This window comes from Armatimonadia bacterium (assembly GCA_039679385.1).
Lineage (GTDB): Bacteria > Armatimonadota > Zipacnadia > Zipacnadales > JABUFB01 > JAJFTQ01.
In genome coordinates this window covers 56,582-98,714 of sequence record JBDKVB010000157.1, presented here as the reverse complement: position 1 = coordinate 98,714, position 42,133 = coordinate 56,582, and the positions used below count along the sequence as shown (strand labels likewise).

At 65.3% G+C, this 42,133-nt stretch carries 45 protein-coding genes and 3 tRNA genes (1 of these 48 only partly in view); 3 read left to right on the top strand and 45 right to left on the bottom strand.

What is annotated here, in order from left to right:
* The 5 genes from ABFE16_18655 to sigH form a co-directional block, all read right to left on the bottom strand.
* Nucleotides 1-108: GTP-binding protein (locus tag ABFE16_18655; protein MEN6347324.1), on the bottom strand; the 108-nt coding region annotated here is incomplete at its 3' end.
* 129 nt (nucleotides 109-237) lie between these two features.
* Nucleotides 238-313 (bottom strand) — tRNA-Thr (locus ABFE16_18650).
* A gap of 237 nt (nucleotides 314-550) precedes the next feature.
* Nucleotides 551-636: transfer RNA gene (locus tag ABFE16_18645), tRNA-Tyr, on the bottom strand.
* 121 nt (nucleotides 637-757) lie between these two features.
* Nucleotides 758-833: transfer RNA gene (locus ABFE16_18640), tRNA-Thr, on the bottom strand.
* A 101-nt stretch (nucleotides 834-934) separates the two neighbouring features.
* Nucleotides 935-1,588, bottom strand: a complete 654-nt coding sequence (gene sigH, locus ABFE16_18635) for an RNA polymerase sporulation sigma factor SigH (protein ID MEN6347323.1) — start codon at nucleotides 1,586-1,588, stop codon at nucleotides 935-937.
* 468 nt (nucleotides 1,589-2,056) lie between these two features.
* On the opposite strand from sigH, the gene ABFE16_18630 reads away from it, so the two are divergent.
* On the top strand, nucleotides 2,057-2,860 hold the full coding sequence (locus tag ABFE16_18630) for a polysaccharide deacetylase family protein (GenBank protein ID MEN6347322.1): 804 nt from the start codon (nucleotides 2,057-2,059) through the stop codon (nucleotides 2,858-2,860).
* Here ABFE16_18630 and ABFE16_18625 read toward each other — a convergent pair.
* Together ABFE16_18625 and ABFE16_18620 are read right to left on the bottom strand one after the other, a co-directional pair.
* On the bottom strand, nucleotides 2,850-3,773 hold the full coding sequence (locus ABFE16_18625; protein ID MEN6347321.1) for a FliM/FliN family flagellar motor switch protein: 924 nt from the start codon (nucleotides 3,771-3,773) through the stop codon (nucleotides 2,850-2,852). The two genes, ABFE16_18630 and ABFE16_18625, sit on opposite strands and share 11 nt — an antisense overlap.
* Nucleotides 3,763-4,779 carry a FliG C-terminal domain-containing protein gene (locus ABFE16_18620; protein MEN6347320.1) on the bottom strand — a complete coding sequence of 339 codons (1,017 nt, stop codon included), beginning with the start codon at nucleotides 4,777-4,779 and terminating at the stop codon, nucleotides 3,763-3,765. The genes ABFE16_18625 and ABFE16_18620 overlap by 11 nt, the downstream gene beginning before the upstream one ends.
* A 217-nt stretch (nucleotides 4,780-4,996) precedes the next feature.
* On the opposite strand from ABFE16_18620, the gene ABFE16_18615 reads away from it, so the two are divergent.
* Nucleotides 4,997-5,848, top strand: a complete 852-nt coding sequence (locus tag ABFE16_18615) for an HDOD domain-containing protein (protein ID MEN6347319.1) — start codon at nucleotides 4,997-4,999, stop codon at nucleotides 5,846-5,848.
* A gap of 221 nt (nucleotides 5,849-6,069) precedes the next feature.
* Nucleotides 6,070-7,278: a sigma-54 dependent transcriptional regulator gene (locus tag ABFE16_18610; protein MEN6347318.1), complete on the top strand. Its 1,209-nt coding sequence runs from the start codon at nucleotides 6,070-6,072 to the stop codon at nucleotides 7,276-7,278.
* Between the two features lie 104 nt (nucleotides 7,279-7,382).
* Here the strand turns inward: ABFE16_18610 and fliS are convergent, their stop codons facing one another.
* The 38 genes from fliS to fliF form a co-directional block, all read right to left on the bottom strand.
* On the bottom strand, nucleotides 7,383-7,793 hold the full coding sequence (fliS, locus tag ABFE16_18605; protein ID MEN6347317.1) for a flagellar export chaperone FliS: 411 nt from the start codon (nucleotides 7,791-7,793) through the stop codon (nucleotides 7,383-7,385).
* Nucleotides 7,794-7,819: 26 nt separating this feature from the next.
* The gene (gene fliD, locus ABFE16_18600) at nucleotides 7,820-10,168 is read right to left on the bottom strand and encodes a flagellar filament capping protein FliD (protein ID MEN6347316.1); all 2,349 of its coding nucleotides are present in this window, start codon (nucleotides 10,166-10,168) and stop codon (nucleotides 7,820-7,822) included.
* Between the two features lie 252 nt (nucleotides 10,169-10,420).
* Nucleotides 10,421-11,065 carry a DUF1559 domain-containing protein gene (locus tag ABFE16_18595; GenBank protein MEN6347315.1) on the bottom strand — a complete coding sequence of 215 codons (645 nt, stop codon included), beginning with the start codon at nucleotides 11,063-11,065 and terminating at the stop codon, nucleotides 10,421-10,423.
* A gap of 268 nt (nucleotides 11,066-11,333) precedes the next feature.
* Complete coding sequence (locus tag ABFE16_18590; GenBank protein MEN6347314.1) at nucleotides 11,334-11,984, bottom strand: DUF1559 domain-containing protein; 651 nt, start codon at nucleotides 11,982-11,984, stop codon at nucleotides 11,334-11,336.
* A 429-nt stretch (nucleotides 11,985-12,413) separates the two neighbouring features.
* Nucleotides 12,414-13,067: a DUF1559 domain-containing protein gene (locus ABFE16_18585; protein MEN6347313.1), complete on the bottom strand. Its 654-nt coding sequence runs from the start codon at nucleotides 13,065-13,067 to the stop codon at nucleotides 12,414-12,416.
* Nucleotides 13,068-13,310: 243 nt separating this feature from the next.
* The gene (locus tag ABFE16_18580) at nucleotides 13,311-14,687 is read right to left on the bottom strand and encodes a flagellin (GenBank protein ID MEN6347312.1); all 1,377 of its coding nucleotides are present in this window, start codon (nucleotides 14,685-14,687) and stop codon (nucleotides 13,311-13,313) included.
* 249 nt (nucleotides 14,688-14,936) lie between these two features.
* Entirely contained in the window at nucleotides 14,937-15,185 is a 249-nt protein-coding gene (csrA, locus tag ABFE16_18575; protein ID MEN6347311.1) for a carbon storage regulator CsrA, read from the bottom strand.
* A gap of 28 nt (nucleotides 15,186-15,213) precedes the next feature.
* Nucleotides 15,214-15,660: a flagellar assembly protein FliW gene (locus ABFE16_18570; GenBank protein ID MEN6347310.1), complete on the bottom strand. Its 447-nt coding sequence runs from the start codon at nucleotides 15,658-15,660 to the stop codon at nucleotides 15,214-15,216.
* A 43-nt stretch (nucleotides 15,661-15,703) separates the two neighbouring features.
* Entirely contained in the window at nucleotides 15,704-16,630 is a 927-nt protein-coding gene (locus ABFE16_18565; protein MEN6347309.1) for a hypothetical protein, read from the bottom strand.
* A gap of 48 nt (nucleotides 16,631-16,678) precedes the next feature.
* Nucleotides 16,679-18,040: a flagellar hook-associated protein FlgK gene (gene flgK, locus ABFE16_18560; GenBank protein MEN6347308.1), complete on the bottom strand. Its 1,362-nt coding sequence runs from the start codon at nucleotides 18,038-18,040 to the stop codon at nucleotides 16,679-16,681.
* A gap of 64 nt (nucleotides 18,041-18,104) precedes the next feature.
* Nucleotides 18,105-18,551, bottom strand: coding sequence for a hypothetical protein (locus tag ABFE16_18555; protein MEN6347307.1), 447 nt, complete (start codon nucleotides 18,549-18,551; stop codon nucleotides 18,105-18,107).
* A gap of 293 nt (nucleotides 18,552-18,844) precedes the next feature.
* The gene (locus ABFE16_18550; protein MEN6347306.1) at nucleotides 18,845-19,174 is read right to left on the bottom strand and encodes a hypothetical protein; all 330 of its coding nucleotides are present in this window, start codon (nucleotides 19,172-19,174) and stop codon (nucleotides 18,845-18,847) included.
* A 62-nt stretch (nucleotides 19,175-19,236) separates the two neighbouring features.
* Entirely contained in the window at nucleotides 19,237-20,535 is a 1,299-nt protein-coding gene (locus ABFE16_18545) for a flagellar basal body P-ring protein FlgI (GenBank protein ID MEN6347305.1), read from the bottom strand.
* Nucleotides 20,536-20,543: 8 nt separating this feature from the next.
* Nucleotides 20,544-21,140, bottom strand: a complete 597-nt coding sequence (locus ABFE16_18540; protein MEN6347304.1) for a flagellar basal body L-ring protein FlgH — start codon at nucleotides 21,138-21,140, stop codon at nucleotides 20,544-20,546.
* Nucleotides 21,137-21,700 (bottom strand): hypothetical protein, encoded by a 564-nt coding sequence (locus ABFE16_18535; GenBank protein ID MEN6347303.1) that lies wholly within the window; start codon nucleotides 21,698-21,700, stop codon nucleotides 21,137-21,139. The genes ABFE16_18540 and ABFE16_18535 overlap by 4 nt, the downstream gene beginning before the upstream one ends.
* Before the next feature lie 53 nt (nucleotides 21,701-21,753).
* Nucleotides 21,754-22,542, bottom strand: a complete 789-nt coding sequence (gene flgG, locus ABFE16_18530) for a flagellar basal-body rod protein FlgG (GenBank protein MEN6347302.1) — start codon at nucleotides 22,540-22,542, stop codon at nucleotides 21,754-21,756.
* Nucleotides 22,543-22,676: 134 nt separating this feature from the next.
* Entirely contained in the window at nucleotides 22,677-23,360 is a 684-nt protein-coding gene (locus ABFE16_18525) for a flagellar hook-basal body protein (GenBank protein ID MEN6347301.1), read from the bottom strand.
* Between the two features lie 73 nt (nucleotides 23,361-23,433).
* Entirely contained in the window at nucleotides 23,434-23,940 is a 507-nt protein-coding gene (locus tag ABFE16_18520; protein MEN6347300.1) for a hypothetical protein, read from the bottom strand.
* A gap of 113 nt (nucleotides 23,941-24,053) precedes the next feature.
* A complete protein-coding gene (gene flhA / locus ABFE16_18515) occupies nucleotides 24,054-26,117 on the bottom strand; it encodes a flagellar biosynthesis protein FlhA (GenBank protein ID MEN6347299.1) in 2,064 nt (687 codons plus the stop codon).
* A gap of 57 nt (nucleotides 26,118-26,174) precedes the next feature.
* The gene (locus ABFE16_18510; protein MEN6347298.1) at nucleotides 26,175-27,269 is read right to left on the bottom strand and encodes an EscU/YscU/HrcU family type III secretion system export apparatus switch protein; all 1,095 of its coding nucleotides are present in this window, start codon (nucleotides 27,267-27,269) and stop codon (nucleotides 26,175-26,177) included.
* 55 nt (nucleotides 27,270-27,324) lie between these two features.
* Nucleotides 27,325-28,101 carry a flagellar biosynthetic protein FliR gene (gene fliR / locus ABFE16_18505; GenBank protein MEN6347297.1) on the bottom strand — a complete coding sequence of 259 codons (777 nt, stop codon included), beginning with the start codon at nucleotides 28,099-28,101 and terminating at the stop codon, nucleotides 27,325-27,327.
* A gap of 86 nt (nucleotides 28,102-28,187) precedes the next feature.
* Complete coding sequence (gene fliQ / locus ABFE16_18500) at nucleotides 28,188-28,457, bottom strand: flagellar biosynthesis protein FliQ (protein MEN6347296.1); 270 nt, start codon at nucleotides 28,455-28,457, stop codon at nucleotides 28,188-28,190.
* A 22-nt stretch (nucleotides 28,458-28,479) separates the two neighbouring features.
* Nucleotides 28,480-29,241 carry a flagellar type III secretion system pore protein FliP gene (gene fliP, locus ABFE16_18495; protein ID MEN6347295.1) on the bottom strand — a complete coding sequence of 254 codons (762 nt, stop codon included), beginning with the start codon at nucleotides 29,239-29,241 and terminating at the stop codon, nucleotides 28,480-28,482.
* A 32-nt stretch (nucleotides 29,242-29,273) separates the two neighbouring features.
* On the bottom strand, nucleotides 29,274-29,921 hold the full coding sequence (locus ABFE16_18490) for a hypothetical protein (protein MEN6347294.1): 648 nt from the start codon (nucleotides 29,919-29,921) through the stop codon (nucleotides 29,274-29,276).
* Nucleotides 29,922-29,951: 30 nt separating this feature from the next.
* Nucleotides 29,952-30,341, bottom strand: coding sequence for a flagellar motor switch protein FliN (gene fliN, locus ABFE16_18485; protein MEN6347293.1), 390 nt, complete (start codon nucleotides 30,339-30,341; stop codon nucleotides 29,952-29,954).
* 60 nt (nucleotides 30,342-30,401) lie between these two features.
* Nucleotides 30,402-30,932, bottom strand: coding sequence for a flagellar basal body-associated FliL family protein (locus ABFE16_18480; GenBank protein ID MEN6347292.1), 531 nt, complete (start codon nucleotides 30,930-30,932; stop codon nucleotides 30,402-30,404).
* Nucleotides 30,929-31,804, bottom strand: a complete 876-nt coding sequence (locus ABFE16_18475) for a flagellar motor protein MotB (GenBank protein MEN6347291.1) — start codon at nucleotides 31,802-31,804, stop codon at nucleotides 30,929-30,931. The genes ABFE16_18480 and ABFE16_18475 overlap by 4 nt, the downstream gene beginning before the upstream one ends.
* Nucleotides 31,788-32,606, bottom strand: coding sequence for a motility protein A (locus ABFE16_18470; protein ID MEN6347290.1), 819 nt, complete (start codon nucleotides 32,604-32,606; stop codon nucleotides 31,788-31,790). The genes ABFE16_18475 and ABFE16_18470 overlap by 17 nt, the downstream gene beginning before the upstream one ends.
* Before the next feature lie 46 nt (nucleotides 32,607-32,652).
* Nucleotides 32,653-32,883, bottom strand: a complete 231-nt coding sequence (locus ABFE16_18465) for a flagellar FlbD family protein (protein MEN6347289.1) — start codon at nucleotides 32,881-32,883, stop codon at nucleotides 32,653-32,655.
* Between the two features lie 139 nt (nucleotides 32,884-33,022).
* Complete coding sequence (locus tag ABFE16_18460) at nucleotides 33,023-34,234, bottom strand: flagellar hook protein FlgE (protein MEN6347288.1); 1,212 nt, start codon at nucleotides 34,232-34,234, stop codon at nucleotides 33,023-33,025.
* Between the two features lie 43 nt (nucleotides 34,235-34,277).
* Nucleotides 34,278-35,435 carry a HAMP domain-containing sensor histidine kinase gene (locus ABFE16_18455; GenBank protein ID MEN6347287.1) on the bottom strand — a complete coding sequence of 386 codons (1,158 nt, stop codon included), beginning with the start codon at nucleotides 35,433-35,435 and terminating at the stop codon, nucleotides 34,278-34,280.
* A 43-nt stretch (nucleotides 35,436-35,478) separates the two neighbouring features.
* Complete coding sequence (locus tag ABFE16_18450) at nucleotides 35,479-35,880, bottom strand: flagellar hook capping FlgD N-terminal domain-containing protein (protein MEN6347286.1); 402 nt, start codon at nucleotides 35,878-35,880, stop codon at nucleotides 35,479-35,481.
* 18 nt (nucleotides 35,881-35,898) lie between these two features.
* Nucleotides 35,899-38,148: a hypothetical protein gene (locus ABFE16_18445; protein ID MEN6347285.1), complete on the bottom strand. Its 2,250-nt coding sequence runs from the start codon at nucleotides 38,146-38,148 to the stop codon at nucleotides 35,899-35,901.
* Between the two features lie 4 nt (nucleotides 38,149-38,152).
* The gene (locus tag ABFE16_18440) at nucleotides 38,153-38,695 is read right to left on the bottom strand and encodes a lytic transglycosylase domain-containing protein (protein ID MEN6347284.1); all 543 of its coding nucleotides are present in this window, start codon (nucleotides 38,693-38,695) and stop codon (nucleotides 38,153-38,155) included.
* Nucleotides 38,692-39,168, bottom strand: coding sequence for a flagellar export protein FliJ (locus tag ABFE16_18435; GenBank protein ID MEN6347283.1), 477 nt, complete (start codon nucleotides 39,166-39,168; stop codon nucleotides 38,692-38,694). Before ABFE16_18435 ends, ABFE16_18440 begins: the two co-directional genes overlap by 4 nt.
* Nucleotides 39,169-39,234: 66 nt before the next feature.
* Nucleotides 39,235-40,581, bottom strand: a complete 1,347-nt coding sequence (locus ABFE16_18430) for a FliI/YscN family ATPase (GenBank protein MEN6347282.1) — start codon at nucleotides 40,579-40,581, stop codon at nucleotides 39,235-39,237.
* Nucleotides 40,578-41,312 carry a FliH/SctL family protein gene (locus ABFE16_18425; protein ID MEN6347281.1) on the bottom strand — a complete coding sequence of 245 codons (735 nt, stop codon included), beginning with the start codon at nucleotides 41,310-41,312 and terminating at the stop codon, nucleotides 40,578-40,580. The genes ABFE16_18430 and ABFE16_18425 overlap by 4 nt, the downstream gene beginning before the upstream one ends.
* Nucleotides 41,309-42,133, bottom strand: the 3' portion of a protein-coding gene (gene fliF / locus ABFE16_18420; GenBank protein ID MEN6347280.1) for a flagellar basal-body MS-ring/collar protein FliF. 765 nt of this gene lie beyond the right edge of the window; only the last 825 of its 1,590 coding nucleotides appear in the window; its start codon lies beyond the right edge, outside the window; the stop codon is at nucleotides 41,309-41,311. Before fliF ends, ABFE16_18425 begins: the two co-directional genes overlap by 4 nt.

Below are 42,133 nucleotides of genomic sequence, written 5' to 3'. Positions count from 1 at the left end.
CAAGCACATCGTGATGGCCGCCGTCAGCGTCGTCTTCCCGTGATCCACGTGACCGATCGTGCCGATATTCACGTGTGGCTTTGTCCGCTCGAATTTCTGCCTAGCCATGCTGGTGGCTACCTCCTGGGATGGCCTGATGCCATCGCCATCTGATCGCGGAGCGACCCCGACGGCCGCCGGTACACAAGTGCCCATGAGACGAAAGCGGAGCCCGGGAGCCCGCGCGGGGGTGTTAACTGGAGCCCACGACCAGGGTCGAACTGGTGACCTTGTCCTTACCAAGGACACGCTCTGCCAACTGAGCTACGTGGGCTTGTGGCCGCTGGGGCGTTGCGCCCGCATACCCCTGAGGTACGCAGCGCCTGCGAAGGAGGCCGACGCGTGACCTTCATGAGGCAAGACGAAATACCCAGCGCGCTCCCCGATTGCCCCTCCACCACGACATCCCTGCGGATGCCTCTGCTCCGAGATCGGGCGTTGGGTTTGTGCAAGGTTGGGATAGGGCCAGCGACGGTCTTCAGAATCCGCCGCCAGCGGGAAGGTCGTAATATGGTGGAGGGGGGAGGATTTGAACCTCCGTAGGCGATTGCCAACGGATTTACAGTCCGCTCCCTTTAACCACTCGGGCACCCCTCCACCGGCGGGTACGTCACCCCCGGAAGGGGGGCACACCAGTCGTCGGCGCGACGCACAGTATAGCAAGCGTTCCGACCTTTGGCAAGCTGCTTGCCAAAAAACTCGCCGCGACCGAAAAGGCTGGAGCCGACGATCCGATTCGAACGGACGACCTGGGCATTACAAGTGCCCCGCTCTACCAACTGAGCTACGTCGGCTCGGTGGGTCTCAAGCCGAGAGACCAGGGCGCTCGCCAGTACCCGGAGGCAAGTTGCAACGGGGGCCGGCTCTTGACCAGGCACGACGCTCTGCGCCTCTCTCAGGCCAGGTTCAGCTCGTGCGCAAAGCGCCCCATCTTCTTCTTGGCGCGCTGCAAGGCGTTGTCAACCTGCTTAACGCCCAGGCCCAGCTCTGCGGCGATATCCTGATAGGATTGCCCCTCGATGTACCGCAACAGCGCCCGTGCCTCCAGACAGGATAACTCGCTGCCGATCCGTCGGCGCACCTCGCGCTGCAGGTCGCCGATGGCAACGGCCTCAGCCGGGTCCTGATGGGGTGGCTGCTGGAGCATCTCGCCGAAGGTACGGTCTTCCTCGGCGTCATCGATGGGCGTATCCATGGATACGTACGTATTGAGTGGCGCGTGCTTGTTGCGCGTCGCGGTCTTCACCGCTGTGATGATCTGCCGGGTTACGCACAGCTCGGCAAAAGACCGGAAGGCGCACAAGTGGTCACCGGAGAAATCCCGGATTGCCTTGTAGAGGCCGATCATTCCCTCCTGGACCACGTCATCACGATCGGCGCCAGCCAGGAAGTACGCACTCGCCTTGCCTTCGACGAGGTTACGGTACTTGCCCAGGAGGTGCTCGATCGATCGCCTACAGCCACGCCGTCCTCGGGCCACCAACTCCTCGTCACCCATGAGTGCAAAGGCTCGAGAGGACGGTCCACCATACTCGCCGACCTGGGCCATGTCACTCACCTCCCGCAAAACCAAAGAGGCGCGAAAGAGACGGTCACAGCAGGCGACCCACCCCGGCACATCAGCCGTTCAGGAAGAGGGCGCACATCAGGCACACACGCGCTGACGTCAAAGAACGCTGGGAACAACGAACACACGGATTAGCGCTACTATCCGTTGCTTGTGAGTATATTCTGGGCTCACGCCGAAGTCAAGTGACGGCGCCTGGGTGCCCCTGACGGCCACCGCTTCCAGGCCCAGACCTCGGCGCACGCCCCTCTGTCCGACTCTGGGAAGTGAAGCGTGATGAGATGGCAACTCAGAAGCGTGGTCCCGTCCTGCGCAGGGCCACTTGCCGCCTGGATGCTGGCCTCGGCGATCTTGCTGTGCGCTCCCGGTTGTGCGCGGCGTGGGACTGTCCAGCCGCCAGAGACGCACGCTGCCTCGGGCCCACAGCCTACTGCAGAACCGCCGCAGACTATGCCGTTGGGGGAGGCCTTAGCGCCGGAGGAGGCGCAGAACGCGCTGCCGGCGTTGGCGGCGTCACAGAAAGCGACCGGGGCCGCAGCCGACTGGGCGGTACCCCAGCGCTACCAGGGCAAGAGGATCAGCACACGCGTGAGGTACTTCCCGCACAAGCTCCTTGCGCTCACCTTTGACGACGGCCCGAACCCCGAGCTCACGCCGACAGTCCTCAAGACCCTTGCGGAGCATGGTGCCCATGCCACCTTCTTCGTCCTGGGCCGGGCTGCCCATGCTCATCCGGAGCTCCTTCGGGCAATCGTCGCCGGCGGTCACACCCTCGGCAGCCACAGCTACACCCATCCATCCACCTGCACCGCCGAGGAGGCCAGGTCCGAGCTCGCCCGAACGGCTGCCGCAATCCGGGAGGCCACAGGAGAGCGCCCTACCTGCTTCCGGCCACCCTACGGGATCGTCGACAGCAAGCTAACCCACCTTGCGCTCAGTCAGGGCTACTGCGTCTTCACCTGGACAATCAGCTCCGCCGACACGGCCAAGATTGATGCAGCCGGAATCGCCCACAACGTGATCCACACTCCCAATCCCGGCGACATCGTGCTGATGCACGACGGGCCGGGCCATCGCGAGACCGTGAAGGCGCTTCCACAGATACTCAGCGAACTGGGGGCTGCCGGATTCCGGTTCGTGTCTCTCCCGGAGCTTCTCAGGGCCTGGGACCCGTGGCTCGCGAGCTCACGGGCGAAGGCATCCCAGGGCGCTGCCTCATCACCCTTGAAGGGCGGTGCTGCGACTACTCAGTGATACCTTCGGTCAGCCGCACACCGATGTGTCCGTTCGAGATGCCGCTCACGCCTCGGAACTTGGGCCGTCCTGCACAGAGGACCTCCAGCAGCTCTTGGGGGCCCTGCTCAAGGGGAACGACATCCCCGGAGCTCAGGTCTCTCAGTTGGCGCAGAGACAGCCGGGCGGTGCCCATGCGAACTGTGACCTTCAGGCCGCAACGGTCAAGCCGCTCCAGGGCGTCCAGCCGTGCCGACTCGCCCACGGTGGTGGTGCTCAGGTTGGCGCTGTTCTGACGAATCAGCACCTTGAGGGTCCCCGAAGGGAGGCCGATTCGCATCACCCCTGAGGCATCCGCCACCGACATCCTCACCACCGCAGCGACCATGGCCTCCTGCAGGGAGGCCACGCCGAACCTACCACGGGACTGGCGCACTTCGACCACACCGGCTCCGGCAGCTTCGAGGGCCGGCCAGGCGTCCGTCCAGGTCAGGATGAACTCCTCCACCATCTGCGCGGCCAGCGACCGCTCCAACATCGTGAGTTCGCGGTCCACAGGCGGCACCGAGCCATCGCCACCCAGCATCGCGTCCATGTAGGCAAAGAGCGGAGCCGTGTCGATCTGCCACAGGATGGGCGGGCTCTGCGTCCCGAACTGGCAGACCGCGATGATCGGCATCTCGGGAAGGCTGTCCAGGTACTCGTCGTAGGTGGTGAAGAGCAGCCGGTCGAGGGCGAACCGTGCAGCAAGCCCCGTTGTCTCCGGAACATAGCGGTGAAGTGCACGGCACAGGTTGCCACATTGCTCCTGCAGTTCACGGAGCTGGTCACTGGAGAGGCTGTGCGCCTGTCGGAAGTCATAGGCGCTGACCCGCAGAGTATCAAGTACCCCCTGCCCCGCAGCCCCAAGGTCTGGCCGATTGCTACTCGACATACTCCACCTCACCCGGCTCGAGCGATATTTCACCGGCGGCGTCCAGTGAGCGTGCAACCTGCACGATCTCCCGCTGGGCACGTTCAGCCTCACTGGCGGGCACCGCACCAAGCAAGCTGATCTCTTCCTCCAGCACCGCACGGGCGCGGTGCGAGAGGTTGTTCAACACCACCTGTCGCAGGTCCTCAGCGATCCCCTTGAGTGCCAGGGCCAGGTCATTGGTTGAGACGTTGCGCAGGATGGTCTGCAGGCTGACCGGAGGCAGGCGCAGCAGGTCAGTGAACTTGAAGATGAGCTGCTCGATCCGAGCTGCCGTTTCCTCCGAGCGCTCACGGATGGCGCCGATGATCCGCTGGGTATCGGCGCGCTTCATCTGTGAGATCACGTCGACGAAGAACTGCATGGTGCCGTCCGAGGAGTTCGCACCACTCGCCGCGACCTTGATGAGTCTATCCGTCACCCGCGCGAAAGCCTTCAGGGCACCCGAGGTGGCCGGTCGTGGCGAGGCCATCCGGTACGCAACCTCGGTTCGTAGGTCGTCGGGCATGATCGACAGCAGACGCGCAACGTTCAGCGGCGACAGATGCCGTGTGATCAGTGCGATCGTCTGCGGCATCTCTCCGCCGATGGCACGCCAGATCAGGCTGGCGTCTGCCTTGTCCAGCAGCGACAGTCGCTCCAGCGACAGCTCGGTCTCCTCGCTCGTGAGGTCGCCGAACCCGTTCCTCATCCCCAGGACTCGCTCTTTGAGGGTGGCGGCCAGGCTGTCCAGCCCTGCGTCATCCCCATGCATCCGTGTCAGCACTTCACGGGCCGCCTTGGCTTTCTCGTGGCTGCCAACGGTCCCGATCATCCCCAGCACGCGAATGAGCCGGTGGGCGGTCAGGGGGTCTACGCGGCGGCAGATGGATACGGCATCGTCCAACCCAAGTGCCGACAGGATCAGCGCCGCCTGACGCAGGCGCGGATCCATTGAAGGGGCCTGGTTCGCGGCTGTAGTCTCCATACTGAGGGGCCAGGCCTCCTTCGTGTCTGCGTGGGAACGGCATGGTGGTACCTGCGCCCCCTAGATCGGCGGCGACGGTTATGGCCTTAAGCTGCGGTGGGCTTGCCGGCGTCGCCCTGGACGTGTCTAATCCGTTACCGCCCACGGGCTCAAGTCCGCCGAGCCGCAAGCCGTAGGGGAAGACACACAGAACCCCGAAAGGGTGTGCAAGTGATCTATGCATGACGAAGCGTTCTCCTCCGCAAAGAGTGTGCTGCATCGCATTCCCCCCTTCCCTACGGCTCTGGGCATGATCCTGCAGAGCTGTGCTAGTGACAACCCCGGCGCTGCCGAGGTGGCCCACGCCGTCGCCAAGGAAGAGGTACTGGCGGCCAAAGTGGTGACCGTCGCCAACGCCGCTGTGATGGCGCCGGTGCACCAAGTCGAAAACGTCACGGCAGCCGTTAGCAGGCTCGGGATTGCCGCGGTGCGCACCATCGCCATGGGCTTCTACCTCACCGAGACCTTCTCCCGTGCCTTCTCGCGTTCCGGCCTTGACCGCGTCTCTCTCTGGCGGCACAACCTGGCAGTCGCTGCAGCCAGCTCCGGCAGTGCCGCTGGCGCCGGCGAGCGCAGCAACGCCTACTTCGCCGGCCTCATGCACGACGTGGGAAAGATGATCCTCGCCGCCGAGCTCGGGCATGCCTACGGCGATTGTGTCGCCGAGGCGGCTCAAACCGGCAGCGACATACTGCGTATCGAGGCCAAGCGCCTGGGCATTACCCATGCCCACATCGGAGCCGAAGCTGCGGCGCAATGGCACTTCGGCCCGGAGGTCGTCGAGGCGATCCAGCACCACCATGATGTCTTCGGCGCCGCGAAGCTCTCGACCGTAGCGGCCGATGTCCTGGTCGGGAACCAGGTCGCCAACGAGATGGGGATGCAGGCGTGCAGTCTGTACACAAGCACCACGCCCAGCACGGTCGCCTCGACCGCCACCGGCGTCGGCGCAGGGATCATGTCGAAGGCACGCTGGGCCCTGACTCAGGAGGTTCCGCGGATTGAGGCGATGCTCTCGGCGATGGTCTAGCAGTAGCGGTTTCCAGTTGCCGTCGTCCTCCCGTCGCTGCCCCCTCTCCGGAGTGGTCACGACTCCGGCCACCTAAAGTCCGGCACACCCCTGGCCGATAAGGCACCTGCCATCTGCCGATCACGGCAGCGATCACAGCCGGGCAGCCTCGCGAGTCCTCCGGATGGGCCCGGGAGACTCAGCTTCCGAGGGTGCCGGGCTCTCTAGGGGGGCATGGCATCGTGGCAGGACACTGGGAAGCACTTGTTGTTGACGATGACGAAGCTCTGCGAGCAGTTACCGTCGAGGCACTACGTCGCGAAGGATGGCTGGTCAGCGAGGCAGCCGTCGGGGCCCAGGTAGCCTCCTGGGCACGGGAGCATCCCTTCCGCCTCATTGTCTTGGACCAACGTCTGCCCGACGCAGACGGCGTCGAGATCCTCGAGGACCTTCGCCACGAGGGCTACCAGGGGGCCGCCGTGGTGATGACCGGCTACCCCACTGTGCAGAAGGCCATCGAGGCCCTGGGAAGTGCCGCGACGGACTATCTGTGCAAGCCCGTCAGCCCGCGAGAACTGCAGCGCATCAGCCGAGATGCCCGCGAGCGCGACATCCCACCACAGAACTGGGAGTTCCTCTGGGCCTCCTTGCGCAAGCGCTACGGGTTCAGCAATATCCTCGGCTCCAATGCACAGGCGCGTCACTGCTACACCACCGCCGCTCGGGTAGCCGCGAGTCGTGCCAGCGTCCTCATCGAGGGCGAGACCGGCACCGGCAAGGAGTACCTCGCCCGGGCCATCCACTACATGAGCGAGCGTCGCGACGGTCCCTTCGTAGGCATCAACTGCGGCGCAATCCCGGAGGCGTTGCTGGAGAGCGAGCTCTTCGGTCACGAGAAGGGTGCCTTCACCTCTGCCACGACCTCCAAGAAGGGGATCTGCGAACTCGCAGACGGCGGCACACTCCTGCTGGATGAGGTCGGCGAACTCAGTCCCGGAGCCCAGGTGAAGCTCCTGCGCTTTCTCGAGGAGCGGCGCCTCACGCGGCTCGGCGGCCTCAAGCCGACTGAGGTCGACGTTCGCGTTCTGGCTGCGACGAATCGAGACCTCACCCGGTGCATGGCCGAGGGCACCTTCCGCGAGGACCTCTACTATCGGCTGGCTGTCGTGCCCCTGACCTTGCCGCCCCTTCGTGAGCGGCGCGAGGACATCGCTTGCTTCGCCCGGCATTTCCTCAAGCTCGCACGACGCGAAGCCGCCGGCGCCGGTCCTGCCGACTTCAGTGAGCTCGCCCTGGGCGAACTGACGGGTCACGATTGGCCCGGCAACCTCAGGGAGCTCAACAACGTCGTCCACCGGGCAGCTCTCCTGGCTCACGGTTCCACCCTTCAGGCCACAGACATCCAGATATGTCCTCGCACCCCGGGGACCAACAAGGCCCTCGCGGCGTAGCGGGTGTCAGCCCATCGTCGCCTACCGCCGGAATCAGCAGGGCCCCAGTCCAGGAAGACTGGGGCCCTGCTGCTGATCGCTGCCGTGGCACTCGGGCCAGGCGATCACAGACTCGCCGGTGTGACGGTGGCAACGCCGACGTTTTGCAGGGCTGTACGCCACGCCTGCGAGAACCGCTCCGCCAGGGCCAGGACATCCTCCAGTGCTGCCAGATCGTCGCTGAGGTTCGCCTCGCAGAGCCGGTTGTACATCGAGGTGTAGGTGCAGCGCAGGGCTCCGACAAGCGCCTCGTCCTGCGAGGAGTCCAGAGCGCAGCTCAGCTCGCTCAGGATCCGCTGCGCGCGCCCGATCTCTGCCGACTGCTCCTCGAGGCGACCTGCCGACATGGCGTCGCGCGCTCGGTACAGGATCCGCACCATCCCGTCAAACAGCAAGACAACGGTTTCCTCCGGGCCGGCCGTTTCGGTCTGCATCTGCCGGTAGGCGTACTGCGCATTGAGAGCTCGAGGAATCACGGAGGGTCCGACGCTCCCTTCTCCTATCAGTCCTTACTTGAGGTAAAGGCAGAGATCTGCCCGCTCATGTACTGCTGCAAAGCCTGGGCCTTGGCCAGTGCGGTCTCCATCGTCTGGAACTTCGCTTGCATCTTGTCCCTGTAGCGCTGCACGCGACCCTCGACGGTGTCGATGTCGTCGTCGATGCTCTCCATGCTCTTGGTGAGGCTCTCGGCACCCTGGGTGATCGAGCCGGTCTCCGTGTCCAGCGCGAAGGAGATGTACTCGCTCAGCCGTCTCGCAGCACCCTTGCTTACGCTGACTCGCCCCAGGTCGACTCCCGACTCGGTTGTCGTGATCTTCAGCGTCAGCCCGTCAGTGGTGGCATTGCCGCTGTCGCCGGTGAGCACCTGTCCCCTGCCGGTCGCCGCCTCGCCGTTGATCGTCGCCGCCACATCCTTGCCCCAGTACGTCTCTGTCGACCCCGCTGTCGCACCGCCGAGACCCGTGCCTCCGGCCCCGTCATCCAGCGAGGAGGACATCACCACGGCGTAGGCGGACCCGTACTGCTCATGCTGTATCTGCAAGTGCTCGTGTCCACCCTCCGAAACGACGGTGGCCTCGTAGGCAGAGCCGTAAGTCTGGAACCAGCCGTTCAGCCGATCTGCAGCTTCCCGCAGCGTCATCCCCGCCTCCAGCGTCACCGGCGAGGTGCCGTCAAAGGTCAGCGTCTCGGTGGCAGTGAGTGTCGCACCGGCTGCATACTCGCGCGAGGAGGCCGTGCCACGCTCAGCCGCCTGCGTGATGTGAACCAGGTAGCCCGAGGCATCGCTTGTCGCCGTGGCACGGGTCGAGGAGATGAACTCGATCTGCGGGCTGTCCGACTCGGCCTCCAGCCCGAAGAGCCCTCCCACTCGACTCGGGTCCTCCGTCAGCACCTGCGTGAGCTTCGCCGTTTCCAGCACGAGCCGGTCGTGGGCATCCGTGGTGATCCCGATCGACGCGAGGGTGTCTGAGGTCGTCGCTGACATCGCGATGGGGTTGCTGATGGTGCCGCGCAGCCCGTACTCAAGGTTCAGGATGGCTGCGTCGCCGAAAAGAACGCCACCGCTCTCGGTCTCCGTGTCGTACGCCTGCGCCGAGGCGATCTGGTCGATGAGGCTGTTGTAGGCGGAGGCAAAGGACTGGACCTTCCTGAGCGCAGAGGTCGTGTCCTGAGCGACAGTCAGCGTCAGCGTCTCCGTAGGTGCCGCCCTCGTCAGCTCGATGCTGAGGCCGTCAATCACGTCGTCCATCGAGTTCGTCGAACGCGTCACGGTCACGCCGTCGACGCGGATCCGGGCATCACAGGCAGCCTGCTGCTCGTTCGCGATGCTGTGCTGCACCAGCCCCAGGGTGGACAGCACGTTGTTGTCGTCCGTCAGTGTCAGCGTCCCCTCCGCCTTGTCGATCTGGAGCCGGTACTGGGTCTTTCCGCCAGCCTCCTCCGAGACCACGCTGGCACTCACGCCCTGGGCTTGCAGTTCCTCACTCTGGTTGATGCGGTCGCGGAGGTCCTCGAGGCTGTCCGAGCCCAGGTCAAGGGTGAGGCTCACTCCGGCAATCAGCACCGTCCCCGCCGGCGGGATAGTGAGGCCCAGGGCCACTGCAACGTCCAGCGCCGAGTTCGCGACGCCGTCAGACTGGGCCGAAGCATCGCCCGCAAGTGGGTGCTTCAGAGAAGCTTCTGCGCTGACCAGTCCGAGCTTCTGGAGCAGGTTGCTTCCCGTCCCGTCTACCAGGTCGATGGAGTTCTCGACTCCCGGCTGCTGGGCCGTAAGCACCAGACGAGCATCGCCCTCTGCCACCTGGATGACGTCCGCATCGACTCCCGCACCCGCCGCGTTGATCTTGTCGCGCAGGTCCTTGAGTGTGTCGCCGGCCGTCAGTGACACAGTCTTCCCGTTGATGCGCAGGTCTCCGGCCGCGTTCAGGGCAGCATCGGCGTCTGCCACTGCGCCGGCTCCTGAGAGCACTCGCTGCGCCTGGGCCAACTGCTCGACAACTACCTGGTGGGTTCCTGTCCGTGCCTCGGAGGATGCAGACACCGCCAGCGGGGCCGTACCGGTGCTGTATCCCGACACGGTGGCCCCACGTGTCAGGAACTGTGAGGGTGTGGCCAGGTCTTTGGCAGCCAACTGCAGTGCTCCCAGGGAGGCGTTGATCGACTGGTACGCCGCCAGCTTCTCCTGCAGCGCTGTCTTCCGTGCCTCCAGCCGCTTGATCGGCTTGCTCTGAATCTCCGCGAGCTGATCGATGATACTGGTGGTGTCGAGGCCGGAGGCAAGACCGTCGAGGTACGTAGTGCCGCTGACGTTACTGATGGTAGTAGTGATCCCCGCAACACTGCTTGACACGAATGCCAACCTCCTTCAAGAGACGACCTACAGTCAGGCCCAGGGAGACCTGCAACCAAGTCTGCCGAACCTGCCATCAGGTCCACCGCCCCCGGTGAACGTGAGAAGCGTACTCCCAGTCGCCCAGGGAGCACGGTCTCCTTGTTGACATCGGCATCCGCGGCGCTCCTCTTGACCCCGCCTCAGCAAGGCCACAAAAAAAGACCCCGCCCGAAGGCGGGGTCTGAAGATGCACCCTTGCGACCGACGCTGCTAGTTGCGGTCAAACCACAGGTCGGTGGGGTTCTGGCTGTAGTAGAAGGAACTGGTCTTCATCCACTTGACGTGGCCGTCGACGAAGGCAACGTTGGCGCCGCCGTTGTGCACACCACGAGCCCGCGGAGAGTAGGGCGGGTCCGTGCTGACGGCGTTGGCATCCTCGTCGTTCGCGGGCATCGGCACCGGTGAGCCGAAGATCGAGGGCTTGCGGACGCTCAGGTCCCAGCCGGTCAAGCACTGCTTGACGTCGCAGATCATGACCGTCTCCGATGGCGACTGGATGTTGGCCAGCGGCTGCCAGTCCAGGTAGTCCATGTTGTAACCGTAGGACTTTGCGTTGGTGCTCGGGCAGTAGACGATCTGGATGTTCTTCACGTAGGGCTGCGCGAAGGTGTCGCACCAGTTGCCGCCGCCTGCAACAGCGGGGTTATAGCGGTAGTACCGTGGGCACAGCTTCTCGTCATAGTCCTGCGCATACATCATGATACCGAGAGCCAACTGCTTGAGGTTGCTGGAACACGATGACTGCCGCGCCTTCTCTCGTGCCCGGGCGAAAACCGGAAACAGGATGGCCGCCAGAATCGCGATGATGGCGATGACAACCAGCAACTCGATGAGCGTGAAACCATGGCGTTTCATCGGCAACTCTCCCATATCGTAGCGCTACTGCCTGCGGAAGCGACGCCCGCCCCATCACAGGTCCGGAAAGACTATTCCTCCCTGTCCAGGATAGTCCTCCTTGCCTGACCCTGATTGTTACCCCCAGCATCAGGCACTCATCCCTGAAGCAGCTTCCCGGTACCTTAGCGGCACCCGCAGACAGTGTCTTGAGTGGAGCAAGACCGGCACAAAAGAAAGACCCCGCCCGAAGGCGGGGTCTCGATGGGCGCAACCAGGGACAGCGCTGCTAGTTGCGGTCGAAGTACAGGTCCGTGGGGTTCTGACCATAGTAGAACCCGCTGGTCTCCATCCACTTGACGTGACCATCGACGAAGGCGATGTTCGAGCCGCCGTTGTGCACGCCACGAGCACGCGGGGAGTAGGTGGGATCGCTGCTGCCCGCCAAGTCATCCTCGTCGTTGGTCGGCACGGCCGGCGGAGTGCCGAAAACAGAGGGCTTGCGAACGCATACATCACCGTAGGCGCCGGTACTGTTCTTCTTGATCTCGCAGATCATGACCGTTTCCGAGGGGCTCTGGATGCTCGCCAGGGCCTGCCAGTCCAGGTAGTCCATGTTGTAGCCGTAGGACTTGCTGTTGGTGCTGGGGCAGAGCACGACTTGCGTGTTCTTGATGTAGGGCTGCACGAAGGTGTCACACCAGGTGCCGCCGCCGGGAGTGGACGGGTTGTAGCGATAGTACCGCGGGCACAGCTTCTCGTCGTAGTCCTGAGCGTACATCTCCACTCCGAGCGCCAGCTGCTTCAGGTTGCTGGAGCACGATGACTGCCGGGCCTTCTCGCGGGCTCGCGCGAACACCGGGAAGAGGATTGCCGCGAGGATTGCGATGATGGCGATTACCACGAGCAACTCGATAAGCGTAAAGCCATGTCGTTTCATCGGCGAACTCGTCTCCTTTTGCGACTCCTGCCCGTGGGAGCGGAACCCACCCGCCACAGTTGCAGGATGCTGTGCCCCCATACGCTCTGGGGGTCTTCTCTTGCGGGCTCCGCCAGTGCTCTCGCGGTTACGGAATCGCCCGCAGGGCCTCTCCTGCGGGCGCGCTTGACGGTTGACGGCACCGAACAGCCTTGCGGCTGTCCAGCCGCGAACCAGCGGCAAGACACTCTGCGGCGGGTCTGCCTGCGCCAGGAGAGCAGCAGCCGACTGTACGAGGTCGCCGTCTGCGTCGGGGTCAGGTACGAGGCCCTCACCAACGACACCTACAGGAGATTTTCACTATACCTCAGTCTTGCCCCGCAGTCACGCACCAAAAAAAGACCCCGCCCGAAGGCGGGGTCTGAAGATGCACCCTTACGACCGACGCTGCTAGTTGCGGTCGAAGTACAGATCGACTGGATTCTGACCATAGTAGAAGGAGGTGGTCTTCATCCACTTGACGTGACCATCGACGAAGGCGATGTTCGCGCCGCCGTTGTGCACGCCACGAGCCCGCGGGGAGTTCGCCGGATCGCTGGCGACCGCCAAGTCATCCTCGTCGTTGGCGGGCACGGTACTCGGCGTGAAGGTCGACGGCTTCCGGCAGTGGATGTCACCGTACACGCCGGCCGCGTTTTTCTTGATGTCGCAGGCCATCACCGTCTCCGACGGGGACAGGATATTGGCCAGCGGCTGCCAGTCAAGATAGTCGGCGTTGAAACCGTAGGACTTGGAGCTGGTGCTCGGGCACAGGCAGACCTGCGTGTTCTTGATGTAGGGCTGCACGAAGGTGTCAAGCCAGTTGCCGCCACCCGGGACGGCCGGGTTGTACCGATAGTACCGGGGGCAAAGCTTCTCGTCGTAGTCCTGAGCGTACATCATTACGCCAAGAGCCAATTGCTTGAGATTGCTGGAGCACGACGACTGCCGGGCCTTCTCGCGTGCTCGCGCGAACACCGGGAAGAGAATTGCCGCCAGAATCGCGATGATGGCGATAACAACCAGCAACTCGATCAGTGTAAAGCCGCGTCGTTTCATCAGCATACCCTTCTCCTCTTGAGACTCCTGCCTGTGAAGGCGAGGACCGCCCTACACAGGTACAGGGAACCACGGTTTGCTACTATACAACAGAACCACCCCTCATTCCAAGACCAATCGGTGCAGTTTACAGCACCCGCGCCGTCTCGCCGCCTGCACGGCGACCGGCAGGTAAAGAGCGACGCCCACAGGGAAGCTCCCTGCGGGCGTCTTTCGTCACTTGATGCGGTTCGCGAGTCTCGCGGCCGTCTAGCCCTGGATGAGCTGCAGGACGTTCTGCGGCAGTGAGTTCGCCTGCGCCAGGAAGGCAGTGGCCGACTGTACCAGGATCTGAGCCGTCGAGTACTCGGCCATCTCCTCGCCGAAGTCCGTGTCGCGGATGGCGCTCTCAGAGGCTGCCAGATTCTCGCGAGCGGTGGCCAGTGAGCGGCCCTGCGCCTCGAGTTCGTTGGACTGGAAGGCTCCGAGCTGGCCTCGCAGCGAGCTGACGTTCTTGATGGCATCGGCGATAGCCGTCAGAGCGGTCTGGGCCCCGGCAACCGTCGCGATGTCCGTGCCGTTGATCCCCAGCGCCGTTGCCGTGCAACTCGAGATCGTGGTACTCGCTGTCTCGCTGGCCGTCAGGCCGATCTGGAAGGACACACTGCCCTGGGTCACGTAGACGGCATTCGCATGGTTGGCAACCGAGTTGCCGGCCGCCGTGAGGTTGATGATGTCGCCGGCGGCGTCCTTCAGTTGCAGGCCCTTGCCCTGATTGTAGGTCCCTGCAGCGCCTCCCGTGACCGTCGCCGCAGCATCGGTGCCATACTTCACAGCGGTCGACCCGCCGTTGAGGACGTCGGCAGTCTCCACGTAGATGATGCCCTTGTCACTGCCGAAGCCGGCCTGGTCGAGCTGGACATGGTCGGTGTCCCAGGTGGCTGTCACACCGGTCTGGCCCGTCTTTGCGTTGATGGCATCAACGACCGTCTGGACCTTGTCGGTGGTGGCGAAGGTGCCGATGGAGGTGCCGTTGATGGTGATTGTGCCCGCGTTGTCGAGCGCAGTGGCTGCGGTGGCGTAAGTGTTGGTGCCATCATGGGACGCCTTGGTCGCGGCGCTCGTCACGTTCACGCTGGCATAGCCTGCGGCCGCCGAGGAACTGAGCTGGGCTGAGGCGATGTTGGTCGTGTCCAGCGTTGTCGCGGCGGTGCCTGCGCTACCGTCAAGCAGGTTCAGCCCGGCGTACTTGGTGTTGTTGGCGATCTTGTTGATGGTGTTCAGCGCGGACTCAACCTGTCGCTGCAGAGCCGACCGGGTGTCCGCCGTGTTGGTGCTGTTCGACGCCGAGTCCAGCGCCAGGTCGTTGATCTGCCGTAGCAGGGAGTTGACCTCGGTGAGCGCGCCCTCTGCCGTCTTGATCAGGTTGACGCCTTCCGATACGTTCTGCTGCACGACGTCCATACCGGAGATCTGAGCTCGCAGGGTCTCGGACATCACCAGTCCGGCCGGATCGTCCGCAGCGCGGTTGATCCGCAGACCGGAGCTCAGCCGCTCCATGCTCTGACCGACCCGATTGGTGTTCAAGGACAGGTTCCGCTGAGCGTTCATGGCAGTGATATTGTGGTTGATACGGGTGAGAGACATCTGGTCGTTTCCTCCTTGAAGAGGTGGCCGAATCCTCCGGCCGCCTGCAGGCAGCTTCCATGCTTGCCTGTTGTGGGTGCTGGCCTAGCTCCCCGGGGTGTGCAGGGACGGTGGCGACTGCAACCGGCTGCCGAACCGCCCTGCGGGTGTGCGCACTACTCACATCGGCCTGAGGTCTCTGCGCTTGACGGCTCGAATGTAACGGTGAGGTAAACCACTCGGAGGGACTATCCGGGGAAGGGCGCGAGGTCAGGACTCGGGGCGAGCGTGAGCCTGGGCCGAGCGCGTCACGAGGTCGAGAACGGCGGCATCCGGCTGACTCGCTGCCGCATTCTGCCGCGACACAGCCTCCACCAGCTCAGCCCGGTGAATCGTGACTTCACCGGGTGCCTCAATGCCCAGACGCACCTGACCTCCGCGCAGCGAAAGCACTCGCACGCGGATGTCCGGGCCGATACATATTTCCTCGCCTGCTGTCCGTGTGAGCACCAGCATCATGAGCCTCAAGCAAGGCACACGCCGTCCGTCATGCGTGAGCCAGGGATCGCAGAGCGGGTTCCAGCAACTCGCGAGTCTGCTCCAGCGGCCCGTCAAGGATGATCTGCCGTGCCCGCTTTCGCTCGAAGTCGACGACCAGCGGCGCCAGAAGATTGATGGTCAGCCTGGCCGGGTCTCGGTCGAGGACAACGATGCCATAGGCGGCGAGGAGGGAACTGTTGCAGGCCTCCTCACCTTTTGCATAGGCACAGAGGGCCTCCTCGGCACGATCCGGGAAGAGCATCTCGAGGGGTGCGACAACGAAGGCCAGGGCCGGCTCGTCAAGGCTCTGCAGCCACGCAAAGGGCCATTCCTCCTCCCGTGCCACCATTACATAACGCGTCGCCCTGTCGAAGGGAGCGATCCCCTCCGCCACATGGAGAGCATCGGACTCCGCGCACTCCAGGAGTCCACATCGTGGGGAAAGCAACTGCATTGTCTACCTCCACGGCCCTTGGCCCTTTGGTACTCTCGCCGCTCTAGCCCGTCAGATCGAAAAGCGTCGGCAATTGTAGAATCTGCCCGAGGACGCTCAGCGTCGCCTTGTAGGCTGTCTCCTGGGCAGCGTACTCGGTGACCCCGGCGGCGAGATCGATGCTCTCACGGTCCGCGAGGATCTCCTGGTACCGCAGCCTGGCGTCCTCCAGTGCGTCCTGGCTGGCCTGCAGCCGCACGTCCCAGGAGCCGACGGCGCCGCGAAGTTGCACGACATTGCTCCGCAGAGCCTGCATGTCGTCGAGACGCTGGCGCACGGCTCCGCTGTCGCCGGTCTCCACCGCACACGCAAGGCTCTCCAGGGCCGTGAAAACGTCGGCGTCGACGGCGTCCACCGCGCGCGTGCCCGAGGAGTTCTTGTAGTTCAGCACCTGGTCGCCGGGCACCGCAATCGGGCACGTCCGACCGTTCCCCAGCGGAACGGTCATCTGGTTCGAGTCACCCGCGTAGGTGGTGCTCAGAGCTCCACCCACGAAGGGCGTCTGGCGGTCCTGATACCCGCCGAACAGGTAGCGGTCACCCGACTTCGTGTTCGCCGCCGTGAGGATCGACTGCGCATAGGACCTGATCTCGACTGCGCAGGCCGCGAGCTGTGACTGGCCCTGCGAGGTTGCCTGCAGCGAGGTGGAGGCGGACTGGATCGCGCCCTGGAGTGCGTCCGAGATCTGGCTCAACGCTCCATCAGCCTCTCGCAGCATGGCAACGCCGCCACTCAACACCTCAGCGCGCGTCTTGGCTGTAGAAAGCTCCGTGTTGACCTGCGCGACGAGCACCGCGTCGAGAGGATCGTCCGAGGGCTTGCTCACACGCTTCCCCGAGGACATGGACACGTTCAGATCGCCCAACTGAGTCTGCAGCCGGGTCACGGTAGCCGACATCTGATCGAAGAAGCTGCGGGTGCCGATTCTCATCGCCAAAGCTCCTGTGGGTAGCGACTGGCTGCGACTCCGACGGGCCTGCTACAGACGCAGGAGGTCATCAATCATGGTCAGGACCGTCTGCACGACGCGCTGGGCCGCCGTGAGCCCCTGCTGCGCCTCACCAAGTCGGAGCGCCTCCTCATCGAGAGATACGGAGGCGACCTCCTGATAGCGCGCATCGAGGGAGTCGATGACCGCCTGCCGACCCTCGCAGCGTGACCGAGCCGACTGGACGTCTGTCCCCAGAGTGCCCAGATACTGGATGTGGGATTGCACGATCCCTGCTGAGTTCCGCAGGGCCTCCAGCGCGGTAGCGTTCGCACCATTCCCCGATTCACCGGGCTTGTCAGCCGCAGCGATCTTGTCAGTGTCGCCCGCAATCGCCGAGTTCAGAGCCAGGGTCTGCGCCGGTGTGTCGACGTCATAGGTGAAGAGATCCAGGCCGGCCGATCCGTCCAGGTCGTAGCCCGCCCTGTGCTGCGTGTTGACTGCCTGGGCGAAATCCGACACCAGTGAGCTGAGGCTCTCCAGCGCGGGCTTGAGCAGTTCCGAGCGGGCCTCGACTCGTCCGGCCAGCTCTCCCCCAAGCCCGTCAGGAGGTTGCTGGCCTCTGAAGCTGATCGCGTGATAGGGTGCGCACCCCGCGATGTCGCTCGCGACCGTCGTGAGCTCCAGCTCCGAGGCGACCGCCCCCTGGACCAGCGGATGGCCACCGATCAGAACGTCAACTTGTCCGGGCTCGCGCCCGACTGCGACGCTGCCGCAGAGCTGAGACAACTCGCGCACAGCCGAATCGCGCTGCTCGACCAGGTCGAGCGCCTGGTCCTCTCCTCCGGCCAGCCCGATGCTCGTGTTGAGCTGTGCCACCTGCGCTGCGAGTTGATTGACGCGCTTGACCCCTGCCACGAGCTGCGAATCAGTGGTGCTCAGGGCATCCCGGAGCCCGGCGTCCATCTCGCCGACGGCATCACACAGGCTCTCTGCCGCGGCCAGCAACTCGTGCCTCTGCGAGGTGGCGGCCGGGTCTGCTGCGACCTGGCTGAAGGCGTCGAAGAAGGCATTGAGCTGCGTGACCAGCCCCTGGCCGTCGGTGCCTGCCGCCACTTCCTCAATGTCCTTCAGGGTGTTCGAGAGCACGGTCTCGCGGCCGAGCTTCCCGGTCTCCAGATCCACCTGAGTCCGGAGCAGGCCGTTCCCCAGACGCCGGACGCCGGTCACTTCGACGCCCAGACCGCTGTGGTTTGCCGGGGAGCCCGTCTCACCGGGCACCGAGGCAACCAGGACCGCGCGACGCGAGTAGCCGGGCGTCTGAGCGTTGGCAACGTTGTGGCCGATCATCTCGATCTCAGTCTGTCGAGCCACGATAGCGGAGCGTGCGATCTCCAGTGCACGAAGGCTCACGGTCTCTTCCTCGCTTACCCGGGCAAGCCGAGGGGCGGCTACCTGGTTGTCTGTTCCTCAAGCGCTATTCGCGGTTGCCCTGGCTGTCGTAAGTACCCGGCCTAGTTGCGCGCAGGGCCAGCCGGAGAGCCGTAGTGTGCGCCCGAAGATCGCCGATGATCTCCAGGGCTGTTACCAGCTCACTGCGTGCCAGCATCTGCGCTTCGAGCAGACCGGCCCAGACCTCGGCCACTTCCGGGTTGCTATACTCCTCGGCACCTGTTTCCCCAACCTTGAGTTCTACGGCCAGGTCATGCCGCTCCACCGCATCTCGCTCGAGGTCGCGTGCGAGCAAGAGAAGACCGTCGCAGGCCCCCTGGGCGGCCTCGTACTGGTGATCGGCGAAGAGCCGGCGTAGCGTGCGCAGCCTCTCGACAAAGTGCCGGTAGTCGGCGGTCTCGGAGCGCAGAGCATAGAGCAGCGTCGGTGCAGAGCAATCCGTCAACGGCGTGCCGTAGTCAACTGCAGACATTGAGCTTCCCCCTGGTTGGTGTCGCCAAGCAGCGCATCGCAGATACTGTCACGGTCGATCGAATACGTCCCCCCGGCTATTCGGGAGTGCAGACTCTCCAGCTTCGCAGCCCGCTGACGTGAGGCTGCAGCACTCGCCTTGCCGACCAGCAGGAACAGCCGTGCCTCGTAACTGAGCTCGGTTGTGCAAGCCGACGTCTCCTGCTGAGAACGGACGGCGTCCTTTGGCTTGCACACCGCCGCCGAAGGGTAGTCCGGCCTGGGCACAGGGCCCCTCGGGTCCACGCGCATCTTCTACCTCTCCTCCCCGCCGAGGTGTCGGTATGCCGCTGAGGAGACGCCTCCCGCGTGGTGGCTGAGGCTCTTGTACAGCGACCCGGCGATCCCGAAGCCCCCGGACTGGGCGAGCGAATCGGCAAGTGCAGTCGTGCGCAGGTCCTTCAGCACGGAGTCGCCCGCTTCCGACGCGAAGAGCCCCGAGGCTGCACCCTCGGGCTGGGCGGTCGTGAGCAACTGCCGCAGAAAGATGGCCTCGAAGCCCTGGCAGGCCTTCATGAGTCGCTGATCCACGGGCTTCGACGAAGCCTGGACAGAGTCTGCGGAACGGGCTGAGTTGATGAGCATGGCAAATCCCCCGAGCGGAACTGAGAGGCGACCGACATCACAACGCGAGCTGACAAGACCTGCTACATGAGCACCAGTTCGGCTTGCAGTGCCCCGGCGGTCTTCAGCGCCTGCAGGATCGCCACCAGGTCACGAGGCTTGACGCCCAGTCCGTTGAGTGCCTCCACCAGATCGCTGAGCCGGGTCTGTGGGTGCAGCTCAACCAGGCTCGACGCAGGCTCCTCGACCTTCAGGTCGGTCCGTGGTGTCACGACCGTCCGGGCTCCCGGCAGGTCAGGAGTCGTCGTCGGTGGCTTCGCCGCGGACGCAACTCCAGTGCTCCCGGTCGGCTTCGGGGCCACTTCCGCAGGCGTAGCTGCAGCGTCTTCTGTCGGCCCCTTGCCTGCTGCCGATTCGAGTACCGTCGTGCTCCCGGAGAAGGGCGGCGGCTGCGAGACCTCAAACCCGCTGCTGACGGTGATGGTCAGGCCGCCGTGAGCCACTGCTACCGGCAGGATGCGCACATCTCCGCCGATGATGATCGTGCCCGTGCGCTCATTGACTACGACTCGGGCCGCCGTATCGCCGACCACCGACAGGCTCTCCAGTTCCGCGATCAGCCCGACGACGTCGCCCCGTCGCTCCTGCGGCACAGCTACCTCGACGCACTCGGGGCCGACCGGTCGAGCACCCTTGGTGCCCAGTTGCGCGTTGATCGCCTGCGCCACCCGGGAAGCCGTCGTGAAGTCCGGATCGCGCAGCGAGAACTGCAGCCGATCGGTCGTGGGAGTGCCCTGGACCGCCTTGATCACCGTCCCCGCAGCCGGAGCCTGGCCTGTCAGCGCATGGTTCTTCTGCACGCTCTGGCCGCCGGCTTTGGCGTTCATCCCACCAATAGAGACGGCGCCCTGACCGAGGGCGTAGACGTTGCCGTCGTCGCCTCGCAGCGGGGTTGGAAGCAGGATGCCGCCATAGAGGCTCTTCGCATCGCCAACCGAGGCGACCGTCAGGTCCAGCCGGTCGCCCTCTCTTGCGACGGCGGGCAAGGCTGCGGTCACCATCACCGCGGCGACGTTCTCCGTCGTGACCTCCGACGGCTGCAGTCGGAGGTCGAAGTGCTCCAGCATGTTCGCCAGGGCCTGAGCGGTCAGCACAGACTGCGTAGAGTCGCCGGTGCCGTCGAGACCCACGACCAGGCCGTAGCCCATCAGCTTCTGGCCCGTTGTGCCCACCAGGGTCGCGATGTCCTTGAGGCGCACCGCCGTCGAGGGCACAGCCTGCCCGGTCTGTGGCAAGAGCCCCGCGAGGAGCGATAGCACGAACACCGCTCTCAGTGCAGTCTGCCGGGGATGGCGCGCCTTACCCGAAGCGTATCCCGTCATGGTTTCCCTCAGAACACCAGGTTGATGAGGCGGGTGATCAGACCGACCTTGCGTGCGGGCTTGCGCGGGTCGCTACCGGCGTAGGTGATCTGCACGTTGGCCAGGTCGTAGGAGTAGATCGTGTTGTCCGGCCGCACATCCTTGCCGCGGACCTCGCCGCGGATCGTGATGGTCTCCTTGTCGTTGTTGACCACCACAGAGCGCTGACCCTCAATCACCAGGTTGCCCGCCTCGGTCAACTCGGCGATCCGCACCGTCATCCGCGCGTTCATCGTCCCACCACGTGCCGAGGAGCCCGAGGCCGAGGACGCCGTGGACCCGCTGAACCCCAGCGCCTTCAGGAAACTCAGCTTCCCGGTGCCGCCGGCGATATCCGAAGCGGTCTTCTGCTGCGTCGTCTGGTCGGTCTTCATGTTGGCGCTCGTTGCTTCCACGATCACCAGGTGCAGCGTATCGCCGATCCCGCGGGCAACTCGGTCGCCATACAAGGAGGCGAACAGACCCGCCCCATCGGCGCGGCAGACGATCGCCGCAGTGCCCAACAGTAGCAGCATCGGTATGACAAGCAGGATCAGGCCGGTCTGAGCCCGTCGAAGAGCATTCATCGGATCACCTCAGCGGAAGTGGCGTCGAGGACTCGCGCATACACCGTCGCACGGGTCTCGATCACGCGGAATCGTCCGGTCCCCAGGGCCACACAAGTCTCCATGCACTCACCGGGTGTCTGCACCGTCAGTCCTCCGGCGCGTACCAGCAGCGTGACTCTGGCCCCGGGACGCAGCACCTGCGACGCTGGGACCTGTGCCGCAGGCGTCGTCCTCGCCTTCGTCTCCGCAGTCGGTGGTGCAGCAACCGCCTTCCGCGACACCGTGACCCGCTCGGGACACGTGACCTGCACGCTGGTCAGGTCGAGCCCGGCATGGCGGAGTCGAAGCCGCAGGTAGCCCGCGGTCAGACTCCGTGACTGTCCCGGTGACAGCGCCGCAGCGACCACCAGCGAGGCAAGTCCGGTAGCGGCCTCCGGCGGCTCAAGGGTGGCGAGCTCACCCAGGGTCGCAGCCTCGCCGACCACTTCCGTCTCAGTGCGGAAGCTGATGGACTGTGGCGCGGGAGCTGGTTGCGCCCAGGCCCAGGAGGCCGCGATCAACAGTGCAAGGGTGAGCATGGCCCTTCTCCTCAGTGACTCGGTAGCCGGCGCGGAGCTGCAGCTATCGGTCGTTAGCGTTGGACGTTGTTGGCGGTCTCGAGCATCCGGTCAGCCGTCTTGATCGCCTGCGAACTCGCCTCGTAGGCCCGCTGGGCGACGATCATGTTGACCATCTCTTCCACGACCTGGACGTTCGACAGCTCCAGCACTCCCTGGCTGATCGTGCCGGTTCCCTCGAGACCTGGATTGGCGGTCTTCGCGGCTCCGGAGGCTGCCGTGGCGGTGTAGAGGTTGTGGCCGAGGTTGGATAGCCCGGCGGGATTGGGGAACACGGCAAGCTGAATCGTCCCGACCGTCTTCGGCTCAGTGCTGCCCGGAGACATCACGGCCACGGTGCCGTCGTTCATCACGGAGATGTCGGTGGCATCGGAGGGAATGGCTATGGGCGGCTCCAGCAGGTAGCCGTCGGAGGTCACCACGTTGCCGTCGGCGTCCATCTTGAAGGCGCCGGCACGGGTGTACGCGACCTGCCCCGACGGGAGCGTGACCTGAAAGAACCCGTTGCCCTCAATCACGAGGTCCAGCTTGTTGCCGGTTTGCTCGAAGGTCCCCTGCTCGAAGTTCTTGACGGTGGCGGCGGCCTTCGTCCCCAGACCTACCTGCAGCCCGGTCGGGAGCTGCACGCTCTGCGTCGAAGGGCTCCCGGGCATCCGCAGCGTCTGGTACATCAGATCCTGGAAATCGACCCGCATCTTCTTGTAGCCCGCCGTGTTCACGTTGGCGAGGTTGTTGGCGATGGTGTCCACGTTCAACTGCTGAGCAATCATTCCCGTTGCAGCCGACCACAGGGAGCGCATCATGTCCCAGTCACCTCAATCTGATTCTGTCTGGTGGCGGCAGACCTCCCGAGGCGTCACCGCCACCCTCTAGCCGAGTAGCAATTGCCGTGCCGTGCCTGCCTATCCGTCTCGCAACGTCCGAGTCTCTTGCCTTGCTACGCGGTGGTAGCTTCGATGAGCTTGCCAAGACTCTGGTCGGCGGCATTGATGGCCCGTGCATTGGCCTCGTAGAGCCGGTAGCCGTCGGTCATGGCCACCACCTCCACCACCGGGTCCACATTCGAGCCTTCCACTGCCCCCTGCATCACCGAGGTCGTACCGACCGGCACAGCGCCCTGCGAGCCGGTCATCGCTGAGCCCGCCCGATGGCTCAGGGCAGACTGGGCCGGAAAGTCCACCACCAGCAGACGGTCAACACGCTGTTTGTCGCTATACACGGTTCCGTCTTCGGCGATGAGCGTGTCGCTGCCCGTCAGCCTCATGGGGCCCTGCGTGCCCAAGACCCGGTAGCCGCCCGTCGTGACCAGGTAGCCCTGGCTGTTGAGCGTGAAATGCCCGTTCCGGGTGTACAGTCGCCCCGCGCCGGTGTCGACGACGAAGTAGCCCCGACTGCGCAGGGCCACATCCAGGGCGCTGCCGGTCTGCTTCACCTCACCCGGGCGCAGGTCCACGCTCTGGGAGACCACCGTCTGGTTCTGTGGGTTTCCTCCCGTCACAGCTCGGGCGATGCAGCGCTTGAAACCAGTGGTGTCGACGTTGGCAAGGTTGTGGGCATGCACATCCTGGCGCAGGAGCTCGGAGAACATCGTGGCCGCGGATCGGTAGACTTCGCGCAGCATGATCTTGGTCACCTCAGGCTTTCCGGAAACGGGTGCTCTTGGGTTGCCGCGTGGCAGCTTCGGCCCAGTGCTCTTAGCGCCGGTCCTCCGCAGCGCCCACAATCTCGCAGATCTGTTCCAGCACGCGAAGGCACTCTTCCCGGACCTGCTCCGGCGCGATCCCCAGCACCTGGGCTGTCTCTGCCAGGCTCAGCTCCTCCTGCAGCAGCAGGGCGAGAACTTGCAGGCGCAGCGTGTCCAGCTCTTCGAGCACAGACAGCACACGGCTTCGCATCTGTGGCGTTGGCTGCACTCCGACCAGCCTCACGGACCCCAGCGCACCGAGCCCGTCCTGAAGGTCGGCGCCGAGGTACTCCAGCGTCAGGGTCTCGGCTCGCCGCTCATAGCCCTCTGCGGGCCAGTGCTCGGAGCAGGCGCGCTCCGCCACCTTCAGAAGGAGCTGTCCGACCAGGCTCTCACGGTCGGTGCCGGCAGCCAGGCAGTCACTGCCTCGTGCCATCGCGGCGACCACTGCCGGGGCGCAGCGCTCCACGGCTGCCATCATCTCGTCCGTCACTTGCGAAGCCTCGGAGGGGAGCACGGAATCTCCTTGCATATCAGGAAGGCGGTCAGGCGGCGGGTATCCCGGCTACCCTTTCTGCAATCGCCGTGCCTGATCCAGCGACGCCGCACTGCGCAGGCGCCTCGTGAAGATCAGGCAGCGCTCAGCTCGGCCTGAAGGGCAAGCTGCCCGATCACCTGCACCTCAAGGTCGGGTGGAACCTCGGCGTGGGAGACCACGGGGATGCCGGCGAAGTCACGGGCCGTCAGCAGGCGCACCGGTCGCCGGGCCTGAGGGGAGGTAAGCAGCACCGGCTGGTGCCCCGCACGCATAGCCGCCTCGGCAAGGTCACGTACCTGGGTGAGCAGACGCATGGCCAGCCCGACCTGCAGCCCACAGACCGGGCCCTGAGTCGTGACGAAGGTCGACTCCACGCACTGCCGCTCCAGGTCGGGGTGCACGGTGATGGCCCGGAGGGACCCGTCGCTGCTCAGGTATCGGCTACAGATCACGCGCGACAGCGAGAGGCGACACACCTCCACCGCGTCGTCGAGGTTCTGGGTCGCCCGCAGACCATCGCCCACGGATTCGAGGATTGTCGAGAAGTCACGTACTGGAACGCCCTCGGCCAGCAGAGCGCGAAGAGCCTGCTGAACCTGTCCCACGGAGGCCAGGTCGGGCACTGTGTCGTTCACCACCGACGGCTCACGCTCGCGCAGGGCATCAATCATGTTCTGCACGTCCTGGCGACTCAGCAGGTCGGCCGCTCGCTGCTTGATGACCTCACTGAGGTGCGTGGCGATGACGGTCGCACAATCAACCACCGTGTACCCGCGTGCCTCGGCAAGGGTGGCGTCCTGTTGCCGAATCCACTTTGCCTGCAGCCCAAAGGCAGGCTCGAGGGTGTCCTCACCCGGGATGGTCGGCGGCTCCGGACTCGGGCTCAGCGCCATCATCATCGGCGGCCTCAACTTCCCGCGACCGGCCTCGGCTTCCTTAATGCGAATCACGTACTCATGCGGCCCCAGAGTCATGTCGTCACGTACCCGCACAGGCGGAACCACCAGCCCCAGGTTCTGCGCGATCTGCTTGCGGACGCCTGCAATGCGGTCGAGCAACTCGCCGCTCTCCGGGTCGGTGAGCGACAGCAGTCCGTAGCCAATCCGCAGGCACAGTCGATCGACCTGGATCAGATCATCGACCGGCGACGGCTCGAAGTTCGTACCGGCCTCTGTCGCTGCAGCGACCTCCGTCTCAGCCTCGGGGCGCTTACGCAGGAGATACCAGGCGACTGCGCAGACCGCCCCTCCGACCGTCACGAAGGCGGCGCTCGGCAATCCGGGAACGAGACTGAAACACACGAGCACGACCCCGACGATGAGCACCGCCCTTGGCTGCGCGACCAACTGCCCGCAGACCTCGGCACCAAGGTTGTCCTCTGAGGCCGCCCGGGTGACCACCAGACCCGTTGCCGTCGAGACCAGCAGGGCCGGGATCTGACTGACTAGCCCGTCGCCCACGGTCAGCAGGGAGAACCGCTGAACGGCCTCGCCGATGGGAAGCCCGAGCTTGACCGCACCCAGGATGATCCCGCCGAGAAGGTTGATGACCACGATGATGATCCCGGCGATGGCATCCCCGCGCACGAACTTGCTCGCACCGTCCATGGCGCCGTAGAAGTCGGCTTCGCGTTCCATATCACGACGCCGTGCCTTGGCCTCGGCCTCACCGATCAGCCCCGCATTCAGGTCGGCGTCGATACTCATCTGCTTGCCGGGCATCTCGTCGAGGGTGAAGCGGGCCGCCACCTCAGCAACCCTCTGAGCACCGTTGGTGATGACTACGAACTGGATCACCACCAGGATCAGGAACAGGATGAGGCCCACCACGATGTCGCCGCCAACCACGAACCTCCCGAAGGCCTCAATCACCTTTCCGGCGGCGCCGTGGAGCAGGATCAGTCGCGTCGAGGAGACGTTCAGTGCCAGGCGGAATAGCGTGGCCACGAGGAGCAGCGAGGGGAAGACCCCGAAGTCCAGAGGCTTCTCCACGTACATCGACACCAGCAGAATGCACAGTGCCATGCCGATGTTGATCGTCAGCAGCACATCAAGCAGCACCGGCGGTAGCGGGATCACCAGCATCCCGACCAGCCCGATTACGCCGACTGCCATCAGAACATCCGATTGCTGCGCGAGACGCCGCAGGACGATCATGAAGCCGGCCTCCGAAGCCGTAGGTTGCCAGTCGCCTAGAGGGCTTGTGCCCGGGCCTTAGGGCCGCGAGCGTGCTTGAGAGTAGAGCGCCTGACGTGCCAGCCGCTCCTGACGACGACGGTAGATTCCGGCGAGGACCTCTGCCACTGCCTGATACAGCGGCCCCGGCACGTAGTCGCCCAGTCGCGTGGTCTTGTACAGGCTGCGCGCGACCTGGATGTTCTGTACCACCGGGATGCCCTGGCGCTGAGCAATCTGCACGATCCGCCGCGCCAGTTCAAGCCGGCCCTTGGCGACGACTCGCGGGGCAATCATCCCAGGCTCATACCACAGCGCGACCGCCAGGTGAGTCGGGTTGACCACCACCGCCGTCGCCTGCTTCATCTCTCGCGAGATCCCCTGCTGGAGCATGTTCCGCCGCATCGACTTCCGGCGCGCCCGCATGTTCGGGTCGCCCTCGTACTGCTTGTACTCGTCGATCAGCTCCTGGCGCGACATCCGCAGCGAGCGCTCATATTGCCACCACTGGAAGGCGTAGTCGGCGATCCCTATCAGGATCAGGGCACCGGCGCAGCGCTTCAGCAGGGAGAACACCAGGTTGGTCGCCAGCCCGGTGCCAGCCTTGAGGCTGCAGTCAGACAGCCTCGCGAAGTCGCTCCGACGAGCCCACAGGAGCAGCGCCGCCGATCCCAGGACCAGCAGGATCTTGAGCCCGCTCTTGGCCGCCTCCGCCAACCCCTGCACGGAAACCAGGCGTTTCATGCCTTCCACGGGGCTCAAGCGATCCAGGCGGGGCTGCAGCACCTTGAGCGCGAACAGCATGCGCGTCTGCCCCATGCCAACCACCAGCCCCGTCACCAGCGACGACGCCACAACGGGCAGAACGAGTCCGGTCCATATCGTCCCCCAGGCCTGGGCCATCTGCGTCAGGCAGTGAGCGTCCAGGTCACGAGCTCCTGCCAGGGTGAAGGTCCACTGGCTGATCCGTGCAAACTCCTTGCCGGCACGTGGCCAGAGGGCCTGCGCCACCAGGGCGGCAGCACCGAAGGCGAGCCCGGCAGTGAGGTCGCGACTGATGGCGACGCGACCTTCCTCCCGGGCCTTCTCACGCTTGCGCGGAGTAGCTTGCTCTGTGCGGTTGTCATCAGCCATGCTCGCCCTGGCACCTGTCCTTCAGGCAGCTTCCGACCTCTCCGCTGATCGGGCCTCAGCCGGTCCCCAAGAGCGCTCCAACATAGTCGCGCAGGTCGGTGATCAGTTGTCCGAGTCCCCAGGCCAGCAGCGGAGCGCTGACGGCCAGTACCAGCAGCCCCGCGCCGACCTTCACCGGGATCCCAACCAGGAATACGTTCATCTGCGGAACATGCCGGCCGACCACAGCCAGCGCCAGGTCCGCGAGAAGCATCGCCGTCGTACCCGCCACACACAGGCGGACCGCGATGTCCATGGAGCTGGTGAGGCAGCCCAGGAGCAGGGACAGGGCGGAAGAGCTGAAGCTGACCTGTCCCGGAGGGATTCGCTCGAGACTCCGACCCAGGGCCGCCAGAACCCAGTGGTGACCGTCCATCACGAAGAAGAACGTGAAAGCCGTCAGGTAGTACAACTGCGCAAGCGGCGCCCCGCTGTGCGCCGAGATCGGGTCGAGGGTCTCGCCCATGCGGAACCCGACCTGCACATCCAGCAGCTCACCGGCCCAGCGTGCAGCTTCCAGCAGCACCGTCACACACCAACCCACGATCAGCCCCAGGGCCAACTCGGAGACCAGCGCCAGCATGTACGCTTCCGGGTTCTCCGGAGCATGGGTCTGCGGTCGCATTGCTGAGACTGTTAGCAGCGAGACACCGCCGGCAATCGCCAGACGCACCATCGGGGGCACCCTCTCGCCACCCAGGCCGGGCAGGAAGGCAACCACACCCACTGCCCGCGCAGTCGGCAGAGCATAGGGCAAGACCAGGGCGACGAGATCCTGAAGGGGGGCAAGCATAGGACGAGTGGCGACTCCGGGTGCGGGATAGAGGGTCGGCGAGCCGGGTGAACGGGTGGCAGACCAGGCCGACTTCGGTCCGGAGCCTAGTGAGCGTAGCGCTCCAGATGCCCAATCAGGTCCGCGCTGTAGTCGGTCAGCACGTGCAGCATCCACGGTCCGAGCACCGTCAGCAGCACTGCCACCGCAATCATCTTCGGCACGTAGGTCAGGGTCATCTCCTGGACCTGCGTCGCCGCCTGCAAGATGCTGATCGCAACCCCCACTACCAGGGTCACTGCAAGAATCGGGCCACAGACCTTGAGGCTCACCAGCAGCATTTGGTTGACCAGATGCAGAACCGTCGCGTCACTCATGGCAGCGCTCTCCGCAGCGGCGTCAGGTGAAACTGACAACGAGGGACCGGGCGATCAGGTGCCACCCGTCGATCATCACAAACAGCAGGAGCTTCAGCGGCAGCGAGATCGTCGTCGGCGGCAGCATCAGCATCCCCAGGGACATCAGGGCGCTGGCTACCACCAGGTCGAGCACCATGAAGGGTATGTAGAGGATGAACCCGAGCTGGAAGGCCGACTTCAGCTCACTGATGGCAAACCCCGGTAGCAACACCCGCATCGGCATCTCCTCGGGCGAGGCCGGTCGAGGAAGGTGGCCCAACTGCAAAAACAGCATCAGGTCGCGCTCGCGAGTCTGCTTGAGCATAAAGGCCTTCAGCGGACCGGCGGCCTGAACAACCGCCTTCTGGTAGGTCAGCTTACCCTCGAGGTAGGGCTTCAGGGCCTGCTGATCGACCTGCTGCCACACCGGCTGCATCACGAACATCGTCAGGAAGAGCGCCAGCCCCACCAGGACGGTGTTCGGTGGTGTCTGCTGACTCCCCAGGGCGCTGCGGAGGAACCCCAGCACGATGATGATGCGCATAAAGGAGGTCATCGTCATCAGTGCCGCAGGCAGCAAGGACAAGGCCGCCAGGCTGAAGACCAGCCGCAGCGTCAGCGCCATGTCCTCTTCGCCCTTGTCCTTCCACCAGTCGCCGGGAGGGCCACTCGCGCCCGGTGTCTGGGCATGGGCCCAGGAGCCGGCCAGCACGAGCACCACCAGCACCAGCAGCAACCGTCCGAGCAGCAGTCTATGTCTCATGGGCGGATACCTGTCGTGGGAGTCCTTGCGACCTAGGAGGCTCTTGAGAGCGCCCGGATCAAAGCGTCGCGACGAGTGGCCCAGTCTGTCTCCTGCTCGTGCGCGAGGGACACCGGGATCGCACTGGTCGAGGTCTCATAGGAGGGTGCGGGTGGCAGAAGCGCATCGGCCGTCTTGGGAGGAGGGACCGCCGCCCCATGCTCGTCGAGGTCCATCAGCAGACTTACCTCACCGCCGGCGTGTTTGGCGACCAGCACCGACCGGCCATCGATCTCGATGACATGCAGCACTGCGCCACCACCCAGGGCCATCTCAGCCACGCGCGACAGCCGACGCGTCTCTCTCGGCGCCGCACTCTGGGGTAGCCGTATCCCCTGGCTCTGAAGCGTCTTCACACCCCAGGCCACGCCGTAGACCACCAGCACCAGCAGTGCCAGCTTCGCCCCGACATCCAGCAGCGACACCTTGGCCGCCCCTGTCTCAGCTTTCGGTTTGGGGCGATCGGCGGCAGTCTGCGTCTGGGCTGCCTGCTGCCCACTGACCAGGTTGTCGGCGAGCTCCTCCGCGTCGTCTCCCTCCGGCCATGCGGGGCAGCTCCAACAGGCGAGAAGTACCAGCCCTGTCACAGCGGCGCGGGAGATACGCTCAAGGCGTCTGGTGACTGCAAAGGTCCGGCCCATGATCCATCGTCCCTTCGGCTGCTATCGGGGCTAACGGCCCACGATCTCGGTGATGCGCAAGCCCAGTGAGTCATTGACCACCACAACTTCACCACGGGCGACCAGGCGCCCATTGATGTGCATGTCCAGCGGCTCGCCTGGGAGGCGCTCAAGCTCAAGAATCGACCCCGGCTGGAGCGCCAGGGCCTCACCGAGCTGGAGTGTGGTTCCGCCGAGTTCCACGGTCACTTCCAGCGGCAGGTCCAGCATCGTGTCCAGGCTGGCCGCCCCGGCTGCAACGCTCTGACCCACCGGGGGAGGTGTCGCCAGGCTCGGGGACTGCAGGGGCTCCTGCGCTCCTTCCCCGGCAAGCGCGGCATTCGTCACTTCCTGCTCTGCGGGCACCTGTGGGATTGCGGCGGCACTGGCGGCATCGGGCATGGGGCATCTTCCCTTTCCTGAAGCACGGCTTGCTTGTGGCAGTCGGTCACCCGGCCAAGGTCACTGCATCACGAAGGAGGTGAACAGCACGCTGCGGACCTGGCAGTCCTTCACGACCTTCGCGAGCTCGTCTTGGAGGCACTTGCTCAGCGTCACATCAGGCCCGGTGGTACGGAGCCGATCGAAGGACTGGCCCGACAGCACTCGTACGATCGCGTCACGAGCTCGAACGTCGTCGGCCGGGGAAAGGCTCGGGGCCTTTGCCTTCTCTTCTCCCTCTTTCTTCTCTCCACCCGACTCCCCAGGCTTCATCACGGTCACGCCAATCGAGACATCCGTGCGCAGGTAGCGCAGGCGATCCGCCGCAGCCACATTCACCAGGAAGGCGCCCATCTCGACGAAGTCGACCTTCTCGGCCTGAGCGCCGCCCTTGTCGGCCTTCTCCGACTTCCTCTCCGTCGCTTTGCTCGACCGGCTGCTGGAGCGGCCATGGGCCTGCCTGCCGACGATGAGGTACGTTGAGCCGCCGCCGATCACCATCGCCAGAAGCAAGAGCACAGCCAGCTTGACACTTCCTCTGCGGTGCGTCATCGCGTACTCCTGTCAGGTGAGGCCCCATCGATTGAGGCCTTCGGTTCCGTCATGTTCTCAAGGGCCGGCAGCGTCAGCTCCACCGCCGGTGGCGCGATGTTCGGTGTCCCTGTCTGCTCTGAGCCAACTCCACTCTTCGTTGCGACGGGCTTCCCCTGAGGCTGGAGCAGTACGATGTCGATGCGACGGTTCCGCGCCCGGTTCTGCTCCGAGTCGTTCGGCACGACCGGAACTGTCTCGGCGTATCCCGCTGCACTGATCCGCCCCGGCGAGAACCCGTGCTGCTGCACCAGGTACAGCAGCACGTTCACCGCACGCTGGGCCGAGAGCTCCCAGTTGTTGGCAAACCTCGCGTTGTGCACCGGCAGGTCGCAGGTGTGCCCTTCAATGCGCAACTGGTTCGGCAGTGGCGCAACCACCTTCGCAATCGCACCCAGGGTCCTCAGCGCCTGCGGCGTGAGGTCTGCCGATCCTCGCGCGAACAACACGTCATCAGCCCGCACCCGGATCGTCACCACCCCGTCCTCCGACAGGAACTCCACATTCCCCACATCCTCCGGTGGGAGGGCATCACGAACCGACCCGGCGATCTTGGCCATGAGCGAGAAGGAGTCAGCCGGCAGGACCGTACCCAGAACTCCGGCGTCGGAGCTGATCCCCAGGGTCCCCGACATCATCTCTTGCGCCTCACCGCCAAACCCTGATCGCACCGAGACCGCCAACTGCGAGAACTTGCCAAGATTGAGCACGGACATCGCGTACATCATGATGAAGAAGGCCATCAGCAGGGTGATCATGTCCGAGTAGGTCAGGAGCCACCGCTCAACGTTTTCCTCTTCATGGCCGCCTGCCTTGCTACGCTTCCGCGCCAACCGACTCACCCACCCCACTGCCCACAGACTCCTCCGCCTCGTCGGCAGCGCTGCGGTCCTTCGGCGACAGGAAGGCTTTGAGGCGCTCCGCGAGCACGATCGGACTGTCGCCCGCTTGGAGGCCCTCGATTCCGAGCAGCGTCATGCGACGGACGAACTGCTCCTGCGAACTGCGGACCTTCAGCTTGGTCGCTGCCGGGAGGAAGATCAGGTTCGCTGAGCCGACCCCGTACAGGGTCGCCAGGAAGGCCGAGGCGATCGCCGGCCCCATGGTGCTGGGCTCGTTGAGCTTGCCCAGCATGTTCACGAGACCCATGACCGTTCCCGTCACACCGAGGGTCGGCGCCAAGCCTCCCATGGTCATGAAGAACCGCGCACCCATCTGGTGGCGCTCAGCCAGGGCCTCGAGCTCCGTCTCGAGGATGCTCCCCGTCACCTCGGGGTCGGTGCCGTCTACGACCAACTGAATGCCGCGCCGTAGGAAGGGGTCGTCGATGCGCAGGAGCTCACCTTCCAGCGCCAGCACTCCCTCCCGTCGCGCCACACGAGCAAGGTCGCCCAGAAGGCGAATCGTGGCCACCGGGTCCTGGGGCTTGCTGAAGAGCACGTGCCGGAACACCACGATGGACTTGAGGGAGACCCCCAGAGGCAACGACACCAGGGCCGCCCCGAAGCTGCCGCCGAAGACGATGAGCGCGGCGGGCAGATTCACCAGGGTCCGCAGCGACCCGCCCTCCATGACCACAGACAGCATCAGGGAGCCGAAGGAAAGCACAAGGCCAAAGATAGTTGCGAGATCCACGAGCGTACTCCCAGATCACTAGCGATACCGGACCACAAAGGCAGGCTCAGCGGATTACGCGAGCCAGTTGACCCACCGCCACCGGGTTCTGACCGGAGTCGCGGATGTCGTGCAGGAACTGGATCGCCAGGTCCCGCACTTCCTCCGCCGTCTCCCTCACGACATACTGGTTGCCCGTCGTCAAACGGATCACCGTGTCCGGCGTGGTCTCGATGCGCTCGATCAGAAGGGCGTTCACGACGAGGTTCGACCCATTCAGGCGTGTGAGTCGGATCATGATGCTACATCCCCTGCAATTGGTGTGCCGTGGTGAGAGGGCAGCGACGAGGAACTCGGCGATTCCCGCAGGTCGAAGGGAAGGGCCGGCCACCTGGAGGTCAGAGGCCGGCCCTGGAGCTGCGACAGGAGATGCAGAACTACCGGTCTGCGAGCTGGATTGCGTCCTGGATCAGGCTGCTCGCGGTCGAGATCACTCGCGTGCTGGCCTGGTAGGCCCGCTGGGTGATCAACATGTCGAGGAAGGAACTGGTCAGGTCCGCGCTGGACTGCTCCAGCGACCGGCCGACGACGGCTCCACGGCCACCCTCTGAGGCAGCGCCAATCTGTGCCAGTCCCGACGAGGGAGAGCTCTGGAACAGGTTGCTGCCACTGTGGGCCAGGCCGCTCACGTTCGCGAAGGTGGCCACGGCAAGCTGCCCGAGGGTCATGGAGCGGCCGTCGGCATAGCTGCCCTGCACGATCCCGCCGTCGTTCACGTTGACTTCCTTGAGCGAGGCGGCACCATAGCCGTTCTGGTCTGTGGCCGACACCGCGACCCCCGAAGCGAACTGCGTCAGCTTTGACACGTCGATCGCCATGCTCATCGGCGCCGCTCCGGTAGGAGTCGCTGCCAATGTCACAGTCGGGCCGCCTGCCGAGTACTGCCCCAGGGTGTCGAAGCTCACCGTGCCGAGCGCTGTCGAGGCGCCGCCGTCAAACTTCGCCGTCACATTCCATGAGGAGCCGGCCCCGGGGGCGAAGGTCAGGCTCAGGTCGTGCGTCTTGCCCAGGGAGTCGTACACGGTCACCGAGGAGCTCTGCGTGTTGGTGCCTCCGGCCGTCAGGTTGCCGCACAAGGAGACCTCGTCCGTCGCCTTCGGCGGCCGTACCGTGTTCAGCGGGAAGACCAGACCCGTGAGCGGCCCGCCGGTATTGACCTGTCCGTCGGTGGCCATCCAGCCCTGCACGCGGTACCCGTTGGAGGCCATCACCAGCGTGCTGGTCTCATCCAGCTTGAAAGACCCATCTCGCGTGTAGAACACACCCTCCGGTCCCACGACCGTGAACAGCCCGTCGCCGTCGATCGCTGCGTCCAGAGCTTGGCCGGTGTTCTGTACCGCGCCCTGAGCGTCAACGATAGTGGTAGCCCCGACTGAGACGCCCGTACCCACCTGCGTGGGCGAGACTCCGCCGACGTTGTCCTGCGCGCTACTGCCGCTGCGCAAGGTCTGATAGTACGCATCCTGGAAGGTGGTGCGCGCCGCCTTGAAGGCAACGGTGCCGACGTTCGCCAGGTTGTTCGCCGTCACGTCCATCTTCGACTGCTGCGCCACCGCACCGGACAGTCCCGAGTAGAGCGCTCGATTCATTGTGTGCCTCCTAGGTCCCTACGCCTTCGGCGTGATGCGCCTCTTATCTGTCGTCCACAGCCAGGGGCAGGTTGAGCGTAACCGTGGTCCCGCTGCCTGGTGCGGCCTGCAGACCCAGGCTTCCACCTGCCCGTCGTACAACACCCTCCGCAATTGTCAGGCCCAGACCCCAGTGGCAGTCGGGCGCCGAAGTGTAAAAGGGTTGTCGCACCAGGTGCAGCGCCTCCTGGGGCAGGCCCACACCTTCGTCGCGCACCTCCACGAAGGCCCGGGTTCGCCGAGTACCCGTGCGGATCTCGACCCGGCCACCGTCGCGGGTTGCACGCACCGCGTTGAACACCACGGCGGCCACTGCCCGGCGCATTGCTGACGGATCGACCCGTGCCCATCCCGTCTCCAGGTCAAGGGTGATCTCGCAGCGGTCACGGTCGCCGCAGGAGGCCAGAATCCCCCGCGCATCCTGCGCGACCTCACCGACCACTTGTGCGAGGTCGAGGCAGCTCTCGCGCCCCTGCGACAGACCCCGGAGGCGCGCAGTCATCGCGTCCACCGTTGCGACACCCTCCACCGCACGGCGGCGCAGGGCATCGAACACCGCCTCCTCCGAGCCGCCACCGACCCGGTGCAACTCAATGGCGCCCAGAATCCCGCCGAGGATGTTGCGCACATCATGAGCCAGAGCCCCGCACACGAGGTCCAGCATCTCCAGCGGCTCGACCCCGGCGCCGCCCAGTTGCGCCTGCGACTCAGGTGCAGCCGCCGAAACCTCAAAGGCCACCTCCAGCGAGGGTGCGAGATTCCTCAGCAAGGACTGGTGCCGGGGCTCGTACTCCATGCCCGAGGGTGCCAGGAAGGACAGGTGCCAGCCAGGGCGTGTCCCACTGGTCACCGGGCGTCCACCTCCCACCAGGGAAACCTGCTCGCCGGAAGTGTCTGTCCCAGCCACGGGTGCGAGAGCCGCTCCGTCGCCACCGGGCCACACTGCCAGCCGTCGCAAAGGGCGGCACTGAGCGTCTACCGCCTCCAGGCAGCACGCCCGGTGCGGGATCTCGGCGGACAACTCCGAGGCCACGCCCTGCAAGGCCGAGTCGTAGCTGCCCGCCCCATAGGAACGGCGCAGAATCCGCTCATGTAGGGCCAGGAGTCGGCCACTGTCCGCGCGAAGGGTCGGACTGCCCTGAGTGCGATCCCCGGCACCCATTGTGCGAACCCCTTTCTGGTGTGTGAAGCCACCCTGGTGACAACTAGGCGATCGAACTGATCGCGTCCAGCGGCACCGTCTGGTTGCCGATGCAGGCCTGCCAGCCGTCGCTGGTGCGCTGCACCTGCGTCACCACACCCGAGCCGCTGGTGCCGGCCTCCGTATCCTTCCACTCAACGGTCCGGCCGACCAGCGACGCCATCCCGGTCACGCCTTGCACCGTCGCCATCGACTGCATCGCCGTCCCCAGCTTCACCACCTCACTGACCATGGTGAGCTGCGACATCTGCGACAGCATCTGCTCCCCGGACATCGGCTCCATCGGGTCCTGGTGGCGCAACTGCTCGGTCAGTAGCGTGAGAAAGGTCTCCGTCGATACGCTCGAGGGGGAGCTCGTGGCGCCGGTGCTGCTTGCCTGGGCACTGCTCACGGCCGATACCTGCATGACTGGCTTCCTCCCTGATCAGGCGAAAAGGTCGAGTACGCCGGACGACGATCGCTCACTGTAGACAGTCTGGGGACGCGGTGCCGAGGGTCTGCTTCGCGGTTCCTCTCCCAGGGGCGAGGGAGATGTCGGAACATACTCGCTCCGCGACTGTCCCCCGGAGGACTGCCCCTCGCCAAAGCTCATCGTGAAGGCCTCGAGGGTCAGCCCATGGGCCTGTAACCGCTCACGTAGTGGGCCCTCCAGTACTCGGAGATCCAGCGCCTGCGCCTCCGAGCACACCAGGTCAACACCTGCATGGCGGTCTGCCACCACCACCGTCACCGACTCCACGCCGAGGTCATCCCAGGGGAGGTACAGCTTCACGCGACCGCCGCGAAGGCCGACCTGCGAGTGGATTGCCTCAGCCAACTGCACAGCCCGTTGCGTCGCTTCCACGGGGGTTACCACCCGCTCAGCGCCGACTTCTGCCGTCGGTGCGCTCACCGTGCCCATCGTCATGGGAGCCGTCTCGTTCTCTGAAGCTGCAACTCGCTTCTGCGTCAAACCGGAAGCTGCCGTGAGCCTTGCGGCAGACCCACCTGCAGCTTCCTTGGTCGCAACCGTCTCCTCTGCAGCCAGGCTCTGCGACGCCATGAGAGCCTGCTGCGCCTGCGGAGACGTCACCGCAGGAGCCGCCGGAGGCACAGGTAGCGCAACGCCCTGCGGGCCTTCGAGCACAGTCTCGCCCGCCGCGCGAAGGGGATTCTGGGAACGCGGCAGTTGCCCGCCGACTTCCGGCGTCTGCAGCAGGACGCCCGTCGCGACCCTCTCGGCGAGTCTCGAGGCGACGGAGGAGCCCTCACCCCTGGCAGCCTCAGCGAGTTGCGGAGCTGACGTCGCAATCTCACGAGTCGCCGGTGTCGCGGTTTCCTGCGCTCTTCCAGTGGCCTGCAGAGCTGGCGCTTCGGGCTCCAGGGAAGCAGTCACCTGGGCCTGGTCTCCCGCGACCGGCCGAGGAGCGTCTGCCCGCGGCACGGTTCCTATGGCCTGCGTCGCCGGGAGGGTCGTCGCTGGTGCTCTCGCGACTCGAACAGCAGAGGGTGTGACGGTCGCTTGCGGGGTCTCAAGGGTCCTCTCGGGCACCGATGGCGACGCCTGCACGGTCGTCCTGCGCGTCTGGTCGGTCAGGTTCGCCTCGGACCCTTCGGGTGTCGGCCTTGCGTCGCGAGCCACCGTCGCCGTGACTTGCACGATCGTTTGGGTCACAGGGGCAGTCGGCGTCGCCTCAGGCGCCGGCGAAGGCGTCGTCACGATTTCGGGAACTGCCACGGAGGGCTTTGGCGCCACCGGCGCTGCCGGCGTGGTTGGCACCACCTCCGCCTGCTCGGGAACGTGCGCGGGAACCGTCATCGTGGCCGCAGGCGGGAGTGGCCCCTGCGCGGAATCCGGCCAGCCAGCGAACCTCTGTGGGCCTTCGACTACCGTGGGGCGCTGAGCTGCCGCAGGGAACTCGCCGCTCGGAACTCCTGTCTCCTGCACCGGTGGCCTCGTCGCCGAGACCTCCACCTGTGCAGCCCCTACTGCGGGCACGGTCTCCGCCCCGGAGGCCACCAGCGGCACTGCGGTCCTTTCCTGCCCTGGGAGCGAGGTGACCGGCGCAGTCTGCTGCCCTTCGACCTCGCGACCCCACAAGGCAGATACCGGGACTGAAAGCTGCCCTGGCGTGGTCAACGGGGTACTGCCCTCGACCGCGGGCGTCACCTGCCGTGCTCCAGGCAGGGCACTCGGTGCTGGAGGAACCACGGGGCTTGCGAGGCGCGCCCTGTCTCCCGACGCAGGAAGCACCTGCGGTACCGCGGCGAACGCCTGCTGTGCAACCGACAGAATCGGCTGTGCTGCAAGCGGCCCGCTCGTCACCAACATCTCGGACGGCCTCGCCGGCTCCTGTGTCCTGCTCTGACTGGCCGTCGTCTCCGGCGCTGCCGGTGCTGGAGCAGCCTGCTGCAAGAGTGGCGGCTGCAGGGCCCGCAGGTCAGGCAGCGCAACGATATCCTCAGCCGGGGAGCGGTCTTCAGGCTTGTCCTCCACGACCTCGCTCGGGACAGCTTCACCGCTGGAGGTCTCACCACCCAGCAGCTCGAGGATCAGCCCGGCGAAATCCATAGATGGTGCGTCGACCTGCCCGCCGGACTCGGCGCAGAAGCCCGCCACCGAAGTCCCCTGTGCGGCCGACGGGAGCGGTGCCGCACTCGCACACAACAGCGCAGCAGCTTGTCCTTCGCCCATAGCTTCAGCCCTCGGCCAGCCATCCCAGGATCTTGCGTACATAGGCCTGTGTCTCGCGGTAGGGGGGTACGCCGCCGTACCGCTTCACTGCGCCCGGCCCCGCGTTGTAGGCCGCGAGCGCCAGGTCAAGCTGCCCGAACCTCGAAAGCATGTCCTTGAGCTGGTGCACCCCGGCGTCGATGTTCTGGCCGGGGTCGAAGGGGTCGGTCACCCCGTAGTCCCGGCAGTTCTCCGGCATGAGCTGCATCAGGCCCTGGGCTCCGGCTCGTGATACGCACCGGGGGTTGTAGTCCGATTCGGCCCGGATCACCGCCCGGATGACCTTCTCTTCGATGCCGTACTTCTGAGCCGCCTGTCGAATCAGCCCGTCGTAGGCACTGGCCTTGGCACTGCTTCCCGTTGTGGTCTGTGCAGCGTTGCTCAGCGCCTCGGCGAAGTCAGGCCCTGGGGCCTGTCCGGCGGTTGTAGGCGCTGCTTTGGGTTCACTTCCAAGCAGGCCCTCAATCTCTTCGATGCGAGCCAGGACGCCCGGCAGTCCCAGTATCACGTCTGATCTCTCCCCCCTGGGTCTTGTTGCTGCAGGACCTTTCGCGCCGCGATGCCGGCTCCGACCTCATCACTCTCGCGCTGCTCTTCCTGGTCGAGCTCCTGCCGGTATCGCTCCAGGGCCCGCTCGCGCAACTGCTCGATGGTCCGTGTCGCACGGTGAGCGGCAACCATGCCCTCTCTCTTCACTTCCTGCTCCTCCAGCGCCCGACCCAGTTGTGACCTCGATTGCGCCTCTCGCCCCTGGAGAATCTGCAGGTGCGCATAGCCCGCCTGTAAGGCTGCGACATTCTGCGTGGCAGGCCCCTCCTGCAACTGATCCACCGCGCTCCTGTGACCCTCAAGCACTTCGTCGAGCTCCGCCTGTACCTCGAGCGTCCGGCGCTGAGCGTCGGCCAGCTCCACCTGCGCATTGTCTTCCTGGTGCCTCCGAAGCCGCAGGAGGCCGTCAAGCCGGTAGGGACGTTCTGGCATCGCTTCTCCTCAAGAGGGGTGTCGGTCCCTGACTGTCCCCCACCGGGTCAGTCCTCACTGCCCGTGTCAGCGCCCCTTGCCGCCTGCCATCGGAGCCATCGCCGGGATGCTCAGGATCTCCTCCATGGCTGTGAGGGTGTCCTCGAAGCCCGACACTTCGCCGCTCGGCTGGCGCAGCAGACCATCAATAGGCTCCTTCAGACCGATGGCTCTGTCGACCCGCGGATTCGACCCGCCCACATAGGCTCCCAGGTTGATGAGGTCTTCGGACTCGTGGTAGGCCGCCGTGCAGGCGCGAATCTCCTGCGCCATAAGCATGTGCTCGGAGGAACAGATCTGGGGCATCACCCGGCTGACGCTGTCGAGAACGTCGATGGCGGGGTAGTGGCCCCGCTGCGCCAGCCGTCGCGACAAGACGATATGCCCATCCAGCGTAGCCCGGGCTGCCCCGGCGACCGGCTCATTCATGTCGTCGCCATCCACGAGGACCGTGTACAGGGCGGTGATGCTGCCCGTCGCACTGTTCCCGGCACGCTCCAAGAGACGAGGCAGTGCCGCAAAGACCGAGGGCGTGTACCCGTTGCGAGTAGGCGGTTCCCCCGTGGCAAGACCGACCTCACGCTGGGCCCAGGCAAACCGCGTGATCGAGTCCATCAGTAGCAGCACGTCGCGGCCGCTATCACGGAAGTACTCGGCAATCGCGGTCGCAACCTGAGCTCCTCGCATCCGCAGCACGGGAGGCCGGTCGCTGGTCGCTGCTACCACCACGGAGCGCTGCAGCCCTTCGGGTCCCAGGTCGCGTTCGACGAACTCGCCGACCTCGCGCCCACGCTCACCAATCAGCGCAATCACGTTCACGTCCGCCTGCGTGTTGCGGGCGATCATCCCCAGGAGCGAACTCTTCCCCACACCGGGACCGGCGAAGATTCCCATGCGCTGACCAACGCCGCAGGTCAGCAGGCCGTCGAGCGCCCGCACGCCCAGAGGCAGCGCTCGGCTGATCTTCCTGCGCGACAGCGCCGGCGGCGGATCGTTGTTGACCGGATACTGGGTCGTCGCCCGGATCGGCCCGAGCCCATCGATCGGCTCGCCCAGTCCATCCAGCACTCGTCCCAGCATCTCCTCGGACACGGGAACCGACAACGCCCCACCGGTCGACTCCACGCGACTGCCCGCGCCGATATCCCGCACCTCCTCAAAGGGCATCAGCAGCAGCCGCTCGTCCGTGAAGCCCACGACCTCGCACACCACCGGCGGCCGATCCTCACCGGCATGTACCAGGCACTTCTCCCCTACCCGCGCCGGTGGCCCGACCGACTCCAGCAGCAGGCCGATACTGCGAGCGACCGTCCCTGCCGGCCTGACCGTGGGCGTCTCATGGAGGCGCTCAGCGACGCGCGCAAGATAGGTCACGGTCGGACCTCCTGCGTCAGTGCCTGCTGAGCCGCTTCCTTGAGGCGCGCGAGCTGCGACTCGATTCGCAGGTCCATCTCGCCGTGTGAACTCGTCAGGAGTGCACCGCCGGGGCTGATCGCCTCGTCGGTCATCACGCGGATCGATACGGAGGCCGGCAGGTCCGCCCGAAGGCTCTCGCGAGCACGATCCAGCACACCTTCGGCTTCCGGACTGACCCGCACGGTGATGTCCCTGGCGGAGGACATCCGCGCAAGCCCTGCACGAACCGTCTCCACCACGACCTGGTCGTCGTCGGCGATCTTGCGGCGCAGGATGCTCTCGGCTAGCTCGATGCACAGCCGACCGGCCTCCCTCTCCAACTCCTGCCACCGCTCCTGAAACCTCTCAGCCAGATCCTCTTGCAGCACCTGCGACAACTCGCGGACGGTCTGTTCAGCCTGCGTCGCCACAGCCTTCGCGGCGGCATCTCGTGCTTCAGTCTCCGCTGCCCGGACTCTCTCCTCGGCGTCGGCGAGCGTCTCGGCTGCCTGCTCCTCGGCTTCGCTTCGGAGACGGTCCGCTTCCCCTTGCGCCTGCTCAAGCAGTGCCTTCGCGGCAGCGGCGGCCAGCGCAGGATCGGGCTCCTGTTCCGGAGCGGTGTCCGCGCGGGTTTCCCTTCGCGTCTCCGAGAGGACCGGCAGGTCCTCCTCCCACAGGCGAAAGGGCCTGGTAGATGCAGGGGTGCTCATGGGCCATCGGCTCCACTAACGAGGTTGCGCAGTTCATCAGCCAGGATATCCGGCTGCTCCCGAGCTACGCGCTGAAGCTCAGCGATGTAGGTACGCTCACGCATCCGGGTGGCCTCTTCCTCGGAGCTGACGGCCTCTTCGTCGTAGGAGGCGTCCTCCTCTTCGGCAGCGACCTCTGGCATCGGGAAGAACTCGTCCGAGATCGGCGGCGCCTCCTGACGGGCCAGGGCCGCCTGGCGCAGCTCGGCCGCCGTCCGCACCAGCACCGCCAGCAGCACGCACACGATCACCAGCGGCAGACCTCGGCGCAGCAGCATGTCCAGCGTCGCCCGTCGCTCCTGGGTGAGGGCAGTCGCTTGAGCCAGCTTGTCCTCCTGATCGGCCAGCTCCGCCGACTTAAGCTTCATCGGCCGCACGACAATCGAGTCGCCTCGGGTCAGGTCGACTCCGGCTGCGGCGGTAAGGACGTCGCGTACTCGATCGACGCCCTGGGCGGCCAGACTCTCGTCAACCACGGCCGCCACGGTCAGTCGCGTCACACGCCCCGGCCGGTTCTTGCGCACCATCTTGGTCTTCGAGAACTCGTACTCGCGGGTCTCCTCGCTGTTGCGGTATGCGCCCTTGCCACCGCTGCCGGAGGCGGTCTGCGTTCCCAGCAAGTTCGAGGGCACGCCACTGACACCGCCTGCGACGTCATCTGTTCCGCTGTAGGTCTCCTCGGTCGCATGCTCGCGGGAGACCGCCGGTTTTTGCTCGGGACCGGCAGGCTCTACACGCTCCTGGTCTACCTCTTCCGCATCGAGGTTGAGCTCCGCCTGCGC

Coding starts and splice junctions, on each gene's coding strand:
- sigH (MEN6347323.1), bottom strand. CDS start 1,588: ATGGCCCAGGTCGGCGAGTATGGTGGACCGTCCTCTCGAGCCTTTGCA.
- ABFE16_18630 (MEN6347322.1), top strand. CDS start 2,057: ATGCCGTTGGGGGAGGCCTTAGCGCCGGAGGAGGCGCAGAACGCGCTG.
- ABFE16_18625 (MEN6347321.1), bottom strand. CDS start 3,773: ATGTCGAGTAGCAATCGGCCAGACCTTGGGGCTGCGGGGCAGGGGGTA.
- ABFE16_18620 (MEN6347320.1), bottom strand. CDS start 4,779: ATGGAGACTACAGCCGCGAACCAGGCCCCTTCAATGGATCCGCGCCTG.
- ABFE16_18615 (MEN6347319.1), top strand. CDS start 4,997: ATGCATGACGAAGCGTTCTCCTCCGCAAAGAGTGTGCTGCATCGCATT.
- ABFE16_18595 (MEN6347315.1), bottom strand. CDS start 11,065: ATGAAACGCCATGGTTTCACGCTCATCGAGTTGCTGGTTGTCATCGCC.
- ABFE16_18590 (MEN6347314.1), bottom strand. CDS start 11,984: ATGAAACGACATGGCTTTACGCTTATCGAGTTGCTCGTGGTAATCGCC.
- ABFE16_18585 (MEN6347313.1), bottom strand. CDS start 13,067: ATGCTGATGAAACGACGCGGCTTTACACTGATCGAGTTGCTGGTTGTT.
- ABFE16_18580 (MEN6347312.1), bottom strand. CDS start 14,687: ATGTCTCTCACCCGTATCAACCACAATATCACTGCCATGAACGCTCAG.
- csrA (MEN6347311.1), bottom strand. CDS start 15,185: ATGATGCTGGTGCTCACACGGACAGCAGGCGAGGAAATATGTATCGGC.
- ABFE16_18570 (MEN6347310.1), bottom strand. CDS start 15,660: ATGCAGTTGCTTTCCCCACGATGTGGACTCCTGGAGTGCGCGGAGTCC.
- ABFE16_18565 (MEN6347309.1), bottom strand. CDS start 16,630: ATGAGAATCGGCACCCGCAGCTTCTTCGATCAGATGTCGGCTACCGTG.
- ABFE16_18555 (MEN6347307.1), bottom strand. CDS start 18,551: ATGTCTGCAGTTGACTACGGCACGCCGTTGACGGATTGCTCTGCACCG.
- ABFE16_18550 (MEN6347306.1), bottom strand. CDS start 19,174: ATGCTCATCAACTCAGCCCGTTCCGCAGACTCTGTCCAGGCTTCGTCG.
- ABFE16_18545 (MEN6347305.1), bottom strand. CDS start 20,535: ATGACGGGATACGCTTCGGGTAAGGCGCGCCATCCCCGGCAGACTGCA.
- ABFE16_18540 (MEN6347304.1), bottom strand. CDS start 21,140: ATGAATGCTCTTCGACGGGCTCAGACCGGCCTGATCCTGCTTGTCATA.
- ABFE16_18535 (MEN6347303.1), bottom strand. CDS start 21,700: ATGCTCACCCTTGCACTGTTGATCGCGGCCTCCTGGGCCTGGGCGCAA.
- flgG (MEN6347302.1), bottom strand. CDS start 22,542: ATGATGCGCTCCCTGTGGTCGGCTGCAACGGGAATGATTGCTCAGCAG.
- ABFE16_18525 (MEN6347301.1), bottom strand. CDS start 23,360: ATGCTGCGCGAAGTCTACCGATCCGCGGCCACGATGTTCTCCGAGCTC.
- flhA (MEN6347299.1), bottom strand. CDS start 26,117: ATGATCGTCCTGCGGCGTCTCGCGCAGCAATCGGATGTTCTGATGGCA.
- ABFE16_18510 (MEN6347298.1), bottom strand. CDS start 27,269: ATGGCTGATGACAACCGCACAGAGCAAGCTACTCCGCGCAAGCGTGAG.
- fliR (MEN6347297.1), bottom strand. CDS start 28,101: ATGCTTGCCCCCCTTCAGGATCTCGTCGCCCTGGTCTTGCCCTATGCT.
- fliQ (MEN6347296.1), bottom strand. CDS start 28,457: ATGAGTGACGCGACGGTTCTGCATCTGGTCAACCAAATGCTGCTGGTG.
- fliP (MEN6347295.1), bottom strand. CDS start 29,241: ATGAGACATAGACTGCTGCTCGGACGGTTGCTGCTGGTGCTGGTGGTG.
- ABFE16_18490 (MEN6347294.1), bottom strand. CDS start 29,921: ATGGGCCGGACCTTTGCAGTCACCAGACGCCTTGAGCGTATCTCCCGC.
- fliN (MEN6347293.1), bottom strand. CDS start 30,341: ATGCCCGATGCCGCCAGTGCCGCCGCAATCCCACAGGTGCCCGCAGAG.
- ABFE16_18480 (MEN6347292.1), bottom strand. CDS start 30,932: ATGACGCACCGCAGAGGAAGTGTCAAGCTGGCTGTGCTCTTGCTTCTG.
- ABFE16_18465 (MEN6347289.1), bottom strand. CDS start 32,883: ATGATCCGACTCACACGCCTGAATGGGTCGAACCTCGTCGTGAACGCC.
- ABFE16_18460 (MEN6347288.1), bottom strand. CDS start 34,234: ATGAATCGAGCGCTCTACTCGGGACTGTCCGGTGCGGTGGCGCAGCAG.
- ABFE16_18455 (MEN6347287.1), bottom strand. CDS start 35,435: ATGGGTGCCGGGGATCGCACTCAGGGCAGTCCGACCCTTCGCGCGGAC.
- ABFE16_18450 (MEN6347286.1), bottom strand. CDS start 35,880: ATGCAGGTATCGGCCGTGAGCAGTGCCCAGGCAAGCAGCACCGGCGCC.
- ABFE16_18445 (MEN6347285.1), bottom strand. CDS start 38,148: ATGGGCGAAGGACAAGCTGCTGCGCTGTTGTGTGCGAGTGCGGCACCG.
- ABFE16_18435 (MEN6347283.1), bottom strand. CDS start 39,168: ATGCCAGAACGTCCCTACCGGCTTGACGGCCTCCTGCGGCTTCGGAGG.
- ABFE16_18425 (MEN6347281.1), bottom strand. CDS start 41,312: ATGAGCACCCCTGCATCTACCAGGCCCTTTCGCCTGTGGGAGGAGGAC.